Source organism: Streptomyces sp. NPDC086080 (assembly GCF_044540255.1).
Lineage (GTDB): Bacteria > Actinomycetota > Actinomycetes > Streptomycetales > Streptomycetaceae > Streptomyces.
The window spans coordinates 280,135-323,350 of the sequence record NZ_JBITRU010000005.1 but is presented as its reverse complement, the minus strand read 5'-3'; the positions used below and the strand labels follow the sequence as shown (position 1 = coordinate 323,350).

At 70.8% G+C, this 43,216-nt stretch carries 44 protein-coding genes, 1 tRNA gene and 2 pseudogenes (1 of these 47 cut by a window edge); 23 read left to right on the top strand and 24 right to left on the bottom strand.

The window, feature by feature from the left end; genetic code table 11:
- The first annotated feature begins 458 nt into the window (after positions 1-458).
- Positions 459-1,097, top strand: a complete 639-nt coding sequence (locus ACIF9R_RS09355) for a hypothetical protein (RefSeq protein ID WP_399976677.1) — start codon at positions 459-461, stop codon at positions 1,095-1,097.
- A 135-nt stretch (positions 1,098-1,232) separates the two neighbouring features.
- Positions 1,233-1,763 carry a large conductance mechanosensitive channel protein MscL gene (gene mscL, locus ACIF9R_RS09350; RefSeq protein WP_399976509.1) on the top strand — a complete coding sequence of 177 codons (531 nt, stop codon included), beginning with the start codon at positions 1,233-1,235 and terminating at the stop codon, positions 1,761-1,763.
- A gap of 66 nt (positions 1,764-1,829) precedes the next feature.
- On the opposite strand, the gene ACIF9R_RS09345 is transcribed toward mscL, so the two are convergent.
- Positions 1,830-2,006, bottom strand: coding sequence for a hypothetical protein (locus ACIF9R_RS09345; protein ID WP_399976507.1), 177 nt, complete (start codon positions 2,004-2,006; stop codon positions 1,830-1,832).
- A gap of 43 nt (positions 2,007-2,049) precedes the next feature.
- Between ACIF9R_RS09345 and ACIF9R_RS09340 the strand changes: the two genes are divergently transcribed.
- On the top strand, positions 2,050-3,090 hold the full coding sequence (locus tag ACIF9R_RS09340) for a P1 family peptidase (protein WP_399976504.1): 1,041 nt from the start codon (positions 2,050-2,052) through the stop codon (positions 3,088-3,090).
- Positions 3,091-3,338: 248 nt separating this feature from the next.
- Complete coding sequence (locus ACIF9R_RS09335; protein WP_399976501.1) at positions 3,339-4,085, top strand: DUF6227 family protein; 747 nt, start codon at positions 3,339-3,341, stop codon at positions 4,083-4,085.
- A 33-nt stretch (positions 4,086-4,118) separates the two neighbouring features.
- On the opposite strand, the gene ACIF9R_RS09330 is transcribed toward ACIF9R_RS09335, so the two are convergent.
- The 5 genes from ACIF9R_RS09330 to ACIF9R_RS09310 all read right to left on the bottom strand — a co-directional run bounded on the left by ACIF9R_RS09330 (position 4,119) and on the right by ACIF9R_RS09310 (position 10,173).
- A complete protein-coding gene (locus tag ACIF9R_RS09330) occupies positions 4,119-4,409 on the bottom strand; it encodes a hypothetical protein (RefSeq protein ID WP_399976499.1) in 291 nt (96 codons plus the stop codon).
- 117 nt (positions 4,410-4,526) lie between these two features.
- On the bottom strand, positions 4,527-6,605 hold the full coding sequence (locus tag ACIF9R_RS09325) for a fructose-specific PTS transporter subunit EIIC (protein ID WP_399976496.1): 2,079 nt from the start codon (positions 6,603-6,605) through the stop codon (positions 4,527-4,529).
- Between the two features lie 106 nt (positions 6,606-6,711).
- Positions 6,712-7,659: a 1-phosphofructokinase gene (pfkB, locus tag ACIF9R_RS09320; RefSeq protein ID WP_399976493.1), complete on the bottom strand. Its 948-nt coding sequence runs from the start codon at positions 7,657-7,659 to the stop codon at positions 6,712-6,714.
- Positions 7,656-8,417 (bottom strand): DeoR/GlpR family DNA-binding transcription regulator, encoded by a 762-nt coding sequence (locus tag ACIF9R_RS09315; RefSeq protein ID WP_399976490.1) that lies wholly within the window; start codon positions 8,415-8,417, stop codon positions 7,656-7,658. Before ACIF9R_RS09315 ends, pfkB begins: the two co-directional genes overlap by 4 nt.
- A 226-nt stretch (positions 8,418-8,643) precedes the next feature.
- Positions 8,644-10,173: an MFS transporter gene (locus ACIF9R_RS09310; RefSeq protein WP_399976488.1), complete on the bottom strand. Its 1,530-nt coding sequence runs from the start codon at positions 10,171-10,173 to the stop codon at positions 8,644-8,646.
- Between the two features lie 62 nt (positions 10,174-10,235).
- On the opposite strand from ACIF9R_RS09310, the gene ACIF9R_RS09305 reads away from it, so the two are divergent.
- Positions 10,236-11,213, top strand: coding sequence for a helix-turn-helix transcriptional regulator (locus tag ACIF9R_RS09305; protein ID WP_399976485.1), 978 nt, complete (start codon positions 10,236-10,238; stop codon positions 11,211-11,213).
- A 20-nt stretch (positions 11,214-11,233) separates the two neighbouring features.
- Here ACIF9R_RS09305 and ACIF9R_RS09300 read toward each other — a convergent pair whose 3' ends face one another.
- The gene (locus ACIF9R_RS09300; RefSeq protein ID WP_399976482.1) at positions 11,234-11,947 is read right to left on the bottom strand and encodes a TetR/AcrR family transcriptional regulator; all 714 of its coding nucleotides are present in this window, start codon (positions 11,945-11,947) and stop codon (positions 11,234-11,236) included.
- A 500-nt stretch (positions 11,948-12,447) separates the two neighbouring features.
- Positions 12,448-13,455 (bottom strand): RNA polymerase sigma factor RpoD/SigA, encoded by a 1,008-nt coding sequence (locus ACIF9R_RS09295; RefSeq protein ID WP_399976479.1) that lies wholly within the window; start codon positions 13,453-13,455, stop codon positions 12,448-12,450.
- 194 nt (positions 13,456-13,649) lie between these two features.
- Here ACIF9R_RS09295 and ACIF9R_RS09290 point away from each other — a divergent pair, with 194 nt between their 5' ends.
- A complete protein-coding gene (locus ACIF9R_RS09290; RefSeq protein WP_399976674.1) occupies positions 13,650-14,198 on the top strand; it encodes a GNAT family N-acetyltransferase in 549 nt (182 codons plus the stop codon).
- A gap of 59 nt (positions 14,199-14,257) precedes the next feature.
- On the opposite strand, the gene ACIF9R_RS09285 is transcribed toward ACIF9R_RS09290, so the two are convergent.
- A complete protein-coding gene (locus tag ACIF9R_RS09285) occupies positions 14,258-15,019 on the bottom strand; it encodes a dioxygenase (RefSeq protein WP_399976671.1) in 762 nt (253 codons plus the stop codon).
- A gap of 157 nt (positions 15,020-15,176) precedes the next feature.
- On the opposite strand from ACIF9R_RS09285, the gene ACIF9R_RS09280 reads away from it, so the two are divergent.
- Positions 15,177-15,692 (top strand): MarR family winged helix-turn-helix transcriptional regulator, encoded by a 516-nt coding sequence (locus tag ACIF9R_RS09280; protein WP_399976476.1) that lies wholly within the window; start codon positions 15,177-15,179, stop codon positions 15,690-15,692.
- 96 nt (positions 15,693-15,788) lie between these two features.
- On the opposite strand, the gene ACIF9R_RS09275 is transcribed toward ACIF9R_RS09280, so the two are convergent.
- Both ACIF9R_RS09275 and ACIF9R_RS09270 read right to left on the bottom strand, forming a co-directional pair.
- Positions 15,789-17,333: an MFS transporter gene (locus ACIF9R_RS09275; protein WP_399976473.1), complete on the bottom strand. Its 1,545-nt coding sequence runs from the start codon at positions 17,331-17,333 to the stop codon at positions 15,789-15,791.
- Positions 17,334-17,482: 149 nt separating this feature from the next.
- On the bottom strand, positions 17,483-18,124 hold the full coding sequence (locus ACIF9R_RS09270; protein WP_399976470.1) for a TetR/AcrR family transcriptional regulator: 642 nt from the start codon (positions 18,122-18,124) through the stop codon (positions 17,483-17,485).
- 406 nt (positions 18,125-18,530) lie between these two features.
- Here ACIF9R_RS09270 and ACIF9R_RS09265 point away from each other — a divergent pair, with 406 nt between their 5' ends.
- The 3 genes from ACIF9R_RS09265 to ACIF9R_RS09255 all read left to right on the top strand — a co-directional run bounded on the left by ACIF9R_RS09265 (position 18,531) and on the right by ACIF9R_RS09255 (position 22,841).
- A complete protein-coding gene (locus ACIF9R_RS09265) occupies positions 18,531-19,823 on the top strand; it encodes a M6 family metalloprotease domain-containing protein (RefSeq protein WP_399976467.1) in 1,293 nt (430 codons plus the stop codon).
- 382 nt (positions 19,824-20,205) lie between these two features.
- Positions 20,206-21,621 carry an MFS transporter gene (locus ACIF9R_RS09260; RefSeq protein WP_399976465.1) on the top strand — a complete coding sequence of 472 codons (1,416 nt, stop codon included), beginning with the start codon at positions 20,206-20,208 and terminating at the stop codon, positions 21,619-21,621.
- Positions 21,618-22,841, top strand: coding sequence for an FAD-dependent monooxygenase (locus ACIF9R_RS09255; protein WP_399976462.1), 1,224 nt, complete (start codon positions 21,618-21,620; stop codon positions 22,839-22,841). Before ACIF9R_RS09260 ends, ACIF9R_RS09255 begins: the two co-directional genes overlap by 4 nt.
- An 82-nt stretch (positions 22,842-22,923) precedes the next feature.
- Here the strand turns inward: ACIF9R_RS09255 and ACIF9R_RS09250 are convergent, their stop codons facing one another.
- Genes ACIF9R_RS09250 through ACIF9R_RS09240 form a run of 3 tightly spaced genes read right to left on the bottom strand, consistent with a single transcriptional unit; the run spans position 22,924 to position 27,195 of the window.
- Positions 22,924-23,616: a response regulator gene (locus tag ACIF9R_RS09250; protein WP_399976459.1), complete on the bottom strand. Its 693-nt coding sequence runs from the start codon at positions 23,614-23,616 to the stop codon at positions 22,924-22,926.
- On the bottom strand, positions 23,613-24,938 hold the full coding sequence (locus ACIF9R_RS09245; RefSeq protein ID WP_399976456.1) for a sensor histidine kinase: 1,326 nt from the start codon (positions 24,936-24,938) through the stop codon (positions 23,613-23,615). The genes ACIF9R_RS09250 and ACIF9R_RS09245 overlap by 4 nt, the downstream gene beginning before the upstream one ends.
- A gap of 10 nt (positions 24,939-24,948) precedes the next feature.
- Positions 24,949-27,195, bottom strand: a complete 2,247-nt coding sequence (locus tag ACIF9R_RS09240) for an MMPL family transporter (protein ID WP_399976453.1) — start codon at positions 27,193-27,195, stop codon at positions 24,949-24,951.
- A gap of 465 nt (positions 27,196-27,660) precedes the next feature.
- Here ACIF9R_RS09240 and ACIF9R_RS09235 point away from each other — a divergent pair.
- Positions 27,661-27,736: transfer RNA gene (locus ACIF9R_RS09235), tRNA-Arg, on the top strand.
- A gap of 48 nt (positions 27,737-27,784) precedes the next feature.
- On the opposite strand, the pseudogene ACIF9R_RS09230 reads toward ACIF9R_RS09235, so the two are convergent.
- The 4 genes and pseudogenes from ACIF9R_RS09230 to ACIF9R_RS09215 form a co-directional block, all read right to left on the bottom strand.
- Positions 27,785-28,114 (bottom strand): annotated as a pseudogene (locus ACIF9R_RS09230) (GntR family transcriptional regulator); the annotation flags it as partial.
- Between the two features lie 8 nt (positions 28,115-28,122).
- Positions 28,123-28,347 (bottom strand): hypothetical protein, encoded by a 225-nt coding sequence (locus ACIF9R_RS09225; RefSeq protein WP_399976668.1) that lies wholly within the window; start codon positions 28,345-28,347, stop codon positions 28,123-28,125.
- Positions 28,348-28,538: 191 nt separating this feature from the next.
- Entirely contained in the window at positions 28,539-28,850 is a 312-nt protein-coding gene (locus ACIF9R_RS09220) for a hypothetical protein (RefSeq protein ID WP_399976450.1), read from the bottom strand.
- 12 nt (positions 28,851-28,862) lie between these two features.
- A complete protein-coding gene (locus ACIF9R_RS09215) occupies positions 28,863-29,141 on the bottom strand; it encodes a hypothetical protein (protein WP_399976447.1) in 279 nt (92 codons plus the stop codon).
- 78 nt (positions 29,142-29,219) lie between these two features.
- Here ACIF9R_RS09215 and ACIF9R_RS09210 point away from each other — a divergent pair, with 78 nt between their 5' ends.
- The 4 genes from ACIF9R_RS09210 to ACIF9R_RS09195 all read left to right on the top strand — a co-directional run bounded on the left by ACIF9R_RS09210 (position 29,220) and on the right by ACIF9R_RS09195 (position 33,305).
- The gene (locus ACIF9R_RS09210) at positions 29,220-29,975 is read left to right on the top strand and encodes a GntR family transcriptional regulator (protein WP_399976444.1); all 756 of its coding nucleotides are present in this window, start codon (positions 29,220-29,222) and stop codon (positions 29,973-29,975) included.
- A 947-nt stretch (positions 29,976-30,922) separates the two neighbouring features.
- Complete coding sequence (locus tag ACIF9R_RS09205) at positions 30,923-31,249, top strand: hypothetical protein (protein WP_399976441.1); 327 nt, start codon at positions 30,923-30,925, stop codon at positions 31,247-31,249.
- A gap of 653 nt (positions 31,250-31,902) precedes the next feature.
- Positions 31,903-32,205 carry a hypothetical protein gene (locus tag ACIF9R_RS09200; protein ID WP_399976439.1) on the top strand — a complete coding sequence of 101 codons (303 nt, stop codon included), beginning with the start codon at positions 31,903-31,905 and terminating at the stop codon, positions 32,203-32,205.
- Positions 32,206-32,237: 32 nt separating this feature from the next.
- Positions 32,238-33,305, top strand: coding sequence for a hypothetical protein (locus ACIF9R_RS09195; RefSeq protein ID WP_399976436.1), 1,068 nt, complete (start codon positions 32,238-32,240; stop codon positions 33,303-33,305).
- A gap of 390 nt (positions 33,306-33,695) precedes the next feature.
- On the opposite strand, the gene ACIF9R_RS09190 is transcribed toward ACIF9R_RS09195, so the two are convergent.
- Complete coding sequence (locus ACIF9R_RS09190) at positions 33,696-35,114, bottom strand: ATP-binding protein (RefSeq protein ID WP_399976433.1); 1,419 nt, start codon at positions 35,112-35,114, stop codon at positions 33,696-33,698.
- A gap of 336 nt (positions 35,115-35,450) precedes the next feature.
- Entirely contained in the window at positions 35,451-35,765 is a 315-nt protein-coding gene (locus tag ACIF9R_RS09185) for a hypothetical protein (protein ID WP_399976430.1), read from the bottom strand.
- A 193-nt stretch (positions 35,766-35,958) separates the two neighbouring features.
- Here ACIF9R_RS09185 and ACIF9R_RS09180 point away from each other — a divergent pair, with 193 nt between their 5' ends.
- Entirely contained in the window at positions 35,959-36,279 is a 321-nt protein-coding gene (locus tag ACIF9R_RS09180) for a hypothetical protein (RefSeq protein ID WP_399976428.1), read from the top strand.
- A gap of 334 nt (positions 36,280-36,613) precedes the next feature.
- Here ACIF9R_RS09180 and ACIF9R_RS09175 read toward each other — a convergent pair whose 3' ends face one another.
- Together ACIF9R_RS09175 and ACIF9R_RS09170 are read right to left on the bottom strand one after the other, a co-directional pair.
- The gene (locus ACIF9R_RS09175; protein ID WP_399976424.1) at positions 36,614-37,261 is read right to left on the bottom strand and encodes a GlxA family transcriptional regulator; all 648 of its coding nucleotides are present in this window, start codon (positions 37,259-37,261) and stop codon (positions 36,614-36,616) included.
- 45 nt (positions 37,262-37,306) lie between these two features.
- Entirely contained in the window at positions 37,307-37,606 is a 300-nt protein-coding gene (locus ACIF9R_RS09170; protein ID WP_399976421.1) for a hypothetical protein, read from the bottom strand.
- 102 nt (positions 37,607-37,708) lie between these two features.
- On the opposite strand from ACIF9R_RS09170, the gene ACIF9R_RS09165 reads away from it, so the two are divergent.
- Positions 37,709-38,026, top strand: coding sequence for a putative quinol monooxygenase (locus ACIF9R_RS09165; protein ID WP_399976419.1), 318 nt, complete (start codon positions 37,709-37,711; stop codon positions 38,024-38,026).
- Between the two features lie 123 nt (positions 38,027-38,149).
- Here the strand turns inward: ACIF9R_RS09165 and ACIF9R_RS09160 are convergent, their stop codons facing one another.
- Positions 38,150-38,335, bottom strand: a complete 186-nt coding sequence (locus ACIF9R_RS09160; protein ID WP_399976416.1) for a hypothetical protein — start codon at positions 38,333-38,335, stop codon at positions 38,150-38,152.
- A gap of 200 nt (positions 38,336-38,535) precedes the next feature.
- Here ACIF9R_RS09160 and ACIF9R_RS09155 point away from each other — a divergent pair, with 200 nt between their 5' ends.
- Entirely contained in the window at positions 38,536-39,396 is an 861-nt protein-coding gene (locus tag ACIF9R_RS09155) for a helix-turn-helix transcriptional regulator (protein ID WP_399976413.1), read from the top strand.
- A gap of 126 nt (positions 39,397-39,522) precedes the next feature.
- On the opposite strand, the gene ACIF9R_RS09150 is transcribed toward ACIF9R_RS09155, so the two are convergent.
- Positions 39,523-40,116, bottom strand: coding sequence for a TetR/AcrR family transcriptional regulator (locus tag ACIF9R_RS09150; RefSeq protein ID WP_399976410.1), 594 nt, complete (start codon positions 40,114-40,116; stop codon positions 39,523-39,525).
- A 91-nt stretch (positions 40,117-40,207) separates the two neighbouring features.
- Here ACIF9R_RS09150 and ACIF9R_RS09145 point away from each other — a divergent pair, with 91 nt between their 5' ends.
- From ACIF9R_RS09145 to ACIF9R_RS09125, 5 genes and pseudogenes are all read left to right on the top strand, one after another.
- Positions 40,208-40,885, top strand: coding sequence for a nitroreductase family protein (locus ACIF9R_RS09145; RefSeq protein WP_399976407.1), 678 nt, complete (start codon positions 40,208-40,210; stop codon positions 40,883-40,885).
- A gap of 343 nt (positions 40,886-41,228) precedes the next feature.
- Positions 41,229-42,092, top strand: a complete 864-nt coding sequence (locus ACIF9R_RS09140; RefSeq protein ID WP_399976405.1) for an SDR family oxidoreductase — start codon at positions 41,229-41,231, stop codon at positions 42,090-42,092.
- A gap of 28 nt (positions 42,093-42,120) precedes the next feature.
- A pseudogene (locus tag ACIF9R_RS09135) lies at positions 42,121-42,565 on the top strand (DJ-1/PfpI family protein); the annotation flags it as partial.
- A 23-nt stretch (positions 42,566-42,588) separates the two neighbouring features.
- Positions 42,589-42,786 (top strand): aldehyde dehydrogenase family protein, encoded by a 198-nt coding sequence (locus tag ACIF9R_RS09130; RefSeq protein WP_399976664.1) that lies wholly within the window; start codon positions 42,589-42,591, stop codon positions 42,784-42,786.
- Positions 42,783-43,216, top strand: the beginning of a protein-coding gene (locus ACIF9R_RS09125; RefSeq protein WP_399976402.1) for an adenylosuccinate lyase family protein. Its footprint extends 925 nt past the window's final position; 434 of the gene's 1,359 nt are visible here — the first part of the coding sequence; its start codon is at positions 42,783-42,785; its stop codon lies off the right edge, out of view. Before ACIF9R_RS09130 ends, ACIF9R_RS09125 begins: the two co-directional genes overlap by 4 nt.

The window sequence follows — 43,216 nt, the reverse complement described above, 5'->3', positions numbered from 1 at the left end:
CGCTGACGCCGATGGCAGCGCGTCCGGCTCGTGTCCGGGGAACGTGCGGCTCACAGTCGCGAAGAGTCCGGCTCGCGGCCGGGACGGGGCGGGGCGGGGTCCGGCTCGACGCTGACGCCGATGGCAGCGCGTCCGGCTCGTGTCCGGGGAACGTGCGGCTCACAGTCGCGAAGAGTCCGGCTCGCGGCCGGGACGGGGCGGGGCCGGGTCGAGCCGGGGGCGGGTCGGGGGCGGGTCAGGGCCGGCTCAGCGCTGATGACCGCACGGCCGGCTCGTGTCTGCGGTGGGTCCGGCTCGCGGCCGGGAGCGTGCGGCTCACGGGGCGGAGGGTTCCGTTCGGGTGGCGGGGTTTTCCACAGGACCGAGGAGCGTCCACAGGGCCCGGCGGCCCCTGGCCCAAGGCCCCATCGTGGGAGCCGCAAGCCGGTCCCTCGTCGCAGGTGGTGGTCCCCGTGTCCGTGCCCGAGTCCCTGTCCCGCCGTCCCTCCTCGCTCCGCTCCCCCTTCTTCTCCCCCTCCCCCTCTCCCTCCCCCGACCTTCCTCGCCCGCCCGGCGCCGATGTGCCGCCCCCGTGCGAGGTGCCGCACTTCGCCCCGGTGCGGGTGCGCGGCGGCCTGCCGCTCGCGGGCCGGCTCGTACGGCACCGGAGGCGGGCGGTGGCGGCCGGCCTCGTGGTCACGGCGGCGGCGCTCGTCGCGGCGGGCCCCCGGGACGCGGACCGGTCCCGGGGGCCCGCCGAAGGGGCTCCCGCGGTCCGGGCCGCCCCGGCGTCACCCGGAGACCGTCCCATGCGGACGCGGCACGCGGCGACGAGGGTGAAGGCACCGGTGCGGATCGCCGACGCGGCCACGGTGCGGCTGCTGCGGCCGGGCGACCTGGTGGATGTGATCGCCGCCGAGGAGACCGCGTCCGGCGGAGACGCCCGGGTGGTGGCGCGCGGGGCACGGGTGACCGAGGTCCCGGAACCGGACGGCGGAGCGGACGGTGGCGGGCCGGGCGACGGCGGGGCACTGGTCGTGCTGTCGGTGCCCCGCACGACGGCGGCCGGTCTGGCCGGCGCGAGCGCCACGGCACGACTGGCTGTGACCCTGTGCTGAACCGTACCCCTTCGGCCCCGGAGCCCCCGCACACCTCCCGCTCCGAACGACGCCACTGGACAGCCCGGCACGGGCGTGACGTAAGTTGCGGAACGCTTTCATCCGCACGACACGCACAAGAAATGAGGGCCCGCAGTGAGCGACCAGAAGAAGACGAGCGTCCTGCAAGGCTTCAAGGCCTTCCTGATGCGGGGCAATGTCGTCGATCTGGCCGTGGCGGTCGTCATCGGCGCCGCCTTCACCAACATCGTCAACGCGGTGGTGAAGGGGGTCATCAACCCGCTGGTGGGCGCGTTCGGCACCCAGAACCTGGACAGCTACAGCTCGTGTCTGAAGGGCCCCTGCGAGGGTACCGGGGATGCCGCGACGGGCGTCAGGATCCTGTGGGGGTCGGTCCTCGGTTCGACGCTGCAGTTCGTGATCACCGCCGGGGTCGTCTACTTCCTGATGGTGCTTCCCATGGCGAAGTACCTGGCCCGGGTGGAGGCCCGCCGCAAGGCGAAGGAAGGCGCGCACGAGGTCATAGAGATCACCGAGCTGGAAGTGCTCAAGGAGATCCGCGACACCCTCGTCGCGCAGCGCGGCTCGGCACAGGGCGGCTCGGCACCGGGCGGTCCCGGACTGGGCGGCTCGGGGCAGAGCGGCTGGGGAGACGGCGCGCGATAGGCCGCCACGCCGACGGGCGGTCCGGACCGCGCGGCCGACGTCACGGCGCCCGCCGGTGGGCCGGGTTCAGAGGTGGTGGGGCGGCTTCTCGTCGAGGAAGCGTTTCAGATCGGCGGCGCTGTCGCCGGACGGGCGCTCGCCCCACCCCCTGTCCGTGTCGTCCGACGACTGCTGGTCCATCGGGTCGTCGAAGACCAGCGCGGGCTTCGGCCGGCGCGGCCGGGGATCGGGGGCGTTACTCATGGCTCCAGGGTACGGCCGCGCCGGACCGGGCAGACCTGAGCCCATGACAGTTGACGCTCTGACGGATGTGGCCGGTGTGCGCGTAGGGCATGCCACGTGTGCCGGCGACGGGTGGCTCACCGGCACCACGGTCGTGCTCGCGCCCGAGGGCGGGGCGGTGACCGCGGTGGATGTGCGGGGTGGCGGTCCCGGCACGAAGGAGACCGACGCACTCGATCCGCGCAACCTGGTACAGAAGACCGAGGCGGTCGTGCTGACCGGTGGCAGCGCTTACGGGCTGGACGCGACGACCGGCGTGATGGCCTGGCTGGAGGAGCGGGGGCGCGGGGTGCGCGTCGGGCCGGATCCCACCCATGTGGTGCCGGTGGTACCGGCCGCCTGTGTCTTCGACCTGGGCCGGGGCGGCGACTTCCGGGCCCGCCCGGACGCGGCCACCGGCCGGGCCGCGGTCGAGGCCGCGGCGGCGAGCGAGCCTGGCGCGCCGGTGCCCCAGGGCTGTGTGGGCGCCGGTACGGGGGCGGTGGCCGGGCAGCTGAAGGGCGGGGTCGGCACGGCGAGCACGGTGCTGGACTCGGGGATCACGGTGGCCGCGCTGGTGGTGGCCAACGCGGCGGGATCGGTGGTGGATCCGGAAACGGGGGTGCTGTACGGGGAGTTGTTCCAGGGCCGGGTGCGTTACCCGGGGGCGGAGGTGCACGAGGCCGCGCTGCGGCGGCTGGCGGAGTCGGCGGAGCGCAACGCCCTTCCCCCGCTGAACACCACGCTGGCGGTGGTCGCCACCGACGCCGGGCTGTCCAAGGCACAGGCGCAGAAGCTGGCCGGCACCGCGCACGACGGCATCGCGCGAGCCGTACGGCCGGTGCATCTGCTGAGCGACGGGGACACCGTCTTCACCCTGGCCACGGGCGCGCGTCCGCTCGACGCGGCGAACCCGCTCGCCCTGAACGACGTGCTGGCGGCGGGCGCGGACATGGTGACCCGGGCGATCGTCCGGGCGGTGCGTGCCGCCGGGCCGGTGGACGGTCCGGGCGGGGCCTGGCCGTCGTACGGGGAGCTGTACGGAGAGGCGTACGGAGAGCCGTAGGGGGTGGCGAGGAGAGCCGGACGGGCATCGTGAGCGGGACCGGACCGGTCCGCGGCGCGATACGCACTCGGACCGCCGAAGTGCCGCCCGGCCGGGAAGAGTTGCCGTTCCGCGGGACGGGATGGGAATTCCTCGTGCGGCCCGGTCGTTTTCCCGCCAGACGTTTTCTCGGTTACCGGGCATGATGTCCGGCCGAGGGGCTACGGTATGCACCCACAAGGTGACATGCAGCGACGCCGGGAGAAACCTTGAGCGTTCCGTACGAGACGACAGCGTACGAACCACCTGACTCGCCCGAGTCTCCTGAGGAGCACCTCGCGCGACTCCTCGGTCGCGCCCTGAACTCCTTCGAGCTGCCGGACGAGACGATCGGCCGGCTGGACTGCGCGCTGGCGCACGACGGTTCGCTGCACTCCGCGCACCACAGCGCGGGACTGCACCGGGAGACGTACCGGCACACCTGGCTGCTCGCCGACGGTTCGGCGGTCACGCTCTGGGAGCTGGTCCACAACACCGCGCCGGGCGGCGAGCCGCAGCACGAGATCTACACGGACGAGGAGGAGCTGCGCACGGCCACGACCCGGCTGCCGCTGCCGCCGGACACCCCGGACTTCGAACTGCCGGTGGTGGTGCACCTGTCCCCGGCTCCGGTGCTGCGGCAGATGTACCTTCCGGACGGATCCGCGGACCACGCGCGCCGATTACTGCGCCGGGCGGAGAACACGGACCGGCCGGGCACGGAGACGGCCGCGCTGCTGGCCACGGCCTGTGCGCACCGGATCACCCAGGCCTTCGGCCGGCCCTTCACCGGGGGGCGGCCGGCACTCTGCTTCTCGCTCTACGAGCACGCGTTCCTGCTGGGTGACGGCGTGGAGCTGTCCCTGTGGGAGGTCGAGCACACCCTCACGCCGGACGGTCGGCACATGTGCGAGGTGTACACCAGCGAGGATGCGGCGCGGGACGCGATGGAGCGCCGGGCCGCACAGGTTTCCTGACGGGCGGACAGGCGCCGGAGGTCTGCCCGCGGTTCAGTCGTACTCGCCGAAGCGCCGTACCAGCCCGGCGAAGGCGTCGCGTTCCGCGTCGGTGAGCCGTACCGCTCCCGGTCCGGTCCGCCGCTGGCGCGGGACGGTCGGGACGCCATGGGGCGTATGCGTCTCGGAGACCTCCAGGTGCCCTGGCGCGCGCCTGCGCGCCCGCTCCCGCTCCCGCTCCCGTCGGCGCCGCAGGGCGTCGGCCAGACCCGCCGCGCAGGCCACGGCCACCAGTGTGAGGACGGTGACACCCGTCGTCCGCGGACTCGTCTCGTGCTCAGACATGCGGCCCAGTACACACCACGGTCCGGGACTTTGAGCCCCGGACCGTGAGGATCGTGATCTATATCGCAGTAGGCATGAACCCCCTATACCTACCCAAATGGACGCACCGTCGTGGCGTCACGCGGTGACCGGCTGTCTGCTCTCCGACGCCGGCACCGCTGCTCCCTCACCCGTCCCCGCACCGGCCGGAGCCGCCTTGCGCAGCCCCTTGAGGACGATCACCAGGGCCGCCGTGACACCGACGCCGGCCGCGATGGCGACCAGGTAGAGGAACGGGTTGCCGATCAGCGGAACCACGAAGATCCCGCCGTGCGGAGCACGCAGAGTGGCACCGAAGGCCATCGACAGGGCGCCGGTGACCGCGCCGCCCGCCATCGAGGCGGGGATCACACGCAGCGGGTCGGCGGCGGCGAACGGGATCGCGCCCTCGGAGATGAAGGAGGCGCCCAGGACCCAGGCGGCCTTGCCGTTCTCCCGTTCGGTGCGGTTGAAGAGCTTGCCCCGGACCGTCGTGGCCAGGGCCATCGCCAGCGGCGGCACCATGCCGGCGGCCATCACCGCGGCCATGATCTTCATCGCGGAGTCGCTGGGGCTCGCGACGGCGATCCCGGCGGTGGCGAAGGTGTAGGCGACCTTGTTGACGGGACCGCCGAGGTCGAAGCACATCATCAGGCCGAGCAGCGCGCCGAGCAGGACGGCGTTGGCGCCGGAGAGGCCGTTCAGCCAGTCCGTCATGGCCTTCTGCGCCTCGGCGATGGGCTTGCCGATGACGACGAACATCAGGAATCCGACGACCGCCGCGGAGATCAGCGGGATCACCACCACCGGCATGATGCCGCGCAGGGCCGTCGGGATGCGCACCTTCTGGATCGCGATCACCACGCCACCGGCGATCAGGCCGGCCGCCAGACCGCCGAGGAATCCGGCGTTGATGGTGAGCGAGATCGCGCCGCCGACGAAGCCGGGCACCAGGCCGGGCCGGTCGGCCATGCCGTAGGCGATGTATCCGGCCAGCACCGGGACGAGGAAGCCGAAGGCGACGCCGCCGATCTGGAAGAGCAGCGCGCCCCAGCTGTCGGCCTGGGTCCACACGAAGTGGTCCATCACCGAGGGCGCCTCGTTGATCTCGTAGCCGCCGATCGCGAAGCCGAGGGCGATGAGCAGACCGCCCGCCGCGACGAACGGCACCATGTAACTGACGCCGGACATCAGCCACTTGCGCAGTCTGCTGCCATAGCCCTCACCGGGTTCGCCGCCGCGCTCGACGGGCGTTCCGGCGGACGCGGCGGCCGTGACCTCGCCGCGCTCCGCCTTGCCTCTCACCTCGGTGATCAGGTCGGCGGGACGGTTGATGGCCGCCTTGACCCCGGTGTCGACGGTGGGCTTGCCGGCGAAGCGGTCCTTCTCCCGTACGGGGACGTCATGGGCGAAGATCACGCCGTCCGCCGCCGCGATCACGGCCGGGTCGAGCCGGGTGAAGCCCGCCGAGCCCTGGGTCTCGACGACGATCTCGACGCCCGCCTCCCGCCCCGCGTTCTCCAGCGACTCGGCCGCCATGTAGGTGTGGGCGATACCGGTGGGGCAGGAGGTGACGGCGACGACCCGGAACGGCCGGTCCGTGTCGGTGGCGGTGGCGGTGGCGATGGCGGTGGCGATGGTGCCCGTGGCGGTGTCGGCGGAGGCCGCCGCCGGCACCGCCACGGAGTCCTCAGGGCCCACGGAGACCTCAGGGCCCATGGAGTCCTCGGAGCCGGCCTCTTCGCCCCGGATCAGCGCCGCCGCTGCCGCCGCTCCGTCCACCGACCGCAGAGCGTCGGTGAACTCCGTGTTCATCAGCTGCCGGGCCAGCGACGACAGGATCGTCAGATGGGCGTCGTCCGCGCCGGCCGGGGCGGCGATCAGGAAGATCAGGTCGGCGGGCCCGTCCGCCGCGCCGAAGTCGATCCCGGCCGCACTGCGCCCGAAGGCCAGCGTCGGCTCGGTGACATGCTCGCTGCGGCAGTGCGGGATGCCGATGCCGCCGTCGAGACCGGTCGGCATCTGGGCCTCGCGGGTGGCGACGTCGGCGAGGAAGCCCTCCAGGTCGGTCACCCGGCCCTGGGCCACCATGCGCTCGGCGAGCGCGCGGGCCGCCGCTTCCCTGGTATCGGCGGACAGGTCGAGGTCGACCAGGTCCGCGGTGATCATCTCGCTCATCGCGGGCTCCTTCGCACGCGTATCGCCCGTACAGCGGGGTGGGCGGGGGAGGGGACGGGGGTGGGGAAGGGAGAGACGAGGCGGGGGCCGGCGGTGGCGCGGGGCTTCATGACACCGGCTCCCTCAGCACACGGTTCACGGGGACCTCGGCCGTGACCGTCACCGCGGCCGGGTCCAGGTCGCCCGGCGTCGGCATCACGCTGCCGGGCAGCCGGACGGCGGCCGCACCGTGCGCGACGGCGGAGACGAGCGCCTCGGGTCCGCGCCCGCCGGCGACGAGGAACCCGGCGAGGGAGGAGTCTCCGGCGCCCACATTGCTGCGGACGGCGTCCACGGGGGCGGAGCCGAACCAGGCACCGTCGTCGTCGACGAGCAGTTGCCCGTCGGCACCGAGGCTGGCGAGGACGGCCCGGGCGCCCGCCTGGCGCAGTTCCTCGGCCGCCTTCAGCGCGTCGCCCACCGTGCTCAGCGGGCGTCGCACGGCCTCGGCGAGTTCCGCCGCGTTCGGCTTCACCACATCGGGCCGCTCGCGCAGGGCGGCGAGCAGCGCCGGTCCGGAGGTGTCCAGGGCGATCCGTACGCCGGCGGCGTGCACCCGGGCGACCAGTTCGGCGTACCAGGAGGGGGCGAGTCCGCGCGGCAGGCTGCCGCAGCAGGCGATCCAGTCGGCGCCCGGGGCCTGCCGGCGCACGGTGTCCAGGAGCAGTTCCTGTTCGGCCGCCGTCAGTTCGGGACCGGGCGCGTTGATCTTCGTCAGTACGCCGTCGGCCTCGGCGAGCGCGATGTTGGAGCGGGTGGCTCCGGCGACCGGGACCGGGGCGGCCTCGATGCCCTGCGCGTCGAGCAGGTCGGCGACCAGGGCGCCCGGTGCGCCGCCCAGCGGCAGGACGGCGATCGTGCGCCGGCCGGCCGCGGCGACGGCGCGCGAGACGTTGACCCCCTTGCCCCCGGGGTCGACGCGTTCGCCGGTGGCCCGGACGACCGCACCGCGGTCCAGCGAGGGGACCTCGTAGGTGCGGTCCAGGGACGGGTTGGGGGTGACGGTGAGGATCATGCGCGTACTACTTCCGTGCCGTCGCGTTCGATCGCGGCGGCTTCCTGAGGGCTCAGCCCGGTGTCGGTGATCAGCAGGTCCACATCGCCCAGGTCGCCGAAGCGGGCGAAGTGCTCCTGGCCGTGCTTGGAGGAGTCGGCGAGCAGGACCACCCGGCGGGCGGCGGCCATGGCCGCGCGTTTCACGGCGGCCTCGGCGAGGTCGGGGGTGGTCAGCCCGTACTCGGCGGAGAACCCGTTGGCGGCGATGAACAGGACGTCCGCGCGGATCTCGGCGTACGCGCGCAGCGCCCAGGCGTCCACGGCGGCCCGCGTACGGTGCCGGACGCGCCCTCCGACCAGGTGCAGCTGGATGCCGGGGTGGTCGGCGAGGCGGGCCGCGATGGGCAGGCTGTGGGTGACGACGGTGAGCGAGGCGTCCACCGGCAGCAGGCCGGCGAGCCGCGCGGACGTCGAACCGGCGTCGACGATCACGGTGCCGTCGGCCGGGAGTTCCGCCAGTGCGGCACGGGCGATGCGGTCCTTCTCGTCGGCTGCGGTGGTCTCCCGCTCGGCGAGGTCCGGTTCGAAGTCGAGGCGTCCGGCGGGGATGGCCCCGCCGTGCACCCTGCGGACCAGTCCGGCGCGGTCGAGCGCCTTCAGGTCCCTGCGGATGGTTTCGGCGGTCACCTGGAACTCCTCGGCCAGCGAGACCACGTCCACCCGGCCGCCGTCACGGGCGAGCCGAAGGATCTCCTGCTGGCGTTCCGGTGCGTACATGTCCGCCTGCCTCCCGGTCCGGTGCTGCCCGAACGTGTGGTTCAGCTCGGAGAGTACGTCGGGATGTCCGGAAAGTAAACAGATCCGGGCAGGAGTGGGCACAATCGGGCTTCTGTTTGTGCCCGGTCCTCGGCTCCACGGAGCGACGGAAGGGCCCGGCACCCAGGGAGCTGTCCATCCCCGGGTGCCGGGCCCTTCCGTCGGCCGACGACGTGTCCTGTCCCCCTCAGGACACCAGCTCCGGCTCCTTCTCCACACCCACCGCTGCCGCCGCCGGAGTCTCCCCCGCCCCCTCCACATGCTGGGCCGGGCGCTTCGGCAGGGCGAACATCAGCAGGAAGATCACGCCCAGCACCGCGGCCACCCAGCCCAGCGCGTGCTCGAACCCGTCCACGAAGGCCGGACCCACCTCGGCCGGGGCGAGCCGCTCGTCGATCACCCCGAAGAACACCACCGACACCAGGCCGAGCCCCAGCGCGTTGCCCATCTGCTGCACGGTGTTGATCAGCCCCGACGCCGACCCGGCGTGCTCACGCGGCACCTCGGACAGCACCGCGTCGGTCAGCGGAGCCACGATCAGCCCCATACCGGCGCCCATGACCACCAGCGGGAGCGCCATCTGCCAGGAGGCGATGGACTGGCCGTACCGCCCCGCCTCCCACAGGTAGATCAGCACACCGGCCGCCATCACCAGCGCCCCGGCCTGGAGCACCTTGCGCCCATAGCGCGGGACCAGCAACTGCACCGACAACCCGGCCGCCACGGACACCGCGACGGAGAACGGCACCCCGGTCAGACCGGCCCGCAGCACGCTCCAGCCGAGGCCGATCTGCAGGTACAGCGTCCACACGAGGAAGAAGATGCCGAGGCCGATGCCGAACACCGTCTGCACCGCGATGCCCGCCGCGAAGCTCTTCACCCGGAACAGCGACAGCTCGATCAGCGGGGAGCCGTCCCGCGCGCTCTTGCCCCGCTCGTACGCCACCAGCGCCCCGAAGACCGCCACCGAGCCCGCCATCGACGCGTATCCCCACAGCGGCCAGCCCAGCTCACGGCCGCGGGTGAGCGGGTAGAGCAGCATCAGCAGCCCCAGCGTCACCAGCGCGACGCCCACCAGGTCCAGCTTCAGGGCGCGCGGCGCCTTCGACTCGGTGATGAAGCGGCTGCCGAGGACCAGGCCCGCGATGCCCACCGGCAGGTTGATCAGGAAGATCGGCCGCCATTCCAGACCGAACAGGTTCCACTCCGTCAGCAGCGCGCCGAGCAACGGTCCGGACACCGCCCCCAGGCCGACGATCGCGCCGAACAGCCCGAACACCTTGCCGCGTTCGTGCGCCGGGAAGGTGGCGTGCACGATCGACAGCACCTGCGGCACCATCAGCGCCGCCATGGCGCCCTGCAGGATGCGCGAGGCGACCAGCATCTCGGGGTTCACCGCGAACCCGCACAGCGCGGAGGCGAGGGTGAAGCCGCCGATGCCGACGAGGAAGATCCGCTTGCGGCCGTGGATGTCGCCGAGCCGGCCACCGGTGACGAGCCCGGCGGCGAAGGCCAGCGCGTAACCGGCGGTGATCCACTGGATCTGGCTGAAGGTGGCGCCCTCGTCGCGCTGGATGGACGGGATCGCGATGTTGACGATGGTGACGTCGACGAGGTCCATGAAGGCCGCGGTCATCACGATCGCCAGCGCGAACCAGCGGCGGCGGTCGCCCGCGACGGGCCGCGGCGCTGTGTGCGGGGTGTCGGTGAAGGTCATGTCCCCGAAGCTATGACCCAAGTAGGTCGGATCGGGTCCTATTTCTGCGGCATCCTCGACGCATGACGACGGACACACCGGCGCGGCTCCTGACCCTCCTCTCCCTCCTCCAGACACCCCGCGAATGGCCCGGCGGCGAGTTGGCCGCCCGGCTCGGGGTCTCCCGGCGCACCGTCCGGCGGGACATCGACCGGCTGCGTGAGCTCGGCTATCCCGTACAGGCGACCCTCGGCGCGGACGGCGGCTACCGGCTCGTCGCCGGCAAGGCGATGCCGCCCCTGGTGCTCGACGACGAGGAGGCGGTGGCCATCGCCGTCGGACTGCGGGCCGGGGCCGGGCACGCGCTGGAGGGCGTGGACGAGGCGTCCGTGCGGGCCCTGGCGAAGCTGGAACAGGTGCTGCCCAGCAGGCTGCGCCACCGGGTCAGCACACTCCAGGCCGCGACCACCCCGCTGACCAGCGGCGACGGAGCGACGATCGCACCGGAGACCCTCACCGTCATGGCCTCCACGGTGGCCGGGCACGAACGCCTGCGGTTCGCCTACCGGGCGGCCGACGGTACGGAATCCCGGCGCGTGACGGAGCCGTACCGGCTGGTGTCGACCGGACGGCGCTGGTACCTCGTGGCGTACGACCTCGACCGCGCGGACTGGCGGACCTTCCGCGTCGACCGGGTGAGCGACCCCTTCGCCACCGGGGCGCGATTCACCCCGAGGGAGCTGCCGACGGGCAGCGCGGCGGAATATCTGCGCCGGTCCATGTACCGAGGGCACGAGTCCTACGAGATGGTCGTCACCTTCGCCGCACCGGCGGCGGCGGTGGCGGCCCGCCTGCCGGGCTGGCTGGGCACGCCCGAGCCGCTGGACGAGGGCGGCTGCCGGCTACGGGCGACGGTGCACGACGCCAAGCACTGGATGGCGGTACGGCTGGCCATGCTGGGCCACGACTTCACCGTGCACGAACCCGCGGAACTCGTCGAGTCCGTACGGGAACTGGGCGCGCGCATGACCCGGGCGGCGGCGGGCGCGGACGGGCCGTGAGCCGGCCGCGGCACCGGACGTCAGTCTCCCCACGGGAAGTCCCGCAGCGCCGCCAGGTTGGCCACGGCCAGTTCCGCCGGACCCTGTGGCCCCTCCGCGGGCCCGTCGCCCGCCGCCCAGTTCTCCATGGCCGTGCGCACGGCCGCACTCGCGACGGCCGCGGCGAAGCCCAGCCGGCCGCGTGCGGCGATGTCGCCGGTGTCGTAGGCGCCGTAGGTGTCGTCGGTGTCACAGGCGCCGTAGGTGTCGTGAGCGGCCGTCAGCCGTTCCGCCAGTACCTCGGACAGGCTCCGCTCCGACGCCTGGCACGCCTCCGCCCACACCCTGCGCAGGGCCGGGTTCTCCTGCGCCAGCCGGATCAGGGCGCGGACCCAGTCCCAGGAGGCCACCGACACCCCGGCACCGGGCGTCAGCGTATGCCGCACGGCGTCCTCCAGGACCCTCGGCAGCGACACCCCGGCCGGGGCGGTACGCACCGCCTCGACCCAGCGCTGGGCGCCCGCCGCGTAGAGCGGGCCGATGGCCTCCTCCTTGCCGGGGAAATACCGGTAGAAGGTGCGCGGGGCGACACCGGCCGCCCGGGCGATGTCCTCGGCCCGGGTGGTCCGCAGTCCCTGCCGGACGAAGAGCCCCGCCGCCGCGTGGGCGATCTCCATACGGGTCTCGGCCTTGCGCCGTTCGGTCAGCGACAGCGCGGGGGGCGGCAGGGGCGGGGTCGGGGTGGTGCTGCTCACCCGCGGCAGGCTATGCCCATGTGGCACAATCTGCCATCTGGCGGGCCACCCCGGGGTTCAGGTTCGGGGTGACCCGCTTTCCTCATGCCCGTTTTCTCATGCCCCGTTTCCGCAGGGCCCCGTCTTCGCAGGCCTCGCTCTCGCATCCCCCGCTCCCGCATCCCCCGCTCCCGCATGCCCCGGTTCGGCTCGTGGACAGCGAAAGAGCCGGGCCCGGCGCCCGGGGGGAGGGGCGCCGAACCCGGCCTTGGGAAGTCCCGGCGCCGGGGGGGTTGTGCGTCGGGACGTGGCTCGTGCGAATCCGGGGTCGGACTCAGCGGGCTGAAGTCCCCGAGGTCCGAACTCCTGGGCTCTGGATTCTTGTTCCCTGGGCCCAGCGGGTTGAAGCGGCGGGGAACGGCCATGTTTTGCGCGGTCTTTCGCCACCCGGCGTACGCGGCCGGGGTGTTCACGCTACCGCGACGGTCGCGGCAGCCACCCCGGCGCGTCGGAGCCGGCGCTCACGCCGCCGCGTCGAAGCCGGTGTCGCGGGCCAGCTTCTTCAGCTCCAGCAGCGCGTGCTTCTCGATCTGACGGATGCGCTCGCGGGTCAGGCCGTGTTCCTTGCCGACCTCGGTCAGCGTGCGCTCGCGGCCGTCCTCGATGCCGTAGCGCATCTTGATGATGGAGGCCGTGCGCTGGTCGAGGCGGCCGATCAGGTCGTCGAGCTCCTCACTGCGCAGCAGCGTCAGCACCGACTGCTCGGGCGACACCGCCGAGGTGTCCTCCAGCAGGTCACCGAACTGGGTCTCGCCCTCGTCGTCCACCGACATGTTCAGCGAGACCGGGTCACGCGCCCAGTCGAGCACATCGGTGACCCGCTCCGGCGTGGAGCCGAGCTCGGCGGCGATCTCCGCGGGCTCCGGGTCCCGGCCGTGCTCACGGTTGAACTCGCGCTGCACGCGCCGTATCCGGCCCAGCTCCTCCACCAGGTGGACGGGCAGCCGGATGGTGCGCGACTGGTCGGCTATGGACCGCGTGATGGCCTGCCGGATCCACCAGGTGGCGTAGGTCGAGAACTTGAAGCCCTTGCGGTAGTCGAACTTCTCGACCGCGCGCACCAGACCGGCGTTGCCCTCCTGGATCAGGTCGAGAAGCGGCAGGCCGCTCCTCGGGTACCGGCGGGCCACGGCGACGACCAGACGGAGGTTGGAGCGGATGAACACGTCCTTCGCGCGCTCGCTCGCGTCGTACAGGGCCTGGAGCTCCTCGGTGGTGGCCCCGGCCTTGTTCTCCTCCTCGCCGTCGAGGATCTGCTTCGCGAACACACCCGCTTCGATGATCTGGGACAGCTCGACCTCCTTGGCGGCGTCGAGCAGCGGCGTGCGCGCGATCTCGTCGAGGTACATGCCGACCAGGTCGCGATCGGCGATCTCGCCACTGTGGGCGCGAACAGCGCGAACACTGCTTGCCACGTCGGCCGTCTCGCCGGAGGCGGACTTACGACGGGCGACGGCACGGGTTGCCATGCGTGCTCCCTTGCGATGTTGAGGTCAGCGGGTGGTCCTGCGGACGCTCGGCACGTTCTTCAGGTTCTCTTCCGGACTCTGCTCGGGTGCCCGCATCCGTAGGAAACAACGACTGGAATCCGGACAGAATTCCCAACCCGACCCCCGATTTTTCTGATCATGCAGTACCCTGTCGGCCCATGCGCGGAGGTGCGATGCCGTCGGAGCACGCGGAGGTCCAGGTCAGGCCGGGCGGGGAGGACGACCTGACGGCCCTCACCGACCTGTACAACCACTACGTGCGTGAGACGGCGATCACATTCGACACCTCGCCGTTCACCCCGGAGGAGCGCCGCCCTTGGCTGCTCTCTCACCCTGTAGACGGGCCGTACCGCCTGATGGTTGCCACGGACGGCACTCCGGGGCAGATTCTGGGATACGCCACCTCCAGCCCCTTCCGCCCCAAGCCCGCGTACGCGACCTCCGTGGAGACGACGGTGTACGTCGCCCCGGACGCCGGCCGGCGCGGCATCGGCACCCTGCTCTACACGGCCCTTTTCGCGGCCCTGGCAGGCGAGGGACTGCACCGCGCCTACGCCGGCATCGCCGAGCCGAACGACGCGTCGACCCGCCTGCACGAACGCTTCGGTTTCCGGCACGTCGGCACCTACCGCGAGGTGGGGCGCAAGTTCGGCCGCTGGTGGGACGTGGCCTGGTACGAGAAGGAGCTGCGGCCCGTCCAGGAGTCACGGCCCGGCCGGTGACCGGTGCCCGGTGCCCGGTGCCCGGTGTCCAGTGTCCGGCCACCCCACCCGGCGCCGGCTCAGCCGAACTGCACCGACCGTTTGGCCAGCCCCATCCAGAACCCGTCGATCACGGACTTCTGTTTTCCGAGCTCACCGGCCGCGTCCGCGGCGCCCATGGTCACGAAGAGGGGGGCGAAGTGCTCCGTACGCGGGTGGGCGAGCAGGCCCGCCGGGGACTTGCGGGTGAAGTCGAGCAGCCCGTCCACGTCCTTCGCCTCCAGCGCCTCCCGGCCCCAGGCGTCGAACTCCGCCGACCAGGCGGGGATGCCGCCCTGCCGCAGCGCGGCCAGGTTGTGGGTGAAGAACCCGGAGCCGATGATCAGCACACCCTCGTCGCGCAGCGGCGCGAGCCTGCGTCCGATCTCCATCAGCTTCACCGGGTCCAGCGTCGGCATGGAGACCTGGAGCACGGGGATGTCGGCCCCGGGGTACATCTCGACCAGCGGGACGTACGCACCGTGGTCCAGGCCCCGGTCCGGGACGTCCTGCACGGGCATGCCCGGGGCGCGCAGCAGCCCCCGGACGGAGTCGGCGAGGGCCGGGGCTCCGGGGGCGTCGTAGGTGACCTGGTAGTAGTGCTCGGGGAAGCCCCAGAAGTCGTAGCCGAGGGGGACCGTCCCGGTGGCCCCGAGGGCGAGCGGGGCCTCCTCCCAGTGGGCGGAGACGACGAGGATCGCCTTCGGGCGCGGCAGGCCCGCGGACCACGCGGCCAGCTCTCCGGGCCAGACGGGATCGTCGGCCAGCGGCGGGGCGCCGTGACTGAGATAGAGCGCGGGCATGCGTTCCTGAGTAGCGGCGGTCATGACGGCGACTCCTTTCGGCAGGCTTCCCTGAGGTGCTGGAGGTTACTCGTGTTATTTGAACTCTCAACTTCCATCGTCGACAGTACGTCATTTTTGTTTAACATTCAAGGAGGTTCCTCGTACAGTGGAGGACATGAAGACGGCACCCGCATCCGCAGACTCCGAGGAACCGCGCTGGCTCACCGACGAGGAACAGCGTGTCTGGCGCGCGTACATCGACGCCACCACCCTTCTGGAGGACCATCTCGACCGTCAGCTCCAGCGTGACGCGGGAATGCCGCACGTGTACTACGGCCTGCTGGTCAAGCTCGCGGAGGCCCCGGACCGGCGCCTGCGGATGACGGAACTGGCGATGTCCGCGAAGATCACCCGCTCCCGCCTCTCGCACGCCGTCGCCCGGCTGGAGAAGAGCGGCTGGGTACGCCGTGAGGACTGCCCCTCCGACAAGCGGGGCCAGTTCGCCGTACTGACCGACGAGGGCCTGGAGGTGCTGACCCGGCACGCGCCCGGTCATGTGGAGGCCGTACGCCAGGCCGTGTTCGGCCGGCTCACCCCGGAACAGCAGAAGTCCCTCGGCGAGATCATGCGGATCGTCGCCGAGGGACTCCAGCCGAGCGAAGCGGGTGCGGACCTGCCCTGGCTCCGCTGACGCGGCGGAAGCCGGGGCAGGTCCGGCGAGCCGTACGGAGGAGGCGTCCCCTCCTCCTCCGCACGGTGGTGTGTCCGGGTGGTGCGGGGCGGGCCGTCAGTGCACGGCCACCGGCACCGCCCGCTCGTCCTCGACGGCCCGTTCGGCGGACCCGGCGACCGCCGTACCGCCCGGCCGGCCCGCGTTGATCAGGGTGAGGGCGATCGCCGCGGCCGCCACCAGGATCCCGACCGCGAACCAGATCGCGCTGGTGTAGCCCTCCACCTGCCCCTGAAGCTGGACGAGCTGCTGCTGGGAGCGGCTCGTGGCACCGCCGATGTGGTCGGCGACGTAGGACGTGGTGGTCGAGGCGGCGATCGTGTTCAGCAGGGCCGTACCGATCGCACCGCCCACCTGCTGCGAGGTGTTGACCATCGCGGAGGCGACACCGGAGTCACGCGGCTCCACCCCCAGGGTGGCCAGCGACATGGCCGGCATGAACGCCGTACCCATGCCGAGGCCGAGCAGCAGCATGCCCGGCAGCAGCACGGCCGCGTACGAGCTGCCGATCTCCAGCTGGGTCAGCAGCAGCATGCCGAGCGCCGCGGCCAGGAAGCCGGGGCCCATCAGCAGCCGGGGCGCGACCCGGGTCATCAGCCGGGCGCCGATCTGCGTCGACCCCGTGATCATGCCCGCGACCATCGGCAGGAAGGCGAACCCGGTCCGCACCGGCGAGTACCCCTTCACGACCTGCAGGTAGTACGTCAGGAAGAGGAACAGACCGAACATCGCGATGATCGCCAGGCCCAGCGAGAGGTAGACCCCGCCACGGTTGCGCTCGGTGATCACACGCAGCGGCAGCAACGGCGCCTTGACCCGGGCCTCGACGGCCACGAAGGCGGCGAGCAGCACGGCCGAGGCGACGAACATCGCGACCGTCAGGGAGTCGCTCCAGCCCTCGGACTCCGCGCGGGTGAAGCCGTAGACCAGCGCGACCAGGCCCAGGGTGGACAGCACCACACCGGGGATGTCGAGCGGCGAGCGGTTGCGGCCGCCGGCGGGCTCACGGATGACGAAGTACGCGCCGGCCGCCGCGACGACGGCGAACGGGATGTTCACGAAGAACGTCCAGCGCCAGTCCAGGTACTCGGTGAGGAAACCACCGAGGATCAGACCCACGGCGCCACCGCCACCGGCGATCGCACCGTAGATGCCGAACGCCTTGGCGCGCTCCTTGCCGTCGGTGAACATCACCGCGAGCAGGGACAGCGCGGCGGGCGCGAGCAGCGCGCCGAACGCGCCCTGCAGCGCGCGGGCGCCGAACATCATGGCCTCGTTGGTCGCCGCGCCACCGAGCGCGGAGGCCAGCGCGAAGCCGCCCAGACCCAGGACGAAGGCCCGCTTGCGTCCCCACAGGTCGGCTATCCGGCCGCCGAACAGCAGCAGACCGCCGAAGGTGAGGGCGTAGGCGGTGACCACCCACTGGCGGTTGCCGTCCGAGATGCCCAGGTCCTGCTGGGCGGAGGGCAGGGCGATATTCACGATGGTGGCGTCCAGGACGACCATCAGCTGGGCGAGCGCGATGAAGACGAGCGCTTTCCAGCGGTTGGTGTCAGGGCCGCCGCCCAGGGCCTTTCCGGCCGTTGAGACTGTTTCAGACATGGGGGTACCCACTTCGGTACTTGTGACGGAAATCGCGAATGTGTAAGGAAAAATCGGGTGTCTTCAAGGAACGGCTCGTCCCCGGGACGGCCGTTCGAAGCGAAGCCCGTGCTCAGGACGGGCGGCGCGGACGGGGGTTCAGGGCTGGCTCAGCGGCGCAGATCCTCCACGGTCACGGGGGAACCCGGCAGGGTGGTCCGGGCCGGGGCCCGCATCCCGTCCAGGAACAGCTGCAGATGGCGGTGGACGAAGCGGTCGGCGTGGTCGCACCCCGTACCGGCCGGGGGCCGGCTCAGCTGGGCGACGCCCACCATCAGGTCGCCGTACTCCACGTCGGCCCGGAGCCGGCCTGCCGCCTTGGCGCGGTCCATCAGCTGGGCGACGAGGCGCTCGACCCGCCTGCGCGCGTCCTCCAGGTCGGGGTGGTGCTGGTCGAAGGTGCTGGAGACCATCGGGCACAGCGCGCTGATCCGCTCGTCGGCGGCCGCGTGCGCGAACCGCTCCAGCGCCTCGAAGGCGTCCCCGGTCTCGCTCAGCGCCTGCTCGGCCGCCCGCACCGTACGGTCCATCACGGAGCAGACGACCTCGCGCATCAGCGCGTCACGGTCGGGGAAGTTGCGGTACACCGTGGCATTGCCGACGCCGGCCCGGCGGGCGACGTCGTCGAGCGGCACCTCGCACCCGAGCTCGACGAACATCTCGCGGGCGGCGGCGACGATCCGCTCCCGGTTGCGCAGGGCGTCGGCGCGGGGCCGGGACGCCTTGCGCGTGACGGGGGTCGCGGTCTGCACGGTGCACTCCTCGGTCGGATGGCTGGTGGGTATGACCGGTCGGTGTAACTGGTCGGTATGCCGGTCGGTGTAACTGGTCGCTGCGGCCGGCCGGTGTAGCCGGCCGGTGTCCTGCCGCTCTCTGCTGTCCCGGATCCGGGGAGTCGGTCCCCGTTTCGCGCGGACACAGGTCTAAACGGGGAAGGGATCCCCGCTTATTTCCCGCGGCCGCGAAGAATTCGTGTGACCCACACCACATTCCACGCGAGGGCGTCGCGACGCTGCACCCAAGGGGCGCCGCCGCTCCACGCGCGGGCGCGCCGCACGATCGGCCCTCCCAGCGAGCGCCGACACACCCGGCGACGCAGGGTGACCAGGAGGGTGCAGTCGGAGACGGGCGGCTGCCGTGTGGAGCGGAGGTCCCCGCATGCAGCCGCAGCCGAGCCGACGCCGGATATCCCCGCGCCGCCTGGCCGCCCTCGCCTCCATGTCCGCCCTGACCCTCGCCCTGTGCACCTCGGCCGGCAACGGTCACCTCTCCCCCGGCACCTCCGCCCACGGCGCCGGCCCGAGCGCCCTCTCCCACACCTCCGCCCACGGCCCCTGCCTGATCGGCAGCGCCCGGGAGGTCCAGATGTCCGAGGGCATCCCCACCGGCCCCGGCTACACCCGCTCCACCGGCACCGTCCGCGCCCTCACCCTGATGATCGACTTCTCCGACGCGCCCGGCGACGGCGACGCCCTCGACCGCTACCGGGAGTTCTTCCCCCAGACCCGGGAATGGTTCGCGACCAGTTCCTACGGCCGCCTCGACTACCGCCCCGAGCTCCCCGTCCCCGACTGGCTGCGCATGCCCAAGTCGTTCCGCGCGTACGGCATAGAGCGCGGCGCCCCCTTCGAACCCGGCTACCGCGCGCTGGTCCGCGACATCGTGGCGGAGGCCGATCCCGAGGTGGACTTCCAGGCGTACGACCTGCTCAACGTGCTGGTGACCCCCAACGCGGGACCGGCCGCCCTCGACACGGTCCTGTCCGTCACCTTCGCCGGCAACGGGGAGGCCCCGCGAGCCGACGGCGTCCCCGTCTCCAACGCGTCCTTCGTCTACTCCCGCCAGGACGACGGCTCCGGCTCCTACGACCGCACCGGCTACCGCGTCCTGCCGCACGAGAACGGCCACGTCTTCGGCCTGCCCGACCTCTACACCGCCGAGGGCGGCGGAGCGGTGGGGCACTGGGACATCATGAGCGAGGACTGGGGCGCCAACAACGACTTCCTCGCCTGGCACAAGTGGAAACTGGGCTGGCTGGACGCCTCCCAGGTCGGCTGCGCGGCGAGCCGGGGCACACGGGAGTACGTCCTCACCCCCCTGGCGCTCAAGGGCGGCCCGAAACTCGTCTTCATCCCCGTGGACGCCCACTCCGGCTACGCCGTCGAACTGCGCACCCGCGCCGGCAACGACGAGGCGGTGTGCCGCCCCGGCATCCTCATCTACCACGTCGACGCGGACGTGGACACCGGCATGGGCCCGATCACCGTCCACGACGCCACCCGGGACAGCGGCGGCTGCACCCGCACCCCCAACGTCCACGCGGAGCTCTCGGACGCCACCTTCACCCCGGGCGAGAGCTTCGTGGACCGCGGCGAAGGCATCCGCGTGGCGGTGGTGGCGTCCGGGGAACAGCAGTACCGGATCCGGGTCACCCGCACCTCCCCGAGCTGACACCCGCCCCCTGCGGTGTCCCTCCGTTCGGGGCCGGGGGCGGTGTGTAGTGCGTGGGCACCAGGAGCGGTGGGTGGCTGGTCCGGGCGCACCGGGCCGGGACGGCTGCGGGGGACGATGCCCGCGAGGACGCCGGAGGGAAGTGTGAGAGGCGCGCGGGATCCCGCGCGTTCCCTTCCCCCTGTGGTGTCTGGAGTGATCAGCAGATGGCTACTTTTCCTTACCGGACCGAACGGCGGTCCGGACGGTGGACCTTCCGGCGGCGCCCGCTCGTGGTCGGTCCACGGCTCTCCTTACCCGGTACCGGACCCGGTACCGGGTCACGGAGGGCGTTACCCGGTACCGGGTCTCAGAAGGCGTCCGAACCGCTGGACGTGATCCGGTGAGCACGACCTCCGTGGACGAAACCGTCGCCGTCCCACCGGTTCGCGTCGGGTGGCTGCCGATCACGGCCCTCGGCATCCTGGCACTCGCCCTCGGCACCCTGCAGTCGGTGGTGGAGCCCGCCCTCCCGCTGCTCCAGCGTGAGCTGGGGGTCAGTCCCGCCGAAGGGGCTCTGATCGGCAACACGTTGCTCATCACCGGCGCCGTCGTCACACCCGTCGCGGGCGCGCTCGGCGACCGCTACGGCGGGAAGCGGGTGCTGGTGCGGCTGATGGCCGTGGTCTCGATGGGCGGTCTGTCGGCCGCCCTGGCGCCGAATCTGCCGGTGCTGCTGTTCGGTCAGGTGTTGCAGGGCGTCATGGTGGGCGCGCTGCCCCTCTCCTTCATCCTGGTGCGCAAACACCTCACCACGGGACAGTCACAGGCGGCGATCGGAGTGGTCGTCGCGCTGTTCACGGGCGGCAGCATGGTGGGCATGCTGTTCGCCGGGCCGATCGCGGAAGGGCTGTCCTGGCAGTGGATGTTCGCGCTGCCGACGATCGCGATCATCGTGACGACGCCGGTCGTGAGCCTGCTGATGCCCCATGATCCGCCGATGCCGTCCGACAGCCGGATCGACTGGCCCGGCACGGTTCTGCTGAGTGCCACGTTGCTCACGTTCATGCTCGGGCTCGTGACGGTGACGAGGGACGGTGGCCTGCCGCCCCTCACGGTCGTCGCCCTCGCGGTCGTCGTGGCCGCCCTCGCGGCCGGGTGGGTCGTCGTCGAACGCCGGGCGGCCTCTCCGATGGTCGATCTCCGCATGCTGGCGAAGCCCACGGTATGGAACGCCTGCGCGCTCACCTTCGTCATCAGCGCCGGCTCCGGCATGGTGCTCTTCCTGCTCCCGCAGTTGTTCGCGGCACCGGCCGACGGGTACGGCTTCGGAGCCGACACCACCGACATCGGACTGTTCCTGCTGCCCGGCGCCATCGCCGGCGCGGTGAGCGACTCGGTCGGCGGGATCGCGGCGCGGCGCTTCGGTCCGCGAGCCGTGGTCGTTGTCGGCACCGTCGTCACGGCGGCGACGATGATCGCCCTGGCGTCGCTGCACACCGCGGAATGGCAGCCGGCCCTCGCGAAGGTGCTGACCGCGTTCGCCGCCGGAGCGGGAACCACCGCGTTGCTCGCCGGCACCGCCACCGCCGTCGAGACCAAGGACATCGGCGTCGCCACCAGCCTGCTCGTCGTCACGCGCGTGATCGGCGTCGCCCTGGGCGCCCAGGTCGCCGGGGCGATCCTCGACGCCGGGGTCGACCCCGTGACGGGCCTGCCGGCCGAATCGGCCTTCGTCACCGGGTTCGCCGTCTCCGGCCTCGTCACCGCGTCGTCCCTGCTCGTCGTCCGCCTCACCAGGAAAGGAGTCCGGGCATGACACCCACCGGTTCGTCGAGGAGCGTGCGTACGACCGTGAAGCGCAAGGTTCTGATCTCCGGGGCCAGTATTGCCGGACCCGCGCTGGCGTACTGGCTGCACCGGTCCGGATGCGCGGTCACCGTGGTGGAGAAGGCGGGCGCGCTGCGCGACGGTGGCTACCCCATCGACATCCGTGGCACCGCGACCGAGGTGGTCCGGCGGATGGGCGTACTGCCGCGCCTGCGGGACGCGCACATCGCATCGCGTCGCGCCACCTTCCTCGACGCGGAGGGCGGCGAGATCGTCGCCCTCACCCCGCGTGCCGTCGCGGACGGTGCCGGGTCACAGGACCTGGAGGTGCGTCGCGGGGATCTGGCGAGGGTCCTCCACGCGGTGGTCCGCGACGACGTGGAGTTCCTGTTCAACGACTCCATCGACACCCTCGAACAGCACGGTCGGGGCGTCGACGTCACGTTCCGCGGCGGGCAGCGGCGCACCTTCGACCTGGTGGTCGGCGCCGACGGTATGCACTCACCCACCCGGGAGTCGCTGTTCGGCCCCGAAGACCGGTTCCACCGCTACCTCGGGTACTGCTTCGCCCTCTTCACCATGCCGAACACCGCCGGGCTCTCCCACGAAATCATGATGTGGAACACCCCGGGAAGAGCAGCCGCCCTCTACGCCGTCGGGGACCAGGACGAGCTGCACGCCTTCCTGACCTTCCACCGGCCACACCCACAGGTCGACGCCCTGCGGGACCCCGACGCCCAGTGGGACCTGGTCGCCACGGCCTTCGCGGGCGCGGGCTGGAAGGTCCCCGCCATGGTCGACGCCCTGCGCGACGCGGACGACCTGTTCTTCGACACGGTCGGTCAGATCCGTATGCCCCACTGGTCCAGCGGCCGTGTCGCGCTCGTCGGCGACGCCGCGTACGCACCCTCGTTCCTCACCGGACAGGGGTCGAGCCTCGCGCTGGTCGGCGCCTACATGCTGGCCCACGCCCTGGCCACGCACCGGGACCACACCGCGGGCCTCGCCGCCTACGAACGCGGCATCCGCCCGTTCGTGACCATGAATCAGGCGCTGGTCGACAGCGGTGCCGCCACGCTCTTCCCCACCACGGCGCAGGCCCTGGAACAACGCAACACCCTGCTGCGTGGCCTCGACACCCTGCCCTCCGCGGCAGCCCGCCCGGCCCACTCGGCCCTCACCCTGCCCGCATTCGCCCGAAGGCCATGACCCGGAACCACCTCACCTCACCGGGGGCGTGCGGGACACACCGCGCACGCCCCCGGTGGGGCTTGTTCCTGGTCCTCCCGGATCACGCCGGATGGCCCGTGCCGTCGTCGGGGGCGGCGTGGGCCAGGCCCGTTTGATAGGCGATGACGACGAGTTGCGCCCGGTCGCGGGCCTCCAGCTTCGTCATGGCGCGCTGGACGTGGGCGCGGACGGTGAAGGGGCTGAGGAACATCCGGTCGGCGATCTCCTGATTGGACAGGCCGGTCGCGACCGCGGCCACCATCTCGCGTTCGCGCGGGGTGAGCGCGGCGAGCTGCGCGGACCGGCGCGGCGCGACCGGCTCCGGTGTGGCCAGGAAGCGGGCCACCAGGGAGCGGGTGGCCGCGGGAGACAGCAGGGTCTCGCCCTCGGCGACGGTGCGCACGGCGTCCAGCAGTTCCTCGGCCCCGATGCCCTTGCCGATGAAGCCGCCGGCCCCCGCGCGCAGCGCCTGGGCGACGTACTCGTCGGTCTCGTACGTGGTGAGGATCAGGATGCGGCTGGCCCGCAGGTCCGGGTCCGCGCAGATCTCCGACGTGGCGGCCAGGCCGTCCACCTCGGGCATACGGATGTCCATGACCACCACGTCCGGGCGCAATTCCCGAGTGAGGCGCACCGCCTCCCTGCCGTCGCCGGCCTCGCCGACCACGGTGATGTCGTCGGCGCTGTCGAGAAGCATCCGGAAGGCGCCACGCAGCAGCGCCTGATCGTCGGCGAGGAGCACCCGGTACGTCATGGCGTGTCCCTGACCTCTCCGTCACCCGCCAGGCCGTTGTCCGCCGGCCCGTCACCCGCCAGGCCATCGCCCGCCAGTCCATCGCCCGTTCCGGGTGTCCTGTTCTTGACGGGTGGCAGGGGCAACCGGGCGGAGACGAGGAAGCCACCCTCCGGGCGCCTGCCCGCGGAGAGGTGTCCCCCGGCCGCGGTGGCGCGTTCCCGCATGCCGATCAGACCGTAACCGGGCGGTCTGTGGGGCACGGTGGGCGCACCGGGCCGCGTCGACGTGCTCGGCGCCGTACGGGAGCCCTCCCCGTCGTCGGCGACGGTGATGGTCACGTGATGGCGGTCCCAGGCGAGGACCACCCGCGCGTCCCCGGTGCCGGCGTGTTTGGTCACGTTGGTCAGGGCCTCCTGGACGATGCGGTAGGCGGTGAGGTCCACCCCCGGCGCCAGTGACCTGGCCGTGCCCTCCTCTCGTACCGACACCCGCAGACCCGCGCGGCCGAAGGACTGGAGGAGCGTGGGCAGTTGGGACAGCCCGGGTGCCGGTTCGGTGGGGGTGGCCGCGTCCCCGGACCGGCGCAGCAGGCCGACCGTGGCCCGCAGGTCGTCGAGCGCGCCGGCGGTGGTCTCGACGAGCTCCTCGATGCTCCTACGGGTCTGTTCCGGGCGGGTGTCGAAGAGATGGACGGCGACCATGGCCTGCGCGTTGGCCAGGGTGATCTGATGGGCCACGAGGTCGTGCAGTTCCCGGGCGATGCGCACCCGTTCCTCGTCGACTCTCCTGCGCGCCTCGCTCTCCCTGCTCTGCTCGGCCCGCCGGGCCCGTTCCTCCACGGCCGCCAGGTAGGCGCGCCTGTTCCGTACCGAGTGGCCGAGGGCGCCGGCCACCAGGGGGGACACCGCCATCACGGCCATCCTGCTCGCGTCCTTCCACGAGAAGTCCCCGCCCAGGGGGACGGAGGCGGCCAGCGCCGCGGACATGAGCAACACCGCGCTCGCCGCGCGGCGTTCGGTGCGCGCGACGAGCGAGTGGGAGTAGGCGGTGATCAGGGCGGGGGCCACCATCAGCGGAGTGAGCAGGAGCCCCAGGAGCGGCACCAGCACGCCGACCGCGGTCGTGGCCGCCAGGGCGGCCAGGGGCGCCCGGTGCCGCACCGGCAGCACGGCACAGGACGCCACGGCGACGACGTAGGCGGCGGCAGACGGAGCCGACAGGGTGTCGTCGACCTGTATCACCCCACCGAGCAGACAGAGCGCGAAGGCCGTCGCCGTGACCGCGCCCTCCCGCCACCACGCGTCGCGTCCTCGCGAGCCACCGCCGCCCGGTTCCGTCACGGCCGTCAACTCAGTCCCGGCCGACGGGAAGTCGCCGCACCGCCGCCTCCGGCACGGTCGCGGCGGCCGGGACGGCCCTGCTCAGTGCCTCACCCTCGACGTCCACATCCGGCAGCACACGGTTCAGGATACGAGGCAGCCACCAGGCCCGGTGGCCGAGCAGTGCCAGAACGGCGGGCACGATCGCCATCCGGACCACGAACGCGTCGAAGGCGACGGCGGCGGCCAGGCCGACGCCCATCGTCTGGATGGTCGGGCTGCTCATCCCGACGAATCCGGCGAACACGCTGATCATGATGATCGCCGCCGCGGCCACCACGCGTCCGCTGTGCCGGAACCCGCTGACGATCGCCTCGCCGGGGGCCGCACCATGGGTGTAGGCCTCCCGCATCCGGCTGAGGAGGAAGACCTCGTAGTCCATGGCGAGTCCGAAGACGATGCCGATGATGAGAATCGGCATCAGCGACATGACCGGACCCGTCTGCTCGATGCCGATCACGCCCCCCGCCCAGCCCCACTGGAAGACGGCGACCAGGACGCCGAAGGCGGCGCCCACCGACAGCAGGAAACCGAGCGCGGCCTTGACCGGCACCAGCACCGAGCGGAAGACCACCATCAGCAGGAGCACCGCCAGGCCGATGACCACGGTCAGATAGGGGATGAGGGCGTCGGACATGGCTTCGGAGATGTCGATGTTCATCGCGGTGGTGCCGGTCACCAGGACACCGGCTCCGGTGCCGGCCTCGACGCCGGACACCGCACCCCGGATCGCGTGCACCAGGTCCTTGGTCTCGCCGCTGTTCGGCGCGGTCCGCGGGACGACGGTGAGAACGGCCGTGTCCTCGGCCCCGCTGAGAACCGGGGCGCCGACCGACGCCACCCCGTCCACACCCTCCACGGTCGTGGCGACCAGATCCGTGGTGGCCCGGGCGTCGTCTGCCGACTCCGACAAGTCCACCACCACGGTCAACGGGCCGTTGAATCCGGGCCCGAAGCCTTCCGACAACAGGTCGTAGGCGCGCCGCTGCGTGGTCTCCACCGACTTGGACTCGTCGCCGGGCAGCCCGAGTTCGAGACTCAGCGCCGGCAGGGCCACCACCCCGAGACCGAGTCCGGCGACCAACAGCACGGCCACCGGCCGACGCAGCACGAACCGCGCCCAGCGAGTACCGAGCCCCGGCCGGCCGGCCGCGGCACGCCCCCCGCGCGCACGTCCGCCCCCCAGCCCGTCTGCCTTGCGAACGGCCCGGGACAGTACCCGCCCCCCGAAGAAACCGAACAGCGCGGGGACCAGGGTCAGGGCGACGAGCACGGCGAGGGCCACGGCACCCGCACCACCCATGCCCATCCTGGTGAGTTCGGGGATCCCGACGACCCCGAGACCGACCAGGGCGATGAAGACGGTCGCACCGGCGAAGACGACGGCGGACCCGGCCGTACCCACCGCCCGGCCGGCGGCTTCCTCCGGCTCACGGCCCTCGGCGCGCTCGTCACGGAAGCGGGAGGTGATGAAGAGCGCGTAGTCGATACCGACCGCCAGCCCGAGCATCAGCGCCAGGATGGCGACGGTGGAGGTCAGGCCCAGCGGAACGGCCAGCGCGGAGACCAGGCCGAAGGCGATGGCGACCCCCAGGAAGGCGGTCAGCAGCGACAGCCCGGCCGCGACCAGCGACCCCAGGGCGAGCACCAGCACCACCGCGGCCATCGCCACACCGATGATCTCCGTCGTACCGCCCGGTTCCTCTTCCGCGTCCAGGGCCGAGCCGCCGATCTCGACCGTCAGCCCCGCGTTCCGGGCCCGGTGCGCGGCGTCCTCGAGGGCGCTCTTCGTCGCGTCGGTCAGGTCGACGGCGTCCACGGTGTAGGTGACCGTGGAGTAGGCGATGGTGCCGTCCCCACTGACAGCATCGCTCTCGAAGGGATCCGTGACCGACGCGACCTGATCGCCCCCTTCCAGCGAGCCGAGCGTGTCCGCGACGGCCGCCTTGCTCTCCCTGGCCGTCACCCGCTGCCCGTCCGGGGCCTGGAACACCAAACGGGCCTCGGCACCCTGGGAGTTACTCTGCGGGAAGCGCTCGTCCAACAGATCGAACGCCTTCTGCGACTCGGTACCGGGCATGGAGAGTCCCTCGTCCTCCCCGGCCGGCGCCACGGCTGCGGCGACGACGGCCAGCACCAGGACACCCAGCCACACCCCACCCACAAGCCGGCGCCGCCGGAAGGCCCACCGTCCGAGCCGATAAAGAAGAGTAGCCACCTGCTGATCACTCCAGACACCACAGGAAAAGGGGGAAACACGCGAGATCCCGCGCGCCTCCCACGCTCCCCTCCGGCGCCGTCGCGGACATCGTCCCCCGCACCCGTCCCACCCTGGTCCACCCGCACCAGCCCCGACCCGCCCCTGGTGCCCCCGCACTACACACCGCCGCCCCCGCTACGACACGACCAGCGATCCCACCAACACCCCACCCCCAGCACCGCCGCCTCCCCGAAACGGCCACCCCTCCACCTAGCCCTCCTCCCTGTCCCCCACCCCCACACCAGCACCGCCCGAGCCCCGATCCGGTACCCTGTGGATCGAGCGCCCCGGCGGGCGCTGCGGCATGCCACCAGGCCCAGCCTGCCCACGCCACAGCGGTCGCCCCAGGACGCTCAGGGCTTGCCAGAGAGACCTGCCCACGGACACTCCACCGAGTTCCGTACAGGGCCTCGACCAAGCCCGGCCTTCGTAGCTCAGGGGATAGAGCACCGCTCTCCTAAAGCGGGTGTCGCAGGTTCGAATCCTGCCGGGGGCACCAGCTCAAAGGCCCCTCACCTCCGGATTTTCGGAGGTGAGGGGCCTTTGAGGTCGTCAGGTGTCCGTCGGCCTGGACCGTGGCGGTGCGAACGGTAACGCGTAGGGCCGCTTCGGCGGCGGTCCACGGGTCCAGCGTCCCCCAGCCGCCGACGTACATGATCCGGCGGAGAGGGCGGCGGACGAAGTTGCCCTTGCCGTGGATCTTCTCGACGAGGCATTCGCCCTGGAGCACCGCGAGGGCACTCCGCAGCGTTGCTGTGCTGACCTTGTACTGGTCGGCCAAGCCGGTTTCGGACGGGAGTCGTTCGCCGGGCTTGAGGTGGCCGGTCGTGATCTGGTGCCGGAGATCGTCGGCGATGTCGTGGTGGCGAGGAGACACAGACCGGATCACCGCCGCCTCATCATCCGCACGGCGACGAGCCGGGTCCGCGTGTGTATGGTCAGCAGCTCGCCCGAGTCGAAGAGGATTTGCTTCGCGCCCTGGGCGAGCTGGAAGAGACCTTGCACCCGGCAGGCCCGGCCTCCGAGTTGGATGATGTCACCGCGCTGCACGGTGGCCGCGGTCACCTCGACGTTGGATGCCAGCGTGCCGCCGGGTGCCCGCTCCTGCACCTCCGAAGGCGTCGTCTGACCGGACATCGAATGGCACGGGAAGTCGCACGCCTCGTACACCACCGGAAGGTCGACCGGTGCCGAGGCAGGAGAGGACTCCGCGCAGGCGTGGTGGGTGCCGATCCGGCATGCGGTCGATCGGTAGGGGACGGCCGAGGTGTCCGTGACGCGGGTCTGTCGACGGGAAGGCATCAGTGGACCCCCACCAGGGCCGACCACGCGTCGGCCGGCAGATAGGGAGCGACGACCACTTCGCGCGTTCTCACGCGCTTCTCCCAGGCCAGTACGTACGGGCGGACGAGTGCGATGTCCTCACCCCTGAGCGTTGACCGGTGGTTCACGCCGTCGGAGTCACGCCGGCGGACGACCGTCGTCCTGTCCGGAGACAGGGAGGCGGCGGGAGTGGCCGCCGGCCCGGAGGTCGTTAAGGGGCGGCGGTGCCGCCCCCTGGGGAAGTGCCGCTCTCTGGTGAGCGAGACGGCACGGCGGATACGGTTGAGCACGCTAGTCAGCTCCTATCGCTGATGGCCCGGTCCCCCGACATCGCCCGTCGTGGGGACCGCTTTGCGTACGACCGCCCAGAGGGTGCGGCCGTTCATGCTGGTGGCGAGGAGACCGAAGCGGTCGGCTTCCGCCACCACGTCCAGGACCTCCCGCCACGACTCGGCGGAGAGCGTGTCCGGCACCTCCGCTTCCACCGACGTGTGCCGGGGGTGTTCCTCCACTCGCGTGAGCAGCCCGAGGGCGGACAGCCGGGCGGCGAGGGCCGCCGCGCTAACTCCCGAAGCGGGCACAGGGCAGCCTCCGTCACCAGCGATCACTTTGAGTGAAGCTAGTTAACTAGATTAGAGCTAGTGGACTAGATTTTCCATATGCCTGAGCAGCCGCCCTATCTCCGCATCGCCGACGAACTTCGGCGACGGATCGCGGAGCACGTGTGGGAGCCGGGAGACCGCCTGCCCTCCCGCGCCCAGATCGGCGAGGAGTGCGGCGTGGGCGAGAACGTGGTCCGCCGGGCTCAGGAGTTGCTGATCTCCCAGGGTGTGTTGGAGGGCCGTGCCGGATCGGGCACGTACGTCGCCGAGCCCCGGCAGCGCGTGCGGGTGGTCCGTTCCTCGGCGCGCGAGCAGCCCAACGGCTCGCCCTTCCGCGCGGACATGAAGGCCGTCGGCAGGCAAGGGGACTGGGAGAGCCGGACCGACGCCAAGGTGCCGGCGCCGGCGGAGATCGCGGCACGGCTGGGCATCGCCGAGGGCGAGCTGTGCGTCCGTACGACGTACGAGTTCCTGGCGGACGGCAGGCCTGTGCAGCTGTCGACGAGTTGGGAGCCGTACGACCTCACGGCCGGCACGCTCGTCGTCCTCCCCGAGGGAGGGCCGCACGCCGGGGCGGGTGTCGTGAACCGCATGGCCGCGATCGGCATCACCGTCGGCCATGCCGTGGAGCAGCCGGAGCCGCGGCAGGCGACCGCCGAGGAGGCATCACTCCTGGGCATCCAGAAGGCCGCACTCGTCACGCACATCCGACGGACGTACTACAGCGACGACGGGCGGCCCGTGGAGACGGCGGACATCGTGGTGCCCGCGGCTCACTGCGAGATCGTCTACGAGATCCCGATCAACCGGTAGCCCCGCTTGGAGTTCGCCCTATGGCCGAGAAGGCCGCGTCCTGTCCCGAATGCAGCCAGGCCATGAAGTCCGGCGGTCTCTTGCTCTCCAAGCGGGACGAAGACGGTCGGAGGACCTGCCGGTCTCTGTGGCGGTGCCCCGATCGGCACACATGGTGGCGGTGGGCGGACCGACCGGAGGAACCGTTGGAGGTCTGCCCAGTTCCGGAGCTGTTTCGGTGACATCCAACGTTGACATGAACGAGGCCGGACGGCAGCACACAGCAGCACCCCCACGCGACCGCCGGACCAGCCGACGACGACCCCAGGCGCGGGCGTAGATCGAACTCCTAAAGTGGTGCTCACTCTTCACGCCCTCAGAACGAGGGCGTGAAGTTGGCGGACGGTCGAGGTGAAACGCCGAACCCGGAGCCGTCGGGGTCCAACCATCAATCAGGGCAAGTCGAACAGCCGCAGCCACACGAGACGGCAGTACAGGCTCAGCCTCACGACCGATCCAGTTGCTCGGATGCGGCTGGTCGGTGGTGACCACGAGCGTCGACCCTGGAGTGTCCGCATGCTCGACCGCGAACGAGCACGGTGACCAGGCCAGGCCCTGGAAGTAGGTCGGCCTGCCTCGCAGCCGCCAACGGTAGACCGTGTTGTCGACAACGATTCGTCGTGATCCCTTGCGGACCAGCCCCATGACGCCTCTTTCAACAGCCCCGATGCTAGCGAGCCCGGCCCCGCCGTCCGTCTCAGTTTCCGTCTCATTCAGCGCCGTTCACGGCCGTTCAGACAGGGCCGGAGGCGGTGGCCGCTCCTGCGGTCAGCCACCCATGAACGCAGGTGAACGGCCCCGTCCGAGTTGCTCAGGACCACCACCACAGTTGGAAAGCGTGTTGGTGGGGCGGATCCGAATCGGATATAGCGGTGAAGGTGTCAGACCTCGATGACAGTCTGTACCGCATGGAGACAGCCAATGCCCCTGACTGCGGGAATGAGGAGCACGCCGTGATCGCGCACTTCCGGCTTGCCAGCGACGGTTTTGGCGATGTCGACCAGCGCGAGCGAATCTACGAAGCTGAGCAAGCGATGGAGGCAGCGACCGAGAAGGCAGGCGTCGGGGAGGTCGACGGGAACGAGTTCGGAGGGGGCGAAGCCGTCTTGTACGCCTACGGACCCGATGCCGATGCTCTGTTCAAAGTCCTGGAACCGACTCTGCGTAGTCTGCCGTTCCGGCCGGCGCACGTCCTTCTCAGACATGGCGACAGCGAGACCCGTGTGGATCTGTAGCGGCCCGCCGAGTGTCGCGAGGCGTCGATGAAACGCACCACAAGCACACCAGATATGGCGGGGAAGCACGGTGAAAGCAGCCAAGCCCGACGATCCCCCAGCATAGGCCTTCGCCCAGGTCAGCCCTCGAACCGCCCTGTAAATGCCCGCAGTTTCCCAAGCTGAGGGCCGATCGCTGCCGATAGCCTGCTCCCTGTGTCATTTGCTCAGGCGCCAACGGGTGCGCTTCAGTTGAAGTGGGAGCTCGGGAGCCATGGTTGGGCGATGTGTCACCTGGCCGATGACTCCCATCAGGCTTCGCTCGTAGTCAGCTACTGCACCGACGCGTTGGCGGATCTCGTGGCAGCCGCCGGCGGGCTGTACGGGCCGCAGCTCACCACCCGGTTCTTCTTCGACGCCGAGCCGCAGGAACTCCGCTGGGTGCTCCGTGCCAGGTCGCGTCCCGCGAGGTGGTGTAAGCGATCAGGCGCTTCGCCCTCCGGTACCCGGCTCGCGATGATCTCCACGTCGGCGCGGCACGTGAAGTGGCCCGGTCAGGCGCCGGGAGTGCCCCAGCCGGTCGACGTGCCCGGAGTGACCTGCGAGTTCCGGTCCGTTGATCGGCTACACCACCCGGCGGGACGCCATCCCGTGCCACGGAGGAAGCGATCGGCGTGACCATCTACAAGTTCCCCGATGTCGCAGTCAGCCCCGGCCTGCCGGACACCGACGGCACGGTGATCTGGCAGTCGGCACACTCGCGCCGCCTGTTCTCCCACGCAGTGTTGAACGCCGCGCAGGACGTGCTCACGGAGCACGGCGAGGCCGGCTATCAGGCCAAGTGGATGCGTCATCCCTTTCCCGTCGCTCTGGTCCAGGACCTTCGCAGACTGCATCTGCGTGATGACGCCTGCGGCGCCCGGCAGCGTGCCCGGCTGCACCGGCTGACCGGCCGAACCGGTTCAGAGCAGGCGTGATTTCACCGAGACCCGACGAGCCGGGAGAGCCCATGCCGTCTTTTTCCGCGTGCGCCCTGCGCACCATTGTTGCCGCGGCCGTACTGACGACCCTCTCGGGTGTCACGGCTGACGCCGCCGAGTCCCACACCAGGATGATCCCCTGCCACGACAACACCGCGCTGATCAGCGCCGTCAACGAAGCCAACGCCGCGGGCTCAGGCGTCATCAGACTCGCCCGGAAGTGTACGTATATCCTGAGCCGTGCCTTTCCGGGCGACTACGGAGACAACGCGCTGCCCGCCATCACCGGCAACATCACCATCGAAGGCAACGGGGCCACACTGGCCCGTGCCAACACCGCTCCCGACATGCGCATTCTGCAGGTGAGCGGTCATGGCGCCCTGACCGTCGAGAACACCACTCTCACCAACGGCAAGCTGGACCCGAACTTCTCCTTCGGTGGTAACGCCTTCGTCTTCGTGCCCACCGCGAGCCTCAAGCTCGTGCACAGCCGGCTCACTCATGGATTCGCGCGATGGGGCGGAGGCGTACTCAACGACGGCCCACTGGAGATCGACCACAGCCAGATCACCCGCAACTCCACGAGTTACGGCGGGGGAGGGATCTGGAACCGGTGGACCCTGCTGGTGAAGGCCAGTGAGATCACCGCCAACACCGGAACCGTGGGGATCGGAGGTATCGCCACCGGCGGCTCGACTCCGGGCCCGACGGCGACCGCGACCGTGCGGTCGAGCAGGGTGTCCGACAACCGAGGAAGCGGCATCGCCACCGACGTCCACATGACCACCGATGTGATCGACAGTGTCGTGACAGGCAACACCGGTACCGCGGCAGTCCCCGGAGGCGGAGTCGACAACGAGGGAACGACGACACTGATGCGCAGCCAGGTAGTGGGTAATCATTCCCCCAGCACCGGCGGGGGCATCTACAACGTGGGAACGCTCCGGCTCGTTCGTACCTCGGTGTCGCGCAATACCGCCGGAACAGACGGCGGCGGCATTTACAACGCGATTCCAGGGACCGTCACGTTGCGGCACAGTGCCGTGTACGGCAACCGGCCCAACAACTGCGCCCCGCCCGGTACCTGTCGGCGCTGACCGCGAGGAGTACCGCTGGAGCGACCCGCCCGCCTGCCGGGCGGATCTTCGACGCACTCGGGAAAATTCTCGTCAGTCCAGTGGTGCGAACGTCAGGTGCGCCTCGTCGAGGCTCCGCTCGCAGGCGGCGCGCTGGGGGGGCCGGCGCAGACGACGCAGGCTTAAAGCGGGTGTCGCAGGTTCGAATCCTGCCGGGGGCACAACGCGTTATCGCTCTGAACTGGGATTTCTCCGCCGGGGAGGGGCCCTGGTCGGCCTCGGACTCCTCGTCCGGGGCCGTTTGCGTGAGCGGGAGGACGTCACCGTCGGGGTGGGGCCGGAGGCTCGCGGATGACCCAAGTGGGGGCAACAGGCGATAGACACCTGGCCCCAACACGTATTCCGGCACCCTCAGGAGGACCACGCCGCGAGGAGTTCCGTCGGGCCGTACGCAGCGTCGAGGCCCGCGCAGTCGGTTCCACTGCGCGAGACAGCGATCACCGGCACGGGAGCGGGTGTGAGCGCGGCGCGGTGCCGGTGCAGCGCCGCGAGATCGTGCCGGTCGAACGGGGAGTTCTCCAGCCACTTCACCGAGCCGACGAACAACAGCTCCTTGGCGATCGGCGCGCGGTCCGCTCCCACGATGTCGATCTCCACATCGTTGGTACGGGTCCAGTAACCGCCGATGGCGGGGGCAGCCGGGAGGTTTGCATCGGGCAGCAGCCGTGCGAGCGCCTCGCGCACCAGAGGTTCAACGGCCCTGCCACGCCAGCTGGTCCAGCTTTCGCGGATGCGCCGCAGTGTCAGGTCGCCCCGGCCGCGCTCGATCTCTTCCATCGCCGGGCCCAGGAGCTTCAGCCAGAAGCGGAGGTAGGGATCCGCGACCCGGTAGCGACGATCCTTCGAGGGCCGCGTGGACACGGGAAGCTCCGCCGCGATCACCCGCTTGTCCGCGAGGATCCCCAGCGACCGCTGGAGCGGGGTCGCCCCGATCCCGCCGGCGGCGCGGGCAATATTGGAGAACGTCCGCTCACCACTGCCGATCGCCGAGAGGACGGTGCGGGCCTGGACCTGCTGGGGGAACTCCGCAGCAAGCGAGCGCTCCGCCGACACCAGCAAGGCCGAGACCGGATCGCTGAGCGCCGCCTGCAGGAACTCCCACATCCCGGCGCCGTGCGGCCACTCCGCACAGATCAGAGGCAGTCCACCGGTGATCAAGGCCGCATCGAAGGCCGAGGCAGGATCGAGGCCGAGCATCTCGCCCACCTCCGCCGGGTTGAGCGGACCCAGCACCATCTCCCGTCCACGCTGATGGAACGGGCGTCCATAGCTGTTCAGCGACTCCATCATGGACAAGTCGGAGCCGATGAGAACCAGCAGAACCGGCTTCCTCTCCAGCACTCGGTCCCAGGCCCGCTGAAGCATGCCCTCGAAGGCACCCTCCGCATCCATCACATAGGGCACCTCGTCCATGACCACCACGCTCGCCCGGTCGTGCGGAAGTGCCGCCGCCAGTACGTCGAACGCCGCATCCCAACTCGCCGGGCGGGCCGCGGACAGCAGGTTCGCCAGCGGAAGGCTGGACGACTGCGCATCCTGGCTGAACCGTTCCAGGTCCGCCCCCGGCGACGCCCCTGTGGCGGCATGGAAGAGGAACGGCGCACCGGACCTCTCGGCGAACCGCTCCACCAACCGTGACTTGCCCACCCGGCGGCGCCCTCGAAGCATCACGCACCGCCCGGGCCGCTCCCCACCGACCCCGGCCGTCACCTTGCCCAGCTCCCGATCCAGCGTCTCGAGCTCGTGCCGCCTGCCCACGAAATCTGCCATGCCGCCACCTCCCCAGTACCATTAATCCCGCAGTAGCTTACATTCGAGTTAGTAACATAAATGTTAGTTACAGAGGCTCAGGGAGATGCTACTCCCCCGGTGCACGCACAGGAGAAGATCAGACTTCCGCGCGCCCCAGCAGAGGCCGCCATTGGACGCCCCACGGTCGCCGGATGCGTGAGCCGCGGGTGAGCGGACTACGCAACAGAAGCCGTCCTGAGCCGGATGGACCGCTGATGCCGCACGGCGCTGATCAGGCACAGAGCACCACGCGGCACAACCACGCACCACCCGCCAGAGATCCGATCCCGCTCTCAAAGTGGTTGTCCAGCCCGCTCACCCAGTCCACACCCGCTGGAACTCCTCGGCCGGGATGACCTCCAGCGGGGCCTCTTCGAGGTCGATCGCTTGGTCTGTAAGGAAGCCGTGCTCGTCCTCCAGGTGCTCCCAGCTGTACCGGTGGAGTTGGCCGGCCGACGCCAGCTCGGCTTGCTTGACGGCGATCAACTCGCCGCGGTCGGGTACTGCCTCGAAGTACCACAAGCCGCCCTCCTCATCAGCGCCCCGGAAGTGGTGCCGCAGGGGAGCGTTCTCATCGAGTGCTCGGAAGTACGCCACGGTCTCCGCCTTGATGCGCTCCAGGTCCGCCACGAGATCATCGTGCCAGCGAGCGCGCGCGGGTTTGCCACGCCACTCATGCCACGTGGATGCATCGAATCCTGCCGGGGGAACAGAGAAACACCAGGTCAGGAGCCCTTCCGTCCAGCGGACGGGAGGGCTCCTGCGCTTGCAGCACACATATGGCACACATGCCGTGCGCGCCGGTGGTGGGGAGCTGTGCAGGATGCCCGTCAAGGATGAGCCGGCCCGGCGCCGGTACGAAAAGCTGGTCGAGCGGCTTGAGTCGCTGATGCGGGCCGCGCTCAAGCCCGAGTACCAGGGCTGCTACGGGCAGCTGATCCTGAGCGGCGACGATCTCGCGAAGCTGGGCGAACTCAAGGACGTCCGGCATGCCGCTAGGGAGGCGGGGCGTCGTCTCGGCTGGAAGACAGTTCCCCGTCTCGTCGGTGAGCGTCCGCCTACGATCCGTCGCCATACGGGGAGCACCATCGGATCGCGGGGAGGGAGCGGGGTTGTCCGAGCTGAGCACCCCGATCGCGACTGACCGGCACCTGCTGTGACCCAGCCCAGCCCAGGGGCTGCGCTCGGTGACAACCACACGACGTCCGGCCCTTCTGCCCGCCACGGACAGAGCACAGCAGGCGGAAGGGCCGGGCTGTACCCGCTGCTGCGCTCACGCCGTCTTGTGACCGCACCGCCGACCGGGGATCGGCGCCGCGCCCGTGCCGGGCACCAGCGGCACACGGGTCTGCGCTCCCGCGCAGGACCGCCCCCGGGGTACGTCGTGGTGCGGGCCCGGGGCCGCTGTTCGGGAACCGCCGCGTCGGTGAGGCAACTTGTCCGGCGCGAGGGCGGGGAGAGCCCGGTGGGGCCGCGTCCTACTCCCCCGGCCGGGCCGTTGGCCGGGGGCGGCGGAGTTGGCCCGGGCTGGTGTGGTGGCGGCGCAGCAGGGTGGTCAGCGTGGTGGCGTTGCTGTAGCCGACGCGGCGCGCCACGGCCTCGGTGGACAGGTCGGTGGTGCGCAGCAGGTGCATGGCCTGCTCCAGGCGGATCTCCTGCGCGAACTGCACGGGCGAGATGCCGAGCGTCCGGTCGCAGGCGCGTTGCAGTGTCCGCTCGCTGCTGCCCAGGGCGCGTGCGGTGTCGGCGATGCTCAGGGGCTGGTCGAGTTGGGCGCGCAGACGGCGTTCGAAGGCGTCGACGAGCGGGTCCGCGCGGGACAGATGGCTGGGGATGGCGTACGTGGACTGGGTGGGGCGGGGGTCGATCACCAGATAGCGCGCGGTGAGTTCGGCCAGCGCGGGGCTGCGGCGTCCGATGAGATCGAGTGCGAGGTCGAGGTGCGCGAAGGCGGCTCCTGCCGTGGTGATTCCGTCCGCGTGGGCGAGCATGCGGGTCTCGTCCAAGTGCACCTGCGGATAGCGGCGGCGGAAGTGCGGTGCCAGCCACCAACTCGTCGTGGCCTGGAGGCCGTTGAGGACGCCGCTCTCGGCGAGCAGGAAGGTCGCCGTGCAAGCGGCGGCCATGGGCACGCCGTCCGCGCGGCAGCGGTGCAACAGGTCGCGCGCGGGCTACTGTTCGTCGGCCGTCGCCCATGCCAGCAGGGGTTCCGGCTGCTTGTGGGTGCTGCCTGGCACCACCAGTACGTCGGGCCGGCCGCGAGCACCGGACAGATCGGCCGGTGTCGTCTCGACGACGAAGCCCGAGCCCGTGCGTACGGGCGTGTCGCGGACGCCGACAAGGCTGATCTCCCAGGGCGGCGGGGGCTGCGGCAGTTCACCGCGCAGTTCGTTGGCCGACTGCAGCACGTCCAGCACGGACGTGAGTCCCGAGTCGAACACGCCGTCCAGGACCAGCACTTCCACGTTCATGACGGAAACGGTAGCGGATCTGTCGGATCCGCCTCTGGGGAGCGCGTCCCGGACTGCCTAGGTTGGACTCACATCCCCGACACACCAAGGAGCACCATTCCCATGCGTCTCTCCCTCGGCCTGCTGGCCCGCATCGAAGCCAAGCCCGAGCACGCCCAGGACGTCCACGACCTGCTCACCGGCGCGCTGTCCCTCGCGGAGGCGGAGGACGGCACCCTGACCTGGTTCGCTTTCCGCCTGGGTCCCACCACGTTCGGCATCTTCGACGCCTTCGGCACCGACGAGGCCCGGCGCGCCCACCTCGACGGCGAGATCGCACAGGCGCTCCTCGGGGAGGGTGCCCGTCTGCTCGCGGAGGCGCCCGACATCCGGCCGGTGGACGTCCTCGCCGCGAAGCTCCCGACGACCGAACGCGTCTGACGGCAACGGGCTGCCCGCGCAGCCGCCTTCACTCCGCGGCCCGAAACGGCTGGGTGCGGCCCCGAGTACCGGGGCCGCAGCCCGTCGGCCTGGGCCCGCGCTACCAGCTGGGCGACCAGCTCGTCATCCATACCGGCTGCCAGCTCTTCTGCCCGGCCCGTCGCGGCCGGGGGCGGCGAAGTGCTCCAGGTGGTGTGTGACCGTGTCGAGCCGTTCGGCCGGGAAGGAGACGGAGCGCACCCCGGCCGCGGATTTCGGCGCCTTGTCGAAGAGCCGGCTGTCCTGGAACTCGGCCTGAGCACGGCGCACGATGACGGTCAGCCCTTCCAGCCGCAGGGCCGCCAGCTCCCAGGATGTGCAGCCGCATCACCGACTCGTTCCGCTCGCGGGTGCGGTCGGCAAGTTTGCGGTGCCGCAGCCGCGTGGTGCCGGCGTGGTCCGGGGAGGCAGGTACTCGCAGTACCACCCGGCGCCCGTCGCAGCCTGCGCCGTTGCTTCACACTGGACGCATGGACCGTAGCAGCGAGATGGCCGACTTCCTGCGTTCGCGCCGTGCTCGGATCTCACCCGACCAGGCAGGGCTCGGGAATGACGGCCGCATCCGCCGGGTGCCCGGGCTGCGCCGCGATGAGGTCGCTCGCCTGGCCGGAATGAGCACCGAGTACTACACCCGCCTCGAGCAGGGCCGCGCCGGAACCCCATCCCCCGAAGTGGTCGAAGCGCTCGCACGCGCCCTGCGATTCGACGCCGCCGAGCGCGAACACTTCACCGACCTGCTCGCACGCCCCACACCCACCCGCCGCACCCCGGCCGGTCCACAACGCGTTCGCCCAGGCCTGCACCTCCTGCTCCAGACCCTGGGGCACGTCCCCGCCTTCATCATCGGCCGACGCACCGACATCCTCGCTGCCAACCGCCTGGCCTGCGAAGTCCTCACCGACTTCGACGCCCTCCCTGCCACACAGCGCAACCTCGCCCGCTTCTATCTCCTGGAGCCCGAGGCAAGGGACCGCGTCCGCGACTGGGAACAGATCGCCGGCGAAACCGTCGCCATGCTCCGCCTCGAAGCCGGTCGCCACCCACACGACCGGAGGCTCGCCGACTTCGTCGGCGAACTCACCCTGCGCTGCCCCGAATTCACCACCTGGTGGAACGACCACCGCGTCCTGCGACGCACCCACGGCACCAAGCACTACCACCACCCCGTAGTGGGCGACCTCCACTTCGCCTACGAATGCCTCCAGGCACCCGGCGACACCGACCAGACCCTCTGCGTCTACAACCCCCGACCTGAGACTTCCACCGCCGAAGCGCTGCGACTGCTGAGCAGTTGGACCGCCCCCCAAGCTCCCACCACGAACCCGACCTGAGCCGGACCACGGCCCACTCCCCGTCCGTCATGGCCGTCATATCCGTCATATCTGTCGGGTCGCGCGGCCGCCGTGGCAGATGCTCATTCCCGTGGTCACCTGACACCGCGGGAACGACAGCCGTGCCTACGCGTCGCCGGGGCGGCGTGGCGCGTGGTCGAGAAGGGTCTCGGCGGCTGCGCGGGCGTGCCGGCCGTAGTCGGGGTCGTTCAGGACCATGGCGCGGCTGACGGCGCCGTCGGCGAGGGTGACGAGTTGCTCGGCGAGCGACTCCGGGTCGTCGATGCCGAGCTCGGCCACGAGACCGGTCACCAGGGTGAGCATGAGCATCTTCTGCTCGCGGGCGAAGGCGTGCACCCGGTCGGCGGGGTCCGGGTGCTCGGTTGCGGCGTGGATGAACGGGCAGCCATGGACGACACCGTCCGGCCACCGCTGCAGGGTGAACATCGCGAGAATCCTGTCCCTGGGCGGGACATCGGTGCGCGTCAGGGTCTCGAACAGGGTGTGGCCCGATCCGAGGACGTGCTCGAGCTGTGCGAGGACCAGATCCTCCTTCGTGGGGAAGTGCGCGTAGAGGGTCCGTTTGGAGACGGGGGCCTCGGCGGCGATGTCCTCCATCGTGGTCGCTGCGATACCGCGCCGGGCGAACAGGCTGATCGCGGCGGTCAGTACCCGTTCACGGCCACCTCGCCCGGCCCGGCGCACCGGTTCTGCGCTCATGCCTTCAAGTATACGCCAGCGTTTACGTGGCGAGCCGGGTCCGCTACAGTCATTCAAGTAAACGCAATCGTGTACTTAAGGAGTGGCACCGATGACGATCGAGATCGCCGAGGCCGTGGGGCAGCTGATCCGGGATCGGCGCGCCACGAGGGCGTTCCTGCCGGACCCCGTCCCGCCGGAGACGATCGAGACCGTCTTCGGCCTGGCCGGTTCTGCTCCGTCGAACGCCAACGCGCAGCCCTGGCAGGTCGAGGTGGTCAGTGGTACCGCGCGGGACAAGCTCGCCGACGCACTGGTGGCCGCCCACCAAGCCGGTCGGCGGACGCTGGACATCCCCTACGACGAGAGCATCTACTCACCGGTGCACCAGCGCCGCCGAGCCGCTTTCGGCACCGCGGTCTACAACGCTCTCGGCATCGGCCGCGGTGACGAGGACCTGCGCACCGACTACGACCTCAAGAGCCTCAGCTTCTACGACGCACCGCACGTCGCGCTGCTGTACGCGCCGGAGTCGGCGAACCCGAGGCTGACCGCGGATGTCGGCATGTACGCGCAGACACTGCTGCTTGCCCTGGCGGCCCACGGCGTGGCGAGCTGCCCCCAGGGGGTGCTGAGCTTCTACAGCAAAACCATCCGCGACACGCTCGGCGTCACCGGCGGGAAGCTGCTGCTGGGTATCTCGTTCGGTTACGCCGACCCCGACGCCCCGATCAACGCCGTCAACGTCGGCCGTGAGCCCATGCTGGAGACGACGCGCTTCCACCGCTGAACGCCAGGCTCACTCCGTCTGCGCCCGGTCGGCATCGGGTTGCAGCAGCGGCCGGATCTTCTGGGCGCCTTCAACGAGCGTCCGCCCCGCGAGGGGACGACCTGAGCACGGGCTCTTCTCAGAAGGTCAGCGAATTCTCGTTGAGCGTCACACAGGCCGGTGTCAATGATGCTCAACGCTCAAAGCTGGCCCTACCCGTACTGGTTTCCTCCATACACGGTTTTGCAGGGCACGGTATTCGGCTCCGCGTGCCCGAATCACGGGCCAGTCTGGATACGTGCCCGGCAGGCGTTTTCTGCCGGCCACGCATTCCATTCCGCTGACCGTGCAAAGGAAATCGATCATGACTTTTCCCACTGACCGATCCGCCATCTGGTTCGTGACCGGTACCTCTCGTGGCCTGGGGCTGCACCTGGTCCGGCAACTGCTGGAGCGTGGCGACAGTGTCGCGGCGACGACGCGTTCGTCCGAACGACTGCTCGCGGCGCTCGGTGAGGGGGTCGACACCTCGCGTCTTCTGCCGCTGACGGTGGATCTGCGTGATGAGGCGCAGGTGCAGCGGGCAGTGGTGAGGACCACCGAGCATTTCGGTGGTCTGGATGTCGTGGTGAACAACGCGGGCTACGGCTTCCTGGCCGCGGTGGAGGAGACCACCGACCGTGATGTGCGGAACATGCTGGATGTGCAGGTCGCGGGAGTGTGGAACGTGCTTCGTGCCACGCTGCCCATCCTGCGTGAGCAGCGCAGCGGGCATGTGGTGAACGTGTCGTCGGTTCTGGGGCTGGTCTCGGTCCCGGGCTGGGCGCTGTACTGCGCGGGCAAGTACGCGTTGGAGGGCCTGAGTGAGGCCCTGGCCGCCGAGGTGGCGGACTTCGGGGTCGAGGTGACCGTCGTCGAGCCGGGCTACTTCCGTACCGACTTCCTCACCCAGGACTCCCTCGTACTGCCGGCCGCCACCACGGGGCACTACCCGAGCATCCGGGAGATGGTCGACAACCACCTGAAGCTGCAGGGCAGCCAGCCCGGCGACCCGGTCAGGGGTGCCGCGGCGATCATCGACCGGGTCGTGGCCGGCGAGGGTCCGCTGCGTCAGGTCCTCGGCTCGGACTCCCACGCCTATGCCACCTCCAAGGTGCGGGCGTTGCAGGCGAACCTGGACGCGACCGTGCAGTCCGCGCCCGCCACCGACTTTCCTGCCACCGCCTGACGACGCGCGCAGCTTGGAGGTATCGCTCATGAGCAAGGTCCTGATCGTCATGTCGGCCGCCGACGTCTGGGTGCGTACCGACGGTTCGCGCTACCCGACCGGGTACTGGGCCGAGGAAGTGGCCGCTCCGCACGAGAAGTTCGTCGAGGCCGGTTACACGGTCGACTTCGCCTCCCCGGGAGGTGTGCTGCAGCCGCTCGACCGGCACAGCGCCGACCCCGAGATCGCCGGTGAGGACTGCGCACGCCATGTGGCGCACGCCGAGAAGGCGCTGCGTGACTTCGGTCCGCTGCTCAGGCTCGACGAGGTCGACGACTACGTCGCGATCGTCCTGCCCGGCGGTCATGGTCCGGTCGTGGATCTCTTCGAAGACGCCGACCTCGGCCGCCTTCTCATCGGAGGCGGACAGGGCCGGCAAGCCCATCGGCGCGGTCTGCCACGGCCCGGCCGCCCTGCTCAGCGCCGTGGACGAGTGAGCGAGCGGCTCGAAACCGGCATGGTGGGTCTCAACCGAGGCTACGTGTCCGACCCCAGCGCCCCGTTCGGCGGCATGAAGCAGTCCGGGGTCGGCCGTGAAGGCGGCAACACCGGTATCGACGAGTATCTGGAACAGAAGTACATCGCCATCGACATGGCACCTCCCTCGGTACGGACCCCGCCCGGCACCCAGCAGGCGGTGGAGAACGTCCGATGAGCGGCAGCACCGTCTTCGACTCCCTGTTGTTCCGGGACATGTTCGGAACCCCCGAGATGCGTGCCGTCTTCAGCGATGAGACGTACGTGGAGACGGTCGTGCGGGTGGAAGTGGCACTGGCGCAGGCACAGGCCCGCGCCGGCGTCATCCCGCAGGCAGCCGCGGACGCCATCGCCACGCTCTGCGACCCCGCGCAGCTCGACCATGAGCAGCTGCGTCATGACACTGCCCATGTCGGGTATCCCATCCTCCCGATCGTCACCCAACTCGCCGCGCAGTGCGGGGATTCCGGCGGGTACCTGCACTGGGGTGCGACCACCCAGGACATCATGGACACCGCGACAGTCCTGCAGTGCGCCCAGGGCCTGGGAATGATCGCCGCCGGCCTCGACCGTCTCCGGGACGAGCTGCGGCAACTGGCCTCCACACA

Coding starts and splice junctions, on each gene's coding strand:
- ACIF9R_RS09255 (WP_399976462.1), top strand. CDS start 21,618: ATGACACCCACCGGTTCGTCGAGGAGCGTGCGTACGACCGTGAAGCGC.
- ACIF9R_RS09210 (WP_399976444.1), top strand. CDS start 29,220: ATGCCTGAGCAGCCGCCCTATCTCCGCATCGCCGACGAACTTCGGCGA.
- ACIF9R_RS09180 (WP_399976428.1), top strand. CDS start 35,959: ATGCCCGTCAAGGATGAGCCGGCCCGGCGCCGGTACGAAAAGCTGGTC.
- ACIF9R_RS09295 (WP_399976479.1), bottom strand. CDS start 13,455: ATGGCAACCCGTGCCGTCGCCCGTCGTAAGTCCGCCTCCGGCGAGACG.
- ACIF9R_RS09265 (WP_399976467.1), top strand. CDS start 18,531: ATGCAGCCGCAGCCGAGCCGACGCCGGATATCCCCGCGCCGCCTGGCC.
- ACIF9R_RS09340 (WP_399976504.1), top strand. CDS start 2,050: ATGACAGTTGACGCTCTGACGGATGTGGCCGGTGTGCGCGTAGGGCAT.
- ACIF9R_RS09140 (WP_399976405.1), top strand. CDS start 41,229: ATGACTTTTCCCACTGACCGATCCGCCATCTGGTTCGTGACCGGTACC.
- ACIF9R_RS09145 (WP_399976407.1), top strand. CDS start 40,208: ATGACGATCGAGATCGCCGAGGCCGTGGGGCAGCTGATCCGGGATCGG.
- pfkB (WP_399976493.1), bottom strand. CDS start 7,659: ATGATCCTCACCGTCACCCCCAACCCGTCCCTGGACCGCACCTACGAG.
- ACIF9R_RS09325 (WP_399976496.1), bottom strand. CDS start 6,605: ATGAGCGAGATGATCACCGCGGACCTGGTCGACCTCGACCTGTCCGCC.
- ACIF9R_RS09280 (WP_399976476.1), top strand. CDS start 15,177: ATGAAGACGGCACCCGCATCCGCAGACTCCGAGGAACCGCGCTGGCTC.
- ACIF9R_RS09150 (WP_399976410.1), bottom strand. CDS start 40,116: ATGAGCGCAGAACCGGTGCGCCGGGCCGGGCGAGGTGGCCGTGAACGG.
- ACIF9R_RS09205 (WP_399976441.1), top strand. CDS start 30,923: ATGGAGACAGCCAATGCCCCTGACTGCGGGAATGAGGAGCACGCCGTG.
- ACIF9R_RS09195 (WP_399976436.1), top strand. CDS start 32,238: ATGCCGTCTTTTTCCGCGTGCGCCCTGCGCACCATTGTTGCCGCGGCC.
- ACIF9R_RS09275 (WP_399976473.1), bottom strand. CDS start 17,333: ATGTCTGAAACAGTCTCAACGGCCGGAAAGGCCCTGGGCGGCGGCCCT.
- ACIF9R_RS09330 (WP_399976499.1), bottom strand. CDS start 4,409: ATGTCTGAGCACGAGACGAGTCCGCGGACGACGGGTGTCACCGTCCTC.
- ACIF9R_RS09290 (WP_399976674.1), top strand. CDS start 13,650: ATGCCGTCGGAGCACGCGGAGGTCCAGGTCAGGCCGGGCGGGGAGGAC.
- ACIF9R_RS09190 (WP_399976433.1), bottom strand. CDS start 35,114: ATGGCAGATTTCGTGGGCAGGCGGCACGAGCTCGAGACGCTGGATCGG.
- ACIF9R_RS09170 (WP_399976421.1), bottom strand. CDS start 37,606: ATGAACGTGGAAGTGCTGGTCCTGGACGGCGTGTTCGACTCGGGACTC.
- ACIF9R_RS09250 (WP_399976459.1), bottom strand. CDS start 23,616: ATGACGTACCGGGTGCTCCTCGCCGACGATCAGGCGCTGCTGCGTGGC.
- ACIF9R_RS09165 (WP_399976419.1), top strand. CDS start 37,709: ATGCGTCTCTCCCTCGGCCTGCTGGCCCGCATCGAAGCCAAGCCCGAG.
- ACIF9R_RS09155 (WP_399976413.1), top strand. CDS start 38,536: ATGGACCGTAGCAGCGAGATGGCCGACTTCCTGCGTTCGCGCCGTGCT.
- ACIF9R_RS09315 (WP_399976490.1), bottom strand. CDS start 8,417: ATGTACGCACCGGAACGCCAGCAGGAGATCCTTCGGCTCGCCCGTGAC.
- ACIF9R_RS09310 (WP_399976488.1), bottom strand. CDS start 10,173: ATGACCTTCACCGACACCCCGCACACAGCGCCGCGGCCCGTCGCGGGC.
- ACIF9R_RS09285 (WP_399976671.1), bottom strand. CDS start 15,019: ATGCCCGCGCTCTATCTCAGTCACGGCGCCCCGCCGCTGGCCGACGAT.
- ACIF9R_RS09175 (WP_399976424.1), bottom strand. CDS start 37,261: ATGGCCGCCGCTTGCACGGCGACCTTCCTGCTCGCCGAGAGCGGCGTC.
- ACIF9R_RS09345 (WP_399976507.1), bottom strand. CDS start 2,006: ATGAGTAACGCCCCCGATCCCCGGCCGCGCCGGCCGAAGCCCGCGCTG.
- ACIF9R_RS09130 (WP_399976664.1), top strand. CDS start 42,589: ATGGTGGGTCTCAACCGAGGCTACGTGTCCGACCCCAGCGCCCCGTTC.
- ACIF9R_RS09305 (WP_399976485.1), top strand. CDS start 10,236: ATGACGACGGACACACCGGCGCGGCTCCTGACCCTCCTCTCCCTCCTC.